Genomic DNA, 57,671 nt, shown 5'->3' on the forward strand with positions numbered 1-57,671 from the left:
TCGAAAGAGAGCGGGGATTGACCCCAGCCCGTTGACGCAGTCCAAGCCCAAAATCCCGGGTGAGTGGGACGCGGTGCGCCTCGCTTCTATTCGTTTACGGATGAGACGTTCCGCGTCCCACTCCCGCTCTATCGCAAACCCTGGAGGCAACCGCCTGCCGGGCCAGGAGGCATGTCCGATGGAAACAAGAGAAGCGATGCGAGGGAAAAGGAGGACGAGGCTCAATAGAGCCGAGGAGTTATGACCGTCCCGCTTTGCGGGGCAATCGGTCCGGTGGACCGATTGAAGGGAAGAACGCCCGGAGCGCTACGCGCGCAGGGCTGTGGGCCAACTTTTTGGCCGCGCCGTCGCAGGCGCAGCGGAGGTCACAGCGACCAGCGTCGTGACTGGAGCGGTACGCGCCGTGAGACAAAGAGAGAGCCGGGACCTCGTGTAATGTCTAGGCCCCGGATCAGGTCCGGGGCGGCCCGGGAGGATGCTACCCCAAGTCCCCACCCCGAGCCCTCATGGTGAGCTTGTCGAACCACGAAGGGCGAGGGCGTAAGGCTTGGGCATGGCAATCCGTGTGGCCCATCCTTCGACGGGCTCAGGATGAGGTTTGAGACTGAAGCGAGTGCGCTGCCGCACTCACCCTCGTCATTCTCGGGCTTGACCCGAGAATCCATGATGAGGTGCCATTCGGCAAACGGTATGGATGGTTCACGACCGCAGCCTAGTCTGCAGCGCCTCATGGACCCTCGGATCAAGTCCGAGGGTGACGAAGAGATTGGAGGTGCACCGTGCCAAGAGCTACCGACACCCTCACCTGATGTGCGAGCATGCGGCTGGGCCCCGAAAAGTTGGAGACTTTTCGGTCAAAGCTAAGCGCGAGAGAAACTGAACCACGAAGGGCGAGGGCGGGGCGGAACGCGTGCCCGTTCTTTAAGGGTCGCGTTGGCAGCGCCACCCCGTCCCCATTTTTCACCCGACATATTTTCGTCCCTAAAGCGCCGGTTAACAGTTTCTTGCCCATACTCCACGAATGCGGCGGATTGCGCCGGGAAAGGACGTTTATGCCGGACAAACACGTGGCAGTGCTCAAGGGAGGCTGGTCCCAGGAACGCGAGGTCTCCCTGAACTCGGGGGCCCAGTGTGCCGAGGCGCTGCGCAAGGCCGGCTACACCGTCACCGAAATTGACGTGGATCGCGACATCGCGTTGCGCCTGGCCGAACTGCGGCCCGATGTGGCGTTCAACGGTTTGCACGGCACGGTCGGCGAAGACGGCACCATCCAGGGCATCCTCGAAGTGATGCAAATTCCTTACACGCATTCGGGCGTCCTCTCCTCGGCGCTGGCCATGAACAAGCATCAGGCCAAGATCATGTTCAAGGCGGCCGGGGTTCCGGTGACCGATCACGTTGTCGCCCATCGCGAAGACATTGCGCGCAAGCATGTGATGGAGCCGCCCTATGTGGTGAAGCCGGTTTGCGAGGGATCGAGCGTCGGGGTCTTCATCGTCAAGCAAGAGAGCGCCCACCCGCCTCAGGAAATCCTGCGGCACGACTGGAAGGGTGGGGAAGAGCTGATGGTCGAGCGCTATATCCCCGGGCGGGAACTGACCTGCGCGGTGATGGGCGATGTGGCGCTCGGGGTGATCGAGATCGCCACCGATCTGCACTTCTACAATTACGAAGCCAAATATGCCGAGGGTGGGTCGACCCACACCCTGCCGGCCGAGGTTTCACCGAATATTTACCAGACCGTTCAAAAACTCTCGCTCAAGGCGCATGAGGCGCTCGGGTGCCGTGGCGTCACACGCGCCGACTTCCGGTTTCAGCCCAGGACCGGCGGCGAGGGGGACCTTGTCTGTCTCGAGATCAACACCCAGCCGGGCATGACCCGCACTTCGCTGGTGCCGGAATTGGCCGTGCATGCCGGGCATTCGTTTGAAGAGTTCGTGTCGTGGATGGTGGAGGACGCGAGTTGCAACAGATAGGCGACAAGCCGCGTAATTTTGCTGTCGCAATTGCCGAAACGCCGAGCCTGCCCATGCGCATTCGCCGGGCGGGCTGGCTGACGGTCACCGGAGCGCAGCGCCGTTGGGTCTTGCACAAAAAGCTGATCCTTCGCGCGATCGCCTGTTTGGCGGTGGCGGTGCTGATTGCGACCGGTTTCCAGTTCCGCGGCGGGCTGGCCAATGCGCTGGGTTTCGTCACCCAGCGGGCGGAAACCGGTATTTCCAATGCGGGGCTCGCGATCGAGAAGATCTCGCTGACCGGCTACGCGCTGACCGGCGAAAGCGCGCTGTTCGAGGCGCTCGGGATCCATGAGGGCATGTCGCTGGTGTCTTATGACGCCGATGCAGCCCGCGCGCGGCTCGAGGCGCTGCCTGCCATCGCTACGGCGCATATCACCAAGAACTACCCTTCCGGGCTCACCGTTTCGGTGAGCGAGAAAACGCCGATCGCGCGCTGGCGTGTGGAAGGGGTGACCTTCGCCATCGATGCGCATGGGGACACGCTCGTGACCATTCCCGATGGCGGGGGAGAGCTGCCTCTGTTCGTTGGCGACGGCGCGGCCTCGGGGGCGGCGCTGATGCTCAACCGTCTCGAAGACCATCCGCTTCTCAATGAAAAACTGATGGCGATCAGCCGGATCGCCGAGCGGCGCTGGGACCTGATCTATGACAATGGACTGCGCATCATGCTGCCCGAAACCGGGGTGGATGAAGCGATGGCTACGCTCGTGGCGCTCAATGGTGCCAACGAGCTTCTGGCCCGGGATATCGATGTGATCGACATGCGTGTACCGGACATGCTCGCCGTGCGGCCTGTCCCGCGTGATGCCGATGGCAACAGGATGACAAGCGATGATGAGTGATGCGTTCACCGCCCGGCTGAAGCCGGTGCAGCCAGGTAAATCGAGCCTTGTGTCGATCCTCGACATCGGGTCGAGCAAGATCTGCGCGATCGTGGCGCGGTTGAGCCCTAGACCGGAAGGCAAGGCCTTGCGTGGCCGCACCCATGTCGCCGAAATCATCGGCTTCGGCTATGGCCCGTCCGCCGGCATCAAGGCGGGGCTCGTTGCCGATCTCGACAGTGCCGAACAGGCGGTCCGGTCGGTCATCGGTATGGCCGAACGCATGGCCGGGCTGACAGTTCAGTCCGTCATCGTCAATGTCAGCGCTGGCCGGCTGGGCTCGGAGACCTTCTCCGCCTCTGTGTCGCTCGACGGGCACGAAGTCGAGAATTCCGACCTGGCCCGGGTGCTGACCGCGGTCAATGAACGCTCGGTGCGTGACGAACGCTCGGTTATCCATGCGCTGCCGATCGGCTACTCGCTTGACGGGCAGAGGGGCGTGCGCGAGCCGCGCGGGATGGTCGGGGACAGCCTCGGCGTCGATGTCGCGGTGATCTCTGCCGAGACCCTTGCCATGCGCAATATCGAACTGGTGCTCAATCGCTGTCACCTGCAGGTCGAGGCGTTCATTGCCACGCCCTATGCCAGCGGGCTCTCGACCCTGGTCGACGATGAAGCCCAGCTGGGCGTTGCCTGTGTCGATTTCGGCGGAGCCACGACGACCATTTCGGTTTTCAGCGGTGGGCACCTTGTCTATTCGGACGCGATCGCGATTGGTGGGCACAATCTGACGCTCGACCTGGCGCGGCAACTTTCTGTCAGCGTCGAGGATGCCGAGCGGCTCAAGACTCTCTATGCGAGCGTGCTGCCCGGACAGACTGACGATCGCGACATGATCCCGATCCAGCCGGTGGGGTCGTCGCCCGAAGAGTCGGGAATCCAGATTCCGCGTTCTGCTCTCACTCGAATCATCCGACCGCGGGTCGAAGAGATTCTCACCGTGCTGTCGGACCGGATGCAGGCGACCGGCATGATGGATATGAGTGGCCGGCGTTTCGTGCTCACCGGCGGTGCCAGCGAGTTGACCGGGCTGCCGGAACTGGCCCGGCGGCTGCTGGCCCGTAATGTGCGGCAGGGCAGGCCGCTCGGGGTTTCAGGGCTGCCTGCCATGGCCAAGGGGGCGGCGTTTTCGGCGGCTGTGGGGATGCTCATCTATCCGCAGGTTTGCGCCCATGAATATGTCGAGCCGCGTACCGTGCGGCGGCTCACCGGGACGGACGGATATTTCGCGCGAGTCGGCAATTGGTTGCGGACCTCGTTTTAACGGGTTGTTTAGCTTAACGACCCGTTACCGGCCCATAGGGATTTCTCCCAAATTGCCAGTGAGTTAACGCAATCTGCCGATTTGTTAGCATGTGATTAACGATTTGCATCGTAAATCTTGGCCAACGCCGAATGATGAGGCCCGCCATGACCATCAAATTGCAAATCCCTGACATCAAAGAACTCAAGCCCAGAATCACGGTGTTTGGCGTCGGCGGTGCCGGCGGCAACGCGGTGAACAACATGATCACCTCGGGGCTCGAGGGGGTCGATTTCGTTGTGGCGAATACAGACGCCCAGGCGCTTGCGCTTTCCAAGGCCGAGCGGGTCATTCAGCTCGGTGTCGGGGTCACCGAAGGTCTCGGGGCAGGGTCGCATCCGGAAGTCGGACGCGCCGCCGCCGAGGAAACCATCGACGAGATCAACGATCATCTGTCCGGTGCCCATATGGTGTTCATCACTGCCGGCATGGGCGGTGGCACCGGTACGGGCGCTGCGCCGGTTGTGGCGCGCGCGGCCCGCGAGATGGGAATCCTCACCGTTGGTGTGGTCACCAAGCCGTTCCACTTTGAAGGCAAGCGCCGCCAGATGCTGGCGGAAGACGGGATCGACGAGCTTCATCGCCATGTCGATACGCTGATCGTCATCCCGAACCAGAACCTGTTCCGGGTCGCCAACGAAAAGACCACCTTCGCCGACGCCTTCTCGATGGCCGACGAGGTGCTCTATTCGGGCGTTGGTTGCATCACCGATCTGATGGTCAAGGAAGGCCTGATCAACCTCGACTTCGCCGACGTGCGTGCCGTGATGCGCGGCATGGGCAAGGCGATGATGGGGACGGGCGAGGCCGAGGGCGAAGAACGCGCCCGTCACGCTGCGGAAGCCGCGATCGCCAACCCGCTGCTCGACGACATCTCGATGTCTGGCGCGCATGGCCTGCTGATTTCGATCACCGGCGGTTCCGATCTGACCCTTTACGAAGTGGACGAGGCGGCCAGCCGCATTCGCGAAGAAGTGGATGCTGACGCCAACATCATTCTCGGCGCGACATTTGACGACTCTCTGCAGGGCCGCATCCGGGTTTCCGTGGTTGCCACCGGCACCGAGGCCGCGATGGTTCAGGCGATGGATCCCCCCAAGCCGATCGAGCGGCCGATCCAGCTTCGCCGTGACGGTGTCGCCGAGACCAAGCCCGAGCCGCAGCAGGCCGTGGAAGCCAGCAAGCCGGCCGAACTCGATACCCAGATGCAGGCCGCGGTTGCCCAGGCGATCTCAGCCGGATCTGTTTCCCGTCCGCAGTATCAGGCCGACGAGGATGTGACCGTCGAACCTTATATTCCGCAGGCGGAACCGGCTGCCGAGCTCGATCACGAAGAGCCCCGTCAGCCCGAAGCCGCGCCGCCGCAATCCTATGTACCGCAGGCCGCGGAACGCCCCGATGGCGCCCGTCGCATGCCCCGGACAGACGAACTGCCCCAGATCGCCCGTAAGGCGATGGGCGGTGCGCCTGAGGCCGAGGAAGAGCATGGACATCGCAATGCTCGCGCCTTGTTCCGCCGATTGGCCAGCAATGTCGGCCTGCAGAAGAAGGTCGACGAACAGACTGAACGCCGCGAGCCAGGCTCGGACGATCTTTCTGCCCGCAATGCGGTCGAGGCTTCGGCCCCGCGTGCTCCCCAGGCTCCTGCGCCTCAGCAGCGCCCTGCCGCTCATGAGGGCGCAGCCGGGCAAAATGACGGCCATGGCCGGGTTGCCCCGGAGCCGCGCGCAGACAGCGGGCGCGAACACCTGGAGATCCCGTCCTTCCTGCGCAAGCACGGTTAATCTGCATAAGTCGCAATTGGGCAACGCTAAGAGGTTTCGCTCACTCGCTGTATTGGATAAGTAATGAATGTCTAATCAGCGGGTGCGGGTAACGAAATGCCGTTCAATCGGATTGCGGGCAAGCAATGTACACTTGCCGGAGAAGTTGAATTTTCCGGGGTCGGTGTACACAACGGTCAATTCGTAACCGCCCGCATCTGTCCAGCCCCCGCCGACGGCGGCTATCTGCTGGAACGCGTTGATTCAGAAGGGCGTAGCACCGGCCCGATCCGTGCAAGCCACGCTCGCGTCACACACACCAATCTGTGCACCAAGGTCGATCTGGGCAATTCCCAGAGCGTGTCGACCACCGAGCACATCATGGCTGCCCTGGCGGGTCTGGGGATCGATAATGCGCGAATCGTGGTCGACGGGCCGGAATGCCCGATCCTCGATGGCAGCGCCAAGCCCTTCGTCGAGGCTATTCTTGGTGTGGGCGTCGAGATCCAGGGGGCTGACCGCAAGTTTCTCAAGATCAATCGCTCGGTGACCGTGCGCTCGAACGATGCTTATGCGGTGCTGGAGCCCTATAATGGCCGCGCCTATGATGTCGAAATCGACTTCGACAGCGACGTCATCGGTCATCAGCGCATGATTCATGACTGGACCCCGCGCAAGTTCGCGGAAGCCGTGGCGCCGGCGCGGACCTTTGGCTTCGTGCAGGAAGCCAAGGTGTTGCGGCAGGGGGGCTATGCCCTGGGTTCCTCGCTCGAAAATTCCATTGCCGTTGATCAAGACCAGGTGGTCAATCCCGAGGGGCTGCGCTTCGAGGACGAGTTCGTGCGCCACAAGCTGCTCGATGTGATCGGCGATCTCTCTCTGGCCGGCTATCCGCTCTATGGCCGTTTCCGGTCCTATAAGGGCGGTCATGCCCTGAATGCCTCGGTTCTGGCGGGCCTGTTCGACAATCCGGACAATTACGAACTCGTGACCGCAGCGCAGCTGCCTCTCGAATTCGACGGGCTCACCGATCTTCCGGCCTTTGCGGAATCCCAAAGCTATCTGCGTTCAGTCGGATAATCGCTTGCCCTTGGCCACAGTTTCGATCATTTTGCGCGCTAGCTGCGGGGGCGGAGACGCGCTAACTGCAAGGGGAATCTGCACGTGTTGAGTAAGACCGGAGAACCGATGGCGCGGACCGCCGCAATCATGCGCGCCGCCGCCGTATCCTTGATGCTGGTCTCGCTCGGCGGGTGCAGTGGTCTTTCGCTGTTCGGCAATGACAAAATTGTCGAGGAAGAAATCATCCCTGCGGAAACGCTATACCAGGAAGCTGTCGAGCAGCTCGACAAGGGTAATGCCGAATCCGGCCTCGCCGCGATCGAGAAGCTGCAGCGCCAGCACCCCTATTCCGAATATGCGGAAAAGACCCGCGTGCTCGAGATTTATGCCCAGTTCGGCGCAAAGCGCTATGATGAAGCGATCCTTGCAGCGGATCGTTATCTGGCGCTTTATCCGAACTCGGAGGACACGGCCTATGTGCTCTACATGCAGGGTACGGCCTACTTCAACAAGATCTCCGACATCACCCGAAACCAGCAGAACGCGCAGGATGCCATCGCGACCTATCAGCGGCTGGTGGATAACTATCCGAATTCCGAATATGCCGAAGTGGCCCGCCGCAATCTGTTGATCGCGCGCGATCAGCTTGCCGGCAAGGAGATGTCGGTCGGCCGCTACTATCTCGGCAATGGCCAGTACACCGCGGCAATCAACCGCTTCCTGACCGTTGTGCGCCAGCACGAACGCTCGACGCATGTGGAAGAAGCGCTGATGCGTCTGACCGAGGCCTATCTCAAGCTTGGTCTCGTACGTGAAGCGCAGAATGCGGCTGCGGTACTGGGCCACAACTATCCTTCAGGGCAGTGGTATCAGGATGCTTATGCACTTCTGCAGGCCCAGGGGCTGGTGCCGAGTGGTTCGGCGCCGATCGGGAATTTGCGGTCGAGTTAATCCGCCTTCACGGGTAAATTGACGGCATGCTCGGTGCCATCTCGATTCGTAATATCGTCCTGATTGATCAGCTCGATCTGCAACTCGAGACCGGGCTGAGTGTGCTCACCGGCGAGACCGGTGCGGGTAAATCCATTCTTCTCGACGCCTTGTCGCTGGCGCTTGGCGTGCGCGGCGACCAGGGGCTTGTCCGCAAGGACCAAGAAAGCGGGCAGGTGACGGCCATCCTTCACCTGCCGCCCGATCACCGCGCGCGGGCTTTGCTCCGGGAGAACGATGTCGAGGATGACGAAGACCTGATCCTGCGGCGCGTGCAATATGCCGACGGGCGCACGCGGGCCTTCATCAACGATCAGCCGGTTTCGGCCAAGCTGATGCGTCAGCTCGGACAATTGCTTGTTGAAATCCACGGCCAGCATGACGATCGCGCGCTTGTGGATGCCGCGAGTCATCGGCTGCTCCTCGATGCCTATGGCGGCCATGGCGACAAGGTTGAAGCCGTGCGCAAGGCCCAGGATGGACTCGCCGAGTTGCGTGAAGCGCTCGCGGTCCAGGAACAGCGGGTTGCCGATGCAGCCCGCGAGGAGGAATTCGCACGCCATGCGGTCGAGGAGCTGAGCGCGCTGGCCCCTGTCGAAGGCGAGGAAGAAGAACTTGCGAGCCTGCGCCAACGGCTCATGCAGCTCGAGAAATCAGCCGGCGACATCAACGAAATCGACGAGATGCTCAACGGGCCCCAGGCGCCGGGGCCGGCATTGGCCGGGCTGATGCGGCGTCTGATGCGCAAGGGCGACCAGGACAGCGAACTGTTCGCCCCGGTGGTGCAAGCGCTCGACGAGAGCCTTGTAGCGCTTGACCGCACCTCGGAGGCGCTTGAGGCGCTCAAGCAACAGATGGGCTTCGATCCCGGCGAGCTGGAGCGTGCCGAGGAGCGGTTATTCGCGCTCAGGGCAGCGGCTCGCAAACACCAGGTCGACTGTGATTCCCTGCCACAGGTGTTGGCAAAGTTCGAGGCCGATCTCGAGGCCCTTCAGAGCGGTGAAGAAACGCTCGAAAAGCTCAAAGGCGAAGTGAAAGCTGCGCGCGAGGCTTATGACAAGGCCGCCGCTGCACTGAGCAAGGCGCGCGAGGAGACCGCGCGGGCGCTTGAGAAATCGGTCGAGGCGGAATTGCCGGACCTCAAGCTGGGGCGGGCGCGGTTCATTGTCGATCAGATTGTCGATGAGACCCGGGAATCCCCGAATGGCTTCGACCAGATCGAGTTCCACGTCCAGACCAATCCCGGCACCCATCCGGGGCCGATGATGAAAGTCGCTTCGGGCGGTGAGCTCTCGCGGTTCCTGCTGGCGCTCAAGGTGGTGTTGGCGGACAGGGGCTCGGCGCCCGTTCTGATCTTCGACGAGATCGATACCGGGGTTGGTGGCGCCGTCGCCGACGCCATCGGGCGGCGCCTGGCGCGGCTGTCGGAAAAGGTCCAGGTGATTTCGGTTACCCACGCGCCGCAGGTGGCTGCACGAGCGCGGCATCATCTGCTGATCGAGAAACAGGCGGTTGAGGAGGGGGCTTTCGTGCGCACTCATGTCCGCCAGCTCGATGACGAAGCCCGCCGCGAGGAACTGGCGCGCATGCTGGCCGGCGAGACCGTGACCCAGGAAGCCCGCGCGGCGGCGCACCGGCTGATCGACGAGGTAAAACTGTGAGCAAAGCCCCTGCGGACAAGCCGGTTGACGCGTTGACCGAGGAAGAAGCGGTTACTGAACTCGAGCGGCTGGCCGACGAGATTGCCAGGCACGACCGTGCCTATCACGAGCAGGACAAACCGCTGATATCGGACGCGGATTACGATGCCTTGCGGCAGCGCAATGAAGCGATCGAAGCGCGGTTCCCCCAGCATGTGCGCGAGGACAGCCCCACCATGAAGGTGGGTGCCGCGCCGGCCGAAGGCTTTGCCAAAGTGCGCCATGCCGTGCCGATGCTCAGCCTGGGCAATGCGTTCTCGGATGAGGACGTCGCCGAATTTGTGCAGCGCGCGCACCGTTATTTCGAGCGCGACAAGGATCTCGAGATTGTCTTCACCGCCGAACCCAAGATCGACGGGCTCAGTGCGTCATTGCGCTATGAGAAGGGCAAGTTCGTGCAGGGTGCGACCCGTGGGGATGGGCAGGAAGGTGAGGACATCACCGCCAACCTCAAGACCATCGACGATATCCCCAAGTCCCTGAAGGGCGATAACATTCCTGATGTTGTCGAAGTGCGCGGCGAGGTCTTCATGACCCATGAGGAATTTCAGGCCCTCAAGGCGCGGTCGGCGGCCGAGGGCGGGCAGGATTACGTCAACCCGCGCAATACCGCTGCCGGCTCTCTGCGTCAGAAGGATGCAAGTGTCACCGCGAGCCGAAACCTCAAGTTTTTCGCCTATGCCTGGGGCGAGATGAGCGCGATGCCGGAAGACACCCAATACGGCATGGTGCAGAAGCTCGGAGAATGGGGATTTGTCATCAATCCGCTCATGAAGCGGGTGATCACGGTCGAAGAGATGCTGGAGCAGTATCGCGAGATCGAAACTCAACGTGCGACGCTCGGCTATGATATCGACGGCGTCGTCTACAAGGTCGACAGCCTCGAGTTGCAGCGCCGATGGGGGTTTGTCGCTCGGGCGCCGCGATGGGCCATCGCTCACAAATTTCCGGCCGAGCAGGCGACCACCGTGCTCGAAGCGATCGATATCCAGGTTGGACGTACCGGGGCGTTGACGCCGGTTGCCCGGCTGAAGCCGGTGACAGTCGGCGGTGTGGTGGTCGAGAACGCCACGCTGCACAATGAAGACGAGATCCGCCGCAAGGATGTGCGGGTGGGCGACACGGTTACGGTGCAGCGGGCAGGGGATGTGATCCCGCAAATCGTCAATCACATCGATGACGGCCACCACGCCGAACGTGAGGAGTATGTGTTTCCCGAGGTCTGCCCGGCCTGCGGTTCGCCTGCGGTGCGCGAACACAATGAAAAGACCGGCAAGCTCGATGCCGTCAGGCGTTGTACCGGAGAATTGGTGTGCCCGGCGCAGGCGGTCGAACAGCTCAAGCATTTCGTGTCACGCGATGCGCTCGATATCGAGGGACTGGGCAACAAGCAGATTGCCGCGTTCTTCGAAGACGGGCGGATCATGCGGCCCGCCGACGTGTTCACACTGGCAGCGCGCGATGCGCGCTCCGAAAAGCCTCTTGCGGAGCAGGAGGGCTGGGGGCCGGTCTCGGCCCAGAAGCTTTTCGATGCCATCGAGGCGCGGCGCAAGCCTGAGCTTGATCGGCTGATCTTTGCCCTCGGCATCCGCCATGTGGGTGAGACGACAGCTGCCCTGTTCGCCCGGACCTACGGCACATTCGAGGCCTTCGAGGCCGCGGCGCGCAACGCCGCGCAGGGCGACGATGAGGCGCGGGCGGGCCTGCTCGATATCGACGGGATCGGCGAAACAGTTGTGGAATCGCTGCTGTCCTTCTTTGCGAATGACCGCAACATCCAGGCGATTTCGGACCTGATGGCCGAAATCGAGCCCGAGCCCTATGTGGTTGCCAGTGCCGATGAGAGCCCGGTGGCTGGCAAGACGGTGGTGTTCACCGGTTCTCTCGAACGCATGTCGCGCTCCGAGGCCAAGGCGATGGCGGAACGGCTGGGCGCCAAGGTATCCGGATCGGTGTCGGCCAAGACCGATCTCCTGGTGGCCGGTCCGGGTGCGGGCTCCAAGCTCAAGAAGGCCCGGGAACTGGGCGTTGAGACCATGGACGAAGACGGCTGGTTCGACCTCGTAGGAGAGTAGGGTGCCGCCCCGGCGCGAGGCCGGGGCAGAGCGTTGTTCAGGACAGCCTAGATCGGGCGTGTCGCCTCGCGGAGCCAGTCAGCGACCGGCGCCTCGACCTTGGGGCTGGTCTCGTCAAAGGCCTTCTGATGGTAGGCATTCAGCCAGGCCTTCTCGTCCGCCGTCATCAGAGTGGGGTCGATCAGGCGCAGATCGATCGGCACATAGGTCAGCGTCTCGAAGCTGTAGAACGGCTTTTCGGGCGTTGAATGCGGGCTTTCGACGACCAGGATCAGGTTCTCGATGCGGATGCCGTACTGGTTTTCGAGATAGAAGCCCGGCTCGTTGGAGAGGATCATCCCCGGCTCTAGCGGCGCCGAAGGCCGCGGGCCGATATTGCAGGGCCCTTCATGCACGCCGAGGAAGGCGCCGACGCCATGGCCGGTGCCGTGGTTGTAGTTGAGCCCTTCCGCCCACAGAAACTGTCGCGCGAACACTTCGAGCTGCTGGCCGGTCGTGCCCTTGGGGAAGCTCGCGCGTGAGAGCGCGATCATACCCTTGAGCACCAGCGTGAAGTGCTTTTGCACCTCGGTCGGGACCGGACCGGTGGCCATGGTGCGGGTGATATCGGTGGTGCCTTCGCGATACTGGCCGCCTGAATCGACCAGCATCAACTCGCCGGGGTTCAGCGTACGGTTCGAGTTCTCCGTCACCCGGTAATGGGTGATGGCGCCGTTCGGTCCCGCGCCCGAAATGGTCTCGAAACTGATATCGACCAGCGAATTGGCCTGGCGGCGATAGCCTTCGAGATGACTGACAATGTCGATTTCGGTCAGTTCGCCCTTGGGCGCTTCATTGTCGAACCAGGTCAGGAAACGCGACATGGCCACTGCGTCGAGCGCCTGTGCCTGGCGCATACCCTCGATCTCGGTGGGGTTCTTTATGGCCTTGGGCAGGGCCACCGGATCCGCCTGCCTGACCAGCTTGCCGCCCGCATCGGTGATGAGGTTCGCGGCGGCGGCAGGGCAGGTTGCAGGGTCGATCCAGACGGTCTTGCCGGCTTGACCCAGAGATTCAAGCGCGGCCCGCAACTCCGTGTCGGGGCGTAGTTTTACGCCACCAAGTGCGGTTGTGATTTCCGGCGTGATCTTGCCCGGATTGAGGAAGAGCTCAGCGCCGCCATCTGCCGTGACAATGGCGAAACCAAGCGTCACCGGCGTATTGGGGATGTCGGTGCCGCGGATGTTGAACAGCCAGTTGATCGATTCCGGCAATGAAAGAAACAGCGCATCCGCCTTGGCGGATTTGAGCTTCTTCACAATGGCGGCACGCTTGTCAGCGCTGGAGACGCCCGCACGCTCATCTTCGAGCACGATCACCGGGTCGGCGGGTGCGGCTGGGCGGTTCTGCCAGATGGCATCGACCTGGTTGTCGACGGGCGACAGGTTCAGACCCGCGGGGCCAAGCGCGGTTTCCAGCGCCTCGATTTCGCCAGCCGTGTGTAGCCAGGGATCAAAGCCGATGGTGTTGCCTTCGGCGAGGTTCTCCGCCAACCAGTCACGAATGTCTGCCGGCGGGCGCTCGATGATGGTGAAGACCGATGTATCGGTCTGCTTGGGCGCTTGCAGGGTGTAGCGGCCATCGACAAAGAGGGCCGCGGCGTTGCGGGCGACAATGGCGAGGCCGGCCGAGCCGGTGAAGGCCGATATCCAGGCCAGGCGCTCCTCGCCTTTGGGCACGGTTTCGCCGCGATGCGCATCGGCGCGCGGGATCATGAAAGCATCGATACCCGCGGCATCGAACCGGGCGCGAAGTTCGTTCACGCGGCCGGAAACGGCTGCGGTATCGGCGCGTTCTTCAAAGGACTGAAAAGGCATGAATTCGTCCAGCCAGGCTTGATCTAATAAGGAAGACGCCATGCAGAAGCGGCATGGCGGGTTTGCCGTTTCAGCCCTACCAGCTTCAGCGGGCTTTGCCTATCTTCTCGCTGTCACACACGGGAACTGCCCGTAATTGCAGACATGAGGACACGATCATGATCGAGAAGAAAACCTTCATCCGCCGCGCGTTTGACGCAATGATCGAAGCCCGTTCGCGCGAAGCCGAACGTTATGCCCGCAACTACGCGCATTTCTCCGGTCTCGACGAACGCAAGTAAGCGATCGTTATCGAGACAAAGCGCTCAAGACCTCCAAGTCTCGAAATACCCGTCTCTAAAGACACCTAGTTCCTCTCTAGGATCAGGGTCGCCCACTCCCCGCGGGCGACCCTTTTCTTTAGGGTCACACCCTGCATGGCATAAGCATTGATCACCCTGGTCGCCTGCCGATTGAGGAGGCCCGAGAGAATAATCGTCGCGCCATGGGCAGCATGGCGGGCGATGGCTGGGGCAAGGTCGCACAGCGGGCCAGCCAGAATGTTGGCGAGGATCAGATCGTAGGGCGCGCTGCCAGCGATGACAGGGTGATGCATCCCCGGCGCGGTTTCCGCCCGCACCCAATGGGCGACTTCATTGAGCTTTGCGTTCTCATCTGTCACCTCGATGGCAATCGGGTCGATATCGGTCGCCAGAACCGGCTGCTTGAGCGCCTTGGCGGCAGCGATGGCAAGCACACCGGTACCACAGCCCAGATCGAGCACCGTCCGGGGGCGGCGTTGCTTGATGAGCTGGCCGAGTGCTTCAAGGCACCCTGCGGTGGTTTCGTGGTGGCCGGTGCCGAAGGCCTGCCCGGCATCGATCAGGATCGGGATTGATCCCGCCGGCGGCGGTGTTTTCTCATGGCTGCCATAGACATAGAAGCCGCCGGCCGAAACCGGGCTGAGCCCTTCGAGCGAGCGCGAGACCCAATCGATATCGGGCACCGGTTCGACGATGAAATCGAGTTCACGGCCAAGGACCGACAAGGCGATTTCTGTGAAGGCCTTGTAATCGGGCAGTCCCTCGGTCATCGCCTGGAACATCCAGCTGCCGTCGTCGGTTTCGAATGCCGAGGCCGACAGCGCCAGATCGCCCCGCTCGTCAAGCGCGTCGGCCATGGCATAGGCGAGGTGCTGGGGCAGGGGGGCGGCGATGGTGTGAAGCGGCATGACGGATCCTTTGTTGGCGCTTCCCATCGCCCGGGTGGCGGTTGGCGTCAATGGTTTTACGCCTGACCCTTGGTGTTGGCGGTTGCTGTCAGTTGACGGACAGGACGCGGACGGTTTGATTGCGCACTCAATTGAGCGCCGGTGAGGGAGTTTTGGCGATGTACGGACTGATCGGACGCATGCTGGCGGTGCCGGGCAAGCGCGAGGAACTGCTGGCCTGCCTTGAGGCCGGGGCCGACACCATGCCCGGTTGCCTCAGCTATATCATCGCCAGGGACAGCCAGAACCCCGATGCGCTCTGGATTACAGAAGTGTGGGACAGCGCAGAAAGCCACAGGGCGTCGCTTGATCTGCCCGAGGTGCAGGCGATGATCGGCAAGGCCCGCCCGCTGATTGCGGGCATGGACAATCGCACCGAAACCGAGGTGGTGCGCGGGGTCTGAGACCTCGCTTCTACGCCTCGCGCCGACGCGCAGGCCGGGACAGCGCGAAGGGTTGAGCACCGCATCACCATCCTCCTCCGTCACCACCCGACTGTTTCGGGTGGTCCAGTTGGCCGCCGCTCATGGATCACCCGGATAAACCGGGTGATGACGGGGGAGAACGTTGGAACGTCGAGACATAATCTCAACCTCATCCTGAGCTCGTCGAAGGATGGGCCACTCGGGCCACTCTCGCCCTTCGACAAGCTCAGGGTGAGGGTGGAGATTTGGGCACCGCTTCCCTCGTCGTCACCCTCGGGCTTGACCCGAGGGTCCATGAGGCATCGCATGTAGTTCGGCGGTACTGACTAGTCGCACGCGTCTCCCGCGTGGCACCTCACCATGGATGCTCGGGTCAAGCCCGAGCATGACGAAGATATGTGGGGCATCGCTTTCCTCCATTCGCTGCTTCCTGGCTTCGTCTGCCCACCTCAACAGGCCCGGCAGACTGATGTCTCCGAGTTTCAAAGAGCAGAGCGGGAGAGAGGCGCTGGGCGTCTCGTCGCAAAACTAAAACAATGAGACGGCCAGCACCTCTCTCATCCGGGGTTTTGGGCTTGGACTGCGTCAACGGGCTGGGGTCAATCCCCGCTCTCTTTCGAGAGTACACCGCCGCCGTAACGGCAGCCGGCTCCGGCGCAGTTTTGGCCTCCGCTGGAGCGACCTCCATCGGACCCGGACCCTTTCCGGCAGAAGGCTCGTATGCATCCTCGCTCCGTGCCGGCAGGTGAGTGGATGATAATCGGGTGTGAGAGAGCGGGGATAACTTCGATCCGGCCCGAAGGGCAAAATCAGTCCGGTGGACTGATTTCAGGTGAGAAGACCATGAGAGCTACGCTCGAATGGCGGAAACACCACCCCCACCCGTTCCAGCACTACCAAGGTTCCACCGGAACCTCGGTTTGGGCTTCGCCCAACCGCTTGTCACCCCCCGTCAAGGGGGAGGTGACATTGGGGCCAGCTCATTGTTTCTTGATTTCCATTGGTGAAGCGGGAACCGCCCAAACCCTCCCCCCACACAAGGGGGAGGGAAATGGGGGCACACACCAACCATGCCTCGCCCTTCGAGGCTCGGTTTCACCTCGCACCTCAGGGTGAGGGCGAAGGAGGATGTGGCAAAGCATTCCTCCAACTCCCTCGTCACCCTCGGACTTGATCCGAGGGTCCATAAGGCGCTTCGGCTTGTCTCATCGGAAGTGGGTCCATCACCACCGTTTCCCGCAAAGCATCTCATCATGGATGCTCGGGTCAAGCCCGAGCATGACGAAGGTGGGGTGAGTGGCAGGGGGTGGTCAAATAGCAGGCACCATTCCCGTGAAAAGGGAATGACGGAGAGTGTGGCGGCGCGCACCCCACCCGTTCCAGTACTACCAAGGCTCCACCGGAGCCTTGGCTTGGGCTTTGCCCAACCGCTTCTCACCCCCATCAAGGGGGAGGGAAAGGCAGATCACAGACGCTTTCACATTCCAGCTTCGCTCCCTTCGAGTTTTGCCCTTCGACAGGCTCAGGAAGCTCACAATGAGGGCTCAGGGTGAGGGCTTGGTTTTGAGGGCAGCAATCCCTCCCGCAGCGTTGTTCCCGCCCAATTTTGCCTCGTGCCCACGGGGCGTTCGAGACATGGCGACGAGCTGCAATGGGGATAATGTCAGGACATCAACACGTCGATTCCGTCCACCTGCCAGTCTTTGCCGGGCGGACGCTGGAGGTGGATCATCAGGATGGCGTCACCATTGGCGAAGCCTGCAGGGCAGCGGGCCGTGGCCCGTCCGTACCCATTCACGATGGACAGCTGCAAAGTTTTGCATGTGCCGGGTTTTGTGCTCTTGCCGAGCAACTCATAGGCCTGGAACGCATCGTCCCCACGGGCGCTCAGTCTTTCGATAAACTCGGGAGTGGCAAAGGGTTCGATCGCTTCTGTCCCGGGAGAGATGACAAAGGAGGCGAATGCTTCCTGCGCGAATTCGCGGGCGTTGTTGGATTCAGACTTCAGATTACCGAATACGCCAAACAGGCCGGATGCAGCCCACATCACAAGGCCAGCAACAAGAACTACCCAGAAAACCGGGTGTTTCAATATCCTGCCCATCTGACTTGTCCCCTGCCGTGCCAATATTGATCATACAGCAATCAATACACGAAGTTGAAGGGGTTAAGCTTTCTTGATGAAGCTTTCCAGTACTTTCTTGCGGCCTGCTTTCTCGAAATCGATGGTCAGCTTGTTGCCGTCGACGGCGGCGACTTTGCCGATGCCGAATTTGAGGTGAAGCACCTTCTGCCCAACCTTGAATCCGGAGCCTGAATCAACCGAGCGGACGACAAGTTCCCCTTCGATCATCGGGCCAGGATCGCGGCCACGCTGGGCCTGCTGGCGCTGGGCACGCTGCCAGCCCGGGGTCTCGTAGACGCTTTCGAACGGGTCCCGATTGTCGAAGCGCGAGGTGCCGCCGCCGCGTCCGCCATAGGTGTAGCCGCCATAGGAGGAACCGGTGTCGGTGACTTCGACGGCATCCTCGGGCAGTTCATCGAGAAAGCGGGAAGGGATGGCGGATTGCCAGAGCCCGTGAATGCGCCGGTTCTGCGCCAGCGAGATCATGGCGCGCTTGCGGGCGCGGGTGATGCCGACATAGCAAAGCCGCCGTTCCTCCTCGAGCCCGGCGCGGCCGCTCTCGTCAAGCGCTCGCTGGTGGGGAAAAAGGCCTTCCTCCCAGCCGGGGAGGAACACATTGTCGAATTCGAGGCCCTTTGCCGCGTGCAGGGTCATGATCGAGACCGCGTCCTCGGCATCGCCCGCATCGCGTTCCATGACCAGCGAGACGTGCTCAAGGAACCCGCCCATGGTCTCGAACTCGCCCATGGAGTGGATGAGTTCCTTGAGGTTTTCGAGCCGGCCCGGCGCATCCGCCGAGCGGTCGTTCTGCCACATGGCGGTGTAGCCGCTCTCATCGAGGATCTGCTCGGCGAGTTCGTGATGCGGGATGGCGCGGGCGCGATAGGCCCAGTCGTCGAACTGAGCCAGCAGATTGCGAAACGTGGTGCGCTGCTTGGGCTTGAGCTCTTCGGTCTCGCTGAGGTCCCGTGCCGCCTGCATCAGCGGGATGTTCGCAGCGCGAGCATAGTCATGCAGGATCTTGAGAGTGGCGTCGCCCAGACCACGCTTGGGTACGTTGACGATGCGCTCGAAGGCGAGATCGTCGGCCGGTTGCACGGTGGCGCGTAGATAGGCGAGGGCATCACGGATTTCGCGGCGCTCATAGAAGCGCGGGCCGCCGATGACGCGATAGTTGAGCCCGAGGGTGATGAAACGCTCTTCGAACTCGCGCATCTGGAAGGAGGCGCGCACCAGGATCGCCATCGAATTGAGCGACTGGCCGTCGCGCTGGAACTGCTCGATCTGCTCGCCGATCTGGCGGGCTTCTTCCTCGCTGTCCCAGACCGAGGTGACCGAAACGGGGTCGCCATCCTCACCGACATCGGTCTGCAGGGTCTTGCCCAGCCGATCCTCATTGTGGGCGATGAGGTGCGAGGCAGCGCGCAGGATTTTCGAGGTCGAGCGGTAGTTGCGTTCGAGCCGGATCACCTTGGCGCCGGGGAAGTCTGTTTCGAAGCGCAGGATGTTGTCGACCTCGGCGCCGCGCCAGCCATAGATCGACTGATCGTCGTCGCCGACCACGCAGACATTGGCCGTCTCACCTTCCTTCGGCTGTCCCAGGAGCCGGAGCCAGAGATATTGCGCGACGTTGGTGTCCTGGTATTCGTCCACCAGCATGTATTTGAAACGGGTGTGGTAATCGGCCAGCACCGAGGGGTTCTCGCGGAACAGCCGAATCCCCTCGAGCAGCAGATCGCCGAAATCGGCGGCGTTGAGGACCTTCAGCCGCGCCTGGTAGTCGGCATAAATCTTGACGCCCTTGCCATCGGCGAACATGCCGGCATCGCCCGGTGAAAGCTGGGAGGGGTGCAGCCCCTTGTTCTTCCAGCCATCGATCATGTGGGCGAGCTGGCGGGCGGGCCAGCGCTTCTCGTCGATGTTTTCTGCGGACAGGAGCTGTTTGAGCAGCCTGATCTGATCGTCGGTATCGAGGATGGTGAAATCGGGCTTGAGCCCCACCAGTTCGGCATGGCGGCGCAGAATGCGGGCGCCGATCGAATGGAAGGTGCCGAGCCAGGGCATGCCCTCGACCGCGGCGCCGACGAACTGGCCAATACGAACCTTCATCTCGCGGGCGGCCTTGTTGGTGAAGGTCACTGCGAGGATTTCGCCGGCGCGCGCGCGGCGAGTGGCCAGGATATGCGCGATGCGGGTGGTGAGCACGCGGGTCTTGCCTGTGCCGGCACCCGCCAGCACGAGCAGCGGCCCCTCGGTCGAGGTGACCGCATCTTCCTGCTCGGCATTCAGTCCGTCGAGATAGGGCGGACGCTGCTGGCCGAACTTGGAGGTGATCGTTCCGCCAGCCGGCCGGGCCGGTGCCGGTTCGAAATCCCGATTGGGGGCAGGTGATGGCGGCACGGGCGCCTGTTCATAAGGCTCGGCAGCCTCGCCGAACCCGCCGCCAGCCGAGCTTGCTTCATGGGTCGAAGGGGTGTCGTCCCAATTCGCCTCACTGGGAGCCTGGCCCTCGGCTTTGCCGGGGCGCACGGGTTTGGCGGGATTGCTGGTCATCGGGTCGGGCTTTACTCCCCGGCGCCCTTCGCGGGCCGCCGCTTGACTTCTGGCCCGGGTCGTGGCCACAGGCGAATCTCATTTTGTTCTCCCCGGCAATATACGGATTGGGGGCGCCCAGGTCCATTGGCAAGGCCCCGGAAATCTGCCGGCTCTCCGCATGCATGTTGTGGGCGGATCGGCGCTGTCACGGTTTCGTCATGCAAGTGTCTTGGAAGCGTTATGGCGCTGATTTACGGCCCCTCCCGTCAGGGCAATTTCGTCCAGAACTCGAGGGGGATCCCCAATGAAATCGACATTCGTACTCGCCGGGCTGGCGGCCGCGCTTACTTGCGGCACCGCGCTCAGCGCGTCGGCAGCGCCGATGTTCAACCGCATCGCCAGCTTCCCGGTTGCGATGAACAACCCGGACGCCGAAGAAACCTCGTCCGAAATCATCGCGGTGACCGAAGACGGCATGACGCTGATCTATTCGGACAGCCCTGCAGGCGGCATTGGCTTCATCGACATTACCGACGCAGCCGATCCCCAGCCTGCCGGGTTCCTGGCGCTTGATGGCGAGCCTACCTCGGTGACGGTGATTGGCGCGAAGGCCTATGTCGGGGTCAACACCTCCGAGAGCTATACCGATCCTTCGGGCAAGCTGGCGATCATCGATATTGCCGGGCAGTCAGTGGATGCGACGTGCGATCTTGCCGGTCAGCCTGACAGCGTTGCCGCCTCCAAGGACGGCGCGATGATTGCGGTGGCGATCGAAAACGAGCGCGACGAAGACCTCAATGACGGCGTGATCCCGCAGATGCCTGCCGGTACCGTGCAGATCGTTTCGATCAATGGCGATGCGGCCGATTGCGGTTCGATTGTGACCGTCGACATGACCGGCATTGCCGATGTCGCGGGCAGCGATCCCGAGCCCGAATTCGTTGATTTCAACGAAGCCGGCGAGTTGGTCGTCACCATGCAGGAAAACAACCATCTCGCGATCATCGATCCGGCAGCGGGCAGTGTTTCGGCTCACTTCTCCGCCGGTTCGGTGGATCTCGACATGGTCGACACCGAGGAAGAAGGCGCGCTGACCTTTGACGGTTCGCTGAGCGGTGTCCCTCGTGAACCCGATGCCGTCAAATGGCTCGACAATGATCGCTTCGTGACCGCCAATGAAGGCGATTATGAAGGCGGGTCGCGCGGTTTCTCTATCTTCAGCAAGGCCGGCGAAGTGCTGTTCGATTCCGGCAATGCAATCGATCACCTGGCTGCCCGCCTCGGCCATTATCCCGAAAAGCGTTCTGGCAATAAGGGTTCGGAACCCGAAGGGCTCGAAGTCGCCAAATTCGGCGATGAGACGCTTATCTTCGTGTTGCTCGAGCGCGCTTCGCTGATCCTGGTCTATCGGGACACCGGCGCCGAGCCCGAGTTCCTTCAGGCCCTGCCGTCCGGTATCGGCCCCGAGGGTGCGGTTGCCATCCCGGCGCGGAACCTGATCGTGTCCGCCAACGAGACCGATCTTCGTCCCGATGGCGGCGTCGGGTCCCATGTGATGATCTATGCGCGCGCCGAAGGCGAAGCGGCCTATCCGCATATCATCGCCGACAGCCATGAAGATGGCCGTCCGATCGGCTGGGTCGCGCTGTCGGGCATGGTTGGCGATGCCACCGAGCCGGGCAAACTCTATGCGGTCAATGACAGCTTTATGGGTCTGATGCCCTCGATCTACACGATCGATGCCAGCGCCAAGCCGGCCCGCATCACTGCCCAGACCGTTGTGACCCGTGACGGCGTGCCGGCGCAGAAGCTTGACCTTGAAGGCATTGCGCTTGATGGGGAAGGCGGGTTCTGGCTCGCTTCGGAGGGCCGCACCGACCGCGTGACCCCGCATGCGCTCTACCACGTCAACGCGGATGGCGAGATTGAAGACGAAGTCGGCCTGCCGACCGCGCTCATGGATGCTGAAATCCGCTTCGGCATGGAAGGTGTGACCGCTGTTGGCGAAGGCGACGAGCTGACCCTTTGGATCGCAATCCAGCGCGAATGGCGCGACGATGAAAAGGGCCAGGTCAAGCTCGTGTCCTATACCCCGGCATCGGGTGAGTGGGGCGCTGTGCGTTATCCGCTCGACACCCCGGAAACCGGCTGGGTCGGCCTGTCCGAGATCACCGCCTTTGACGGTGCGTTGTTCATCATCGAGCGTGACAATCAGATCGGTCAGACCGCCGCCATCAAGCGTCTCTATCGCGTCGCGATGGACGGGCTCGAAGCCGGTGAGCTCGGTGGCGATCTGCCGCTCGTCGAAAAGGAACTGGTCCACGACTTCCTGCCGGACCTTTATGCGACCAACGGCTATGCCCTCGACAAGATCGAAGGCTTTGCGGTTGACGCGGATGGCGAAGCCTTTGTTGTCACCGACAATGACGGCGTGGACGACTCCTCGGGCGAAACCATGTTCTGGTCGCTCGGGAAGTAAGGTTATCCGTCACCTCCCTTGACGGTGAAAGGGGCTCCGCTTCATCCGGAAGCGGAGCCCAATCTTTTTGAGGGGTCGATGGGGCTGGATTGACGATTCCGATGTCTTGCGTAACCATCTGATATGGCATCGGAAACCGATCTTGAAACCGCACTCCTCGAGTTTGATGGCAAGCACGTTGCGTCGTTGAAGGCCGCGACGGCTGACGGGTTGTCCGAGGACGATGTCAGGGTGCTGTGCCGGTTTCTTCACTCACAGAATCAACGCCACCTGGTTGCTGCGACCTGGGTCGTCAAAGCACTCACGGAAAAGAAGCAGACGCTCGCTGAACCAATCGTTGAGGCGATGGTCGATTGCCTTAACGATCTGGAGGACTGGCAGGCGGTGCTGCATGGCGTGCAAAGCGCGTCCGGCCTGGTACCGGCGCTGAACGGGCCCCAGTTCGAGCGATACGCGGCGTTTGTCGAACGGCACACAACCAATCCCAACAAGCTGGTACGGGCCTGGGCAGTGGACGCCCTGTGTCATGTGGCGCGGCGTGGCCCTGCCTTCGCAGAAAAAGCTGCGGCGTTTTTGGCCGCGGCTCACGGTGATGCTGCGGCCTCGGTGCGGGCGAGGGCCCGGCATACGTCCAAGGCCTTTCCCGAGTTCGTGACCCCCGGGGACTAGCGGCTGTCCCGGCCGGCATAGGCCCGCAATCCGGCGCCGGCGCCGAACAATAAGGGGAATGAGATTGCCATCCACTGCGCGACGGCATCACCCCAGATGAGATCGGTGGCAAAGATCGCGAACCCCCAACACGCCGATATGAGCACGATATGGATGGCGTGGCGTGAGGCCGGGAGATCGTTGATCAGGGTCTTGAGGTTATGGCGGTATCCGGCGGCGATCGCGGCGGCTGCGCCGATCATGCCGACCAAGCCCGCGCCAAGCGCCAGAAAGCGAATGAGCGGTTCTGCCGGATCGGCCAGGAACCACAACAAGGAATAGCTGAAGCCCGACAGCACCAGAAGTTGACCGGCAAACCGGTCGGCGGCGACAGCGCGCATCGCCTCGTCTTGTTCCAGCGCCGTGCTGCCGAATTTGGGCAGGTAGTTGCCCGCAACGATGACGACCAGCCCCAGCAAGGCGCCGGCGGCGCGCTGCGCCATGCCGTGATCCAGAATGCCCATCTTGTCGGTCGCCGCGATGATCGCCATGCCCAGTACTGTGGCGATGCAGGCCAGAAACACCGGGATTTGTGGATAAGCGGTGCGGGTTGGGGAGGTCATGGCTTTGTTCCTTCGGGATCTTGCGGGTGGGCCGGGGCTGACAGTTCGCCAATGCCGAAGCCGGCGGCGAAGCCCAGAAGGGCGTCTTCAAGCACAGACAGCCTGAGGTGATAGATCACCGATTTCCCCTTTTTGGCCGATTCAACCAGCCCGGCTTCGCGCAGCACGGCGAAATGCGCCGACAGGGTTGGGCGGGTCACGTCGAAGTGGTCCGCCAGCTCGCCCGCGCTCATAGGGCGCTCGCGCAGCAATTCGAGGATCTTGCGGCGGGTGGGGTCCGCCAGGGCTTTGAAGACCGTGTTCATGAGTCGACATTTAGCTAATCATCGAAATGTTTTCAAGTGCGGAAGCGCGTTCTGATTTGAGCTTTCGTAAATTTGGATCAGCTATTGCCCGTATCGCCCCAGCGGAACAGGCGGGTGGCCATCAGGATGCCGATGATAATCCAGGCGGAGATGCCGAGGATATCCGGCCACAGTTCCACGAGGCCGGCTCCGTCATTGGAGATCGAGCGCAGGGCGTGGGACAGGAAATTGAGCGGCAGAAGGGAGGCCGCACCCTGCATCCAGTCCGGCAGGAGCGAGGCCGGGAAAAAGACGGCGGCCAGAAACACCTGCGGGAAGATGAAGAGGTTGCCCAACAGGATGATCGCGTTCTGGGTGGAGGCGATGCCGCCGAGCACAAAACCCAGCGACAGGAACAGGATGGCGCCGCCGATGACGAAGGCGAACATGAGTGCCAGGCTGCCCTGCGCCGAGAAGCCAAAGGCGAAACGCGCGAGCAGGAGAATGATGCCGATCTGCACGATGATCGTCAGCAGCCGCATGGCGATCAGCGATGAGATGAAGGTGAAGGGTGAAAGCGGTGTCACGAAAAGGCGCTTGAGGATGCCCTTGCGCTTGTATTCGACGATATTGAAACCGGAACCGGCCACGGCCAGCTGCATGACCATGAAAGCCAGCAGGCCGGGCACGAGGAAATCGACATACCGCAGATTGGTGCGCTCCTTAACGTCTGCGACTTCGAGCGCGAACATGGGTTCGAGGCCGCGCACCTTGTATTCGAGCTGTTTGAGTGCGCCTTCCACAAGCGCATAGGCCTGGCCGGTGCCCTGCGCATCCGAGGCATCGACAATCGTGCGCAGCTGGGTGGTGTGGACCGGGTCGGCGGCGTCGGGCGCGACGTCCGGCAAGTAGAGAACCAGCGCGACGACATCGTCTTCAAGTGCGGTGCTGGCCGATTCCTCGTCGAGTTCGCGCACCGAAATCAAGGAACTGGCGTCGAGCGCCTCGATATAGGCGGCGTTGGCGGCGGGGTCGGCGCCGGGGATGACGCCGATGGTCGTCTCGGTCGCGCCGCGGCCGGTGACAAAGCCGAAGGCGCTCATCAACAGAAGCGGGAAGATGAAGGCGAGGAACAGGGATTGGCGGTCCCTGACATACATTTTGAGCTGCGAGAGGGAGAGCGAAACAAAGCTGGTCATCAGTCTCTCAGCTCCCTTCCGGTCAGCGCCAGGAACACGTCCTCGAGCGTGCCGCGCGGCGGCTTGGCCTCGGGCGGTGGCGCATGCTTGTCGATAAGATTGTCCGGCGTATCGAGGGCGATGATCTCGGCATTGTCCATGATGGCAATGCGGTCGCAAAGCTCCTCGGCTTCTTCCATATAATGGGTGGTGAGCACCACGGTTTTGCCGGCATCATGGATCTGCCGCACGAGGTCCCACAGATTGCGGCGCGCCTGCGGGTCGAGCCCGGTGGTTGGCTCATCGAGGAACAGGACCTCGGGATCATTGACGAGGGCGAGCGCAACCGAGAAGCGCTGGCGCTGGCCGCCGGAAAGCTGCTTGGGATAGGCCTTGGCCTTTTCGGTCAACCGGACCTGGGCCAGCAGATCGGCCGGGGAGACGCGGCGGGAATAGAGGTCGCCGAACAGGGACAGCAATTCGGTCAGGCTCAGCCGGTCGAAATACTCGCTCTCCTGGAGCTGGACGCCGATCTTCTCCTTGACGCCCATGGGGTTGTCGGCGACCGAAATGCCGCAGACATGGACCGAACCGCCATCGATTTCGCGCAGGCCCTCGATCATCTCGAGGGTGGTGGTCTTGCCGGCGCCATTGGGGCCGAGAATGCCGAAGATTTCGCCCTGTTCGATCTCGAAGGAAATGCCGTTGACCGCCGTGATGCGTTCGCCCCGCTTTCCCGGAGCCTTGTAGGTCTTGGTCAGCGCGTTGACGGTGACGATGGCCATATCGAATCGGCTCCGGGCGGGCAGCGGGACGGCAAGGCTATTGCGAATTCACGGATCGCGAAACCGCCAAGCGGTGCAAGCGGTTACTCACCGGTTTCATAGGCGTTGTCGGGATAGATCTGGTTGAGGTTCACTTCGCCGTCATAGGTGGGGTCAACCTCATAGGTCTTGAGAACGAAGACGCCATCGCGGAACTGCCAGCGCCCGAATGACGACGCGTCGCCCAGGCCACGCCAGCGCGAATACTGCGTCAGTTCGAGGCTTTCGATGTCGAATTCGGGGAAGACCAGCACTTCGCGCGCCGAAAAACCGGTGACCCTGACGTTGGTGACTTCGCTCTCGTAATCCTCCGGGTCGGCATTGACGACGTCGAATTCGGGGAAGGCGAACTGAAGCGCGTGGATCTCGTCATATTCGTCGACGGTGTAGAAAACCGAGCCGACATTATAGGCGCCGATGGTGCACTCATATTCGTAGAGCGTCCATTCGCGCAGATCGTCGCTTTCGTCCTCATAGGCATAGCGGAAGGCGAGGGGGTAGGTCTTGGGCTCGGGGGGCGTGCCATCGCCCATCATCAGAGTCGAACAATAGCTCGCATACTGGATCTTGAAGATCGCGGTCACGTCTTCGGCGGTGACGGCGGAGGGTTCACCGTCCTCCTGCGCCCGGACGGGCAGGGTGGCAGCGGCAGCAGTGGCGGTCAGCGCAAGCGTGAGCGCGGCAAGGCGGGCAGTTTTCATCGGGGGCGTCCTCTATGGTCCTCGTTCCCCAGTCTAACCTCTTGATCTTGTCCGGTCTGTGGCTTTTGTGAACGGGGTGGCGCTTCAGGCCGCGCGGAGGATCTTCTCCATCTTCTTGCCCTTGGCCAGTTCGTCGATGAGCTTGTCGAGATAACGGATCTCGCGCATCGTTTCTTCCTCGATCTCCTCGACGCGCACGCCGCACACCACCCCGGTGATCAGGCTGCGGGCCGGGTTCATCGCCGGGGCTTCGGCAAAGAAGGTTTCGAAATCGGTACCGTTTTCGATCACCGCGTCGAGTGCCTTGCCCTCATAGCCCGTCAGCCAGGCAATGATGGCGTCGACCTCGTCTTTCGTTCTGCCCTTCTTCTCCGCCTTGGCGACATAGAGCGGGTAAACGCTGGCGAAACTCATCGTATAGACGCGGTGCTTGGCCATGACGGTTCCTCACGCGGGGGTGGAGCGCCTATTTCCCGGGATTGCGGGCGATTGGTCAAGGGGATGGTGCTGCCCATCTCCGACCAGTTCGTCACCGCCCGGTTTATCCGGGTGAGCCAGACTGGATTGCCCGAACAAGTCGGGCAATGACGGTGGTGTGGGTTCGTACGGCGCTGCCACTCACTCTGTCCTCATCCTGAGGCGGGAGCGCCACCAGCGCGCCCCTCGAAGGGTGAGACGGAAACGCGATCGCTCCAGTGGAGCGATGGCCCGTCGAACGCCCGTAGAGCTATGCTCGAAGGGCCGGAGGGCCACTGGCTTTGTCCATTCGCTGGCCATCCGCCCTCGCCCTTCGAGGCTCGGTTTCACCTCGCACCTCAGGGTGAGGGGGGTGAGAGAGGGGAGCGCACCCCACTCCCGGGCCGCCCCGGACCTGATCCGGGGCCTAGTCACTATCTAACGAGGTCCCGGCTCGGAGGCCGGGACAGCGCGGTTTGTGGGCAGTGAACTGGCCAAACAATAACTGTCATTCCCGCGGAGGCGGGAATCCAACTGGGCCGGCACAAAAACACTGGTGGTCAAGTCCATCACGCACCGTCGATGCCATCGGCACCAGTTCTAACCCACTGATTCACATGGATTCTCGTCAGCCCGCCGGCGCGAGGCAGAATTCGGCGGGAATGACGGAGAAGGTGAGGCGGCGGACTGGCCAAACAACGGACGTCACCCCGGTTGAAAACCGGGGGCCACTCTCGTCCGCCCCAGATGGAGGAGAGGTGAAGTGCCTTGTTCCCTAATGCACTTGAGCCCGGCCTTTTGGCCGGGCTCTGTCGTTTGAACCTGATGGTTTAGCTACACCCCGTGGTGCTGCCGCAGGTGTCGCATTTGAGGCAGGTGCCGTTGCGCACCAGCGTGAAGTTGGCGCATTCGGGGCAGCTTTCGCCTTCATAGCCCTTCATCCGCGCCTGGGCGCGCTGGGTGTTGGTGTCGAGCACCGGGGGCTCGCCGTGATGATCGTGGTCATGGTCATGGTCATGGTCTTGGTCGTGACTGTGATCATGAGTGCGGGCCTGAGGAGGGGCCGGGGCCTCTTCCGCCTCGGGCTGGCGCAGGGCCTGTTCCGAGGGTTTGAGCGCGGTTTGCGAACTGCCACCGGTCTTCATGGCGGTGACCGCTGAATCGAGCGCCGAGCGCACCGGGCTGCCGGGCTTGATGTCGCCGGTCGAGACCAGCATCAGCGTCTTGTCCTTGACGCGGCCGCGGGTCAGGCCCTTGGAGACAAAGCGTTCGGCGGGAACGGGCGAGGGGTTGTTCCCCTTGGCGCCGCCGGCGGACTTTTCTTCCTGCACGCCGCCCGAAATGCCGGTCGAGGACTGGTCCGGGGTGACATGGGCGAGGTCGTGGCGGTCGAGATAGGAGATCGCCAGTTCGCGGAAGATATAGTCGAGGATCGAGGTCGCGGACCGGATCGCCTCATTGCCCTGCACGAAGCCGGCCGGCTCGAAGCGGGTGAAGGTGAAGGCCTCGACATATTCCTCGAGCGGCACGCCATATTGCAGGCCGAGCGATATGGCGATGGCGAAGTTGTTCATCATTGCGCGGAAGGCGGCGCCTTCCTTGTGCATGTCGATGAAGATCTCGCCGAGGCGGCCATCGTCATATTCGCCGGTGCGGACATAGACCTTGTGGCCGCCGACAACCGCCTTCTGGGTGTAGCCCTTGCGGCGGTCGGGCATCTTTTCGCGTTCGCGAAGGCGCTCGACGACCCGCTCGACGATCTTTTCGGCGACCTGGGCCGAGCGTTCGGCGGGGGCGGCGGCGATCAGGTCCTCGACCGCATCATCCTCGTCATCGTCCTCATCGGCGATCAGCGAAGAATTGAGCGGCTGGGAGAGCTTGGAGCCGTCGCGATAAAGCGCGTTGGCCTTGAGGGCCAGCTGCCAGGACAGCATGTAAGCCTGTTTGGCTTCCTCGACCGTGGCCGAATTCGGCATGTTGATGGTCTTGGAAATCGCACCGGAGATGAAGGGCTGGGCCGCCGCCATCATGCGGATGTGGCTTTCGACCGACAGATAGCGCTTGCCGATGCGGCCGCACGGATTGGCGCAGTCGAACACGTGGTAGTGCTCTTCCTTGAGGTGCGGCGCCTGTTCGAGGGTCATCGCCCCGCAAACATGGATGTTGGCGGCGTCGATATCCTTTTTCGAGAAGCCGAGGGCGGCCAGCATGTCGAAGTTCATGTCTTCGAGCTGCTCGTCGTTGAGCCCCAGGGTTTCGCGGCAGAAATCCTCGCCAAGCGACCATTTGTTGAAGGCGAACTTGATGTCGAAGGCCGAGCCGAGCGAGGCGTTGACGGCCTCGATCTTTTCGTCCGTGAAGCCCTTGGCCTTCAATGAAGTGGGATTGATCGCCGGGGCCTGGTTGAGATTGCCGTGACCGACGGCATAGGCCTCGATCTCGCCGATCTGGTCCTCGGAATAGCCAAGGGTGCGAAGCGCCTCGGGCACGGCGCGGTTGATGATCTTGAAGTAGCCGCCGCCGGCGAGCTTCTTGAACTTCACCAGCGCGAAGTCGGGCTCGATGCCGGTGGTGTCGCAGTCCATCACCAGGCCGATGGTGCCGGTCGGGGCGATCACCGAGACCTGGGCATTGCGGTAGCCATGCTTTTCGCCGAGTTCGAGCGCCTTGTCCCAGGCGGCCTTTGCATGATCGATCATGCGGGCGTCGGGGCAGTTGGCGTGATCGAGCGGCACCGGATCGATCGACAGAGCTTCATAGCCGCCGGTTTCGCCATGGGCGGCGCGGCGGTGATTGCGGATGACGCGCAGCATGTGCTTGGCGTTCGGCTTGTAGCCGGGGAAGGGGCCAAGCTCGCCGGCGATCTCGGCGGAGGTCGCATAGGACACACCGGTGAGGATCGCGGTCAGCGCGCCGCCGATGGCACGGCCTTCATCGCTGTCGTAGCCGATGCCGCCGGTCATCAGGAGGCCGCCGATATTGGCGTAGCCAAGACCCAGGGTCCGGTAGCGGAAGGAGCGCTCGGCGATGGCCTTTGAGGGGAACTGCGCCATCATCACGGAGATTTCGAGAACCAGGGTCCAGAGCCGGACGGTGTGTTCGTAATTCTCGATGAGGAATTCGCCATCCTGGCCGCGGAACTGGAGAAGGTTCAGCGAGGCCAGGTTACAGGCCGTGTCATCAAGGAACATATATTCCGAGCACGGATTGGAGGCGCGGATCTCACCGGAGGCCGGGCAGGTGTGCCAGTCATTGATGGTGGTGTGATACTGGATGCCGGGGTCGGCGCTGGCCCATGCGGCATAGCCGACCTGGTCCCACAGCTCGCGGGCCCGCACGGTCTTGACCGTGTCGCCCTTGATGCGGCCGATCAGGTTCCAGTCACCGTCATTCTCGACGGCGTGGAGGAAATCGTCGGTGACGCGGACCGAATTGTTCGAGTTCTGGCCGGACACGGTCAGATAGGCCTCGGAATCCCAGTCGGTATCGAAGACGGGGAAGTCGAGCTCGGTATAGCCCTGGCGCGCGAACTGGATGACGCGCTGCACATAGTTTTCCGGCACCAGCGCCTTTTTGGCGGCCTTGACCTCGCGCTTGAGGGCGGGGTTCTTGGCGACGTCGAAGCAGTCTTCGCCCGGGCCGGTGCAGTTCACACAGGCCTTCATGATGGCCTTGAGGTGCTTGGAGACGGTCTTGGACCCCGTGACAAGTGCGGCGACCTTCTGCTCTTCGCGGACCTTCCAGTTGATGTATTGCTCGATATCGGGGTGATCGATATCGACCACGACCATCTTGGCGGCGCGGCGGGTGGTGCCTCCCGACTTGATGGCGCCCGCGGCACGGTCGCCGATCTTGAGGAAGGACATGAGGCCGGAGGACTTGCCGCCGCCCGACAGGCTTTCGCCTTCGCCGCGCAGGGCGGAGAAGTTCGAGCCGGTGCCCGAGCCGTATTTGAACAGGCGCGCCTCGCGGACCCAGAGGTCCATGATGCCGTTTTCGTTCACCAGGTCGTCTTCGACCGATTGGATGAAGCAGGCATGGGGCTGCGGGTGCTCATAGGCGGATTTCGATTTCACCAGCTTCTGGGTGAAGGGGTCGACATAGAAATGGCCCTGGCCGGGACCATCGATGCCATAGGCCCAGTTGAGCCCGGTGTTGAACCATTGCGGTGAGTTGGGGGCAACCTTCTGGGTGGCGAGCATGAAACGAAGCTCGTCATAGAAAGCGCGGGCGTCTTCCTCGTCGTTGAAGTAGCCGCCCTTCCAGCCCCAATAGGTCCAGGTGCCGGCGAGGCGGTCAAAGACCTGGCGGCTGTCGGTTTCAGATCCGTAGCGTTCTTCTTCGGGCAGCTTGGCCAGCGCCTTCTCATCCGGCACGGAGCGCCACAGCCATGAGGGAACAGAATTCTCCTCGACCTTCTTGAGCGCCTTGGCGACGCCGGCCTTGCGGAAATACTTCTGCGCAAGGATGTCGGCCGCGACCTGTGACCAGGTGGCGGGCACGGCAATTTCCTCAAGCCGGAAGACAACCGAACCGTTCGGGTTCTTGATCTCGCTCGTGGCGGTGCGGAATTCGATATCCGCGTAAGCCGACTGGTTCGGTTTTGTATAGAGACGCTCGATGCGCATTATGCCTCTGTGACCCCCATCAAATTTAGACACGCTATCGGTGTCCGGAGAACCGATTATCGGCTTCCCGGCACTCTGTTTGAGCCATGTGTAAAGCGCGAAACACGATGTGGTTTCGACGATGTCCGCCAGCCGGGACCGGCTTTTGGACTCTTTACCCCCGCGAACGGTTTTCCGGTTTTGAAGGTTCCGGTTTGACCGTTCTTGAATGTGTCGCGTCGCCGTTCGGGCCTGTGCTCCTGAGAGCCCCTTAATGGCCGCAACTGCCAGACCGTTTTGTCCGACGCGCAACAGGCCATATCTAGGGGCGATTCAGATTTACCGTCAACCACAGGAATTGACCTCAACGACTATACCTAGTGGAGGGTGGGGCTCAATTTTCAAGATATGGTATATATTCTGCGCTTTCGCAGCGTCTTTCGCAAGGCTTGTGATTCGGCGCGAGGGACTATCCGTAGGGGGTCTGACGGGCTTGTGATTCCCCCAAGACAACGCCCCAACTCCTGACGCTATGCATACGGAAATACAGCCATGTTTGGTCTTCGGCAGGGGATTGGAAGGGGGGTGGGCGACACCATTTGCGAGGCGTCATCCAAATGAGGCGCGACCTGAATTGACCAGATGGAAAAAGAGTCAAGCGCATAATTTTGCGCCCCGGCTTAACCCTTTTTTCACAGCCCTGTTGATGACGGGGGCAAGCCCAAAGACCCGCTTGTCATCGCCCTGTTCTCATGGTCCGGAAAACTGGGGTTTGCGACTAGGCTTCGCCACATGAAGGTGCTAAAGGCAGGGCACGCGGCGCGCCGGAAGGTGCGTCCGAGAACGCAATCTCCGGGACACGGCATTAGACCGGGATCAGGCAACTTCCAGGATCAAGCATGAAGCAGCTCCTCGCCGAAATCTTCATCTGGTGGCACAAGCAAACCCTTGGCACCCGCATCTGGACCGCGGTGCGCGGCACTTATGTGGGCGAGGACGAGCAGGGCAACAAATACTACCGGGAGAAGGGCACCGACCGGCGCTGGGTAATCTATAACGGCGCTGCCGATGCCTCGCGCATCCCGCCGGGCTGGCATGGCTGGATCCATCACCGGGTCGACACGCCGCCGACCGAGGAAGAGTACACCCCGCATGAGTGGCAGGCCGCGCATGTGCCCAACATGACCGGCACCGCCGCCGCCTATCGCCCCAAGGGCAGCCTGCTGCGCGACGGCGAGCGGCCCCGCGTGACCGGGGACTATGACGCCTGGTCGCCCGAATAGGATTCGGTTCACCCCATGATTCGCTCCACGCGCCGGCTGATCGCTTGCGCCGTCATTGCGGCCACTGTCGCGATTGCCGGTATCGCACCCGCTTTGGCCGAGACGATCTCGAATCCGGTGGCGGTGTTTACCGGGCTCGACAAGATCACCGGCCGCATCATCACCTTCGATGTCTATGTCGGGGAGACGGTGCAGTTCGGCGCGCTGCAGCTCACCCCGCGGGTGTGCTATTCGCGTCCGCCTGATGAGAGCCAGCGCACGTCGTCCTTCGTTGAAGTTGACCAGGTGACGCTCAAGGGGACGGTCCGGCGCATCTTCACGGGCTGGATGTTTGCTGACAGCCCGGCGCTGCACGCCATCGACCACGCGGTCTATGATGTGTGGCTTGTCGACTGCAAGGCATCGTCAGACGTGCCGCCGCCGGACGAGCGCGGCTAATTCACCCCCGGACATCGCCGCGATGGACGACATGGATCTTGTTGCCGTCGGGGTCGCGCAGATAGGCGCCGTAGTATCCCTCTCCATAATGCGGGCGGAGGCCTGGCGGACCATCATCGGTTCCTCCATGGGCCATTGCTGCAGCATAGGCGGCATCGACGGCGGCCCGTGACGGGGCCTCAAAGGCAACCATGACCCCGTTGCCGGGGCTTGCAGGCTGCCGGTTGAAGGGCTCGTAGACATAGAATCGGGGAAGGGGAAGACCGGGCGCGATCCAGCAGGCTGCCGCCGGGCCGCCATCGGGTTCGACGGGACGCTGGACCAACCCGAGTGGGCCGAACAGGGCATCATAGAATGCGACGGCGCGTGCCAAATCCTGAGTGCCGACCGTGACGTGACTGAACATGACCTCTCCGAAAGTGAGGCCCGCAATGTGCGGATTTGCGGGCTCCAAGCAAGGGGCGATGTGCGCCGTCGACTAGATGTCGGGATGCCGGATGGGTTTGCCCTTGGCGGGCAGGGGGTCGACGGTTTGCTTCGTTTCCGGGCCGCCGCCCATCACACTCAAGCCTTTGCGTTGACCCCAGAAGGCCCAAAGCGCAACGGGCAGCATCCAGATGCCGGCCCAGCCATAGGCGGGCAGAATACCGATGGCGTCGGCCAGAAACCCGATGGTCAGGGTGACGGCGATGCCAGCGACATTCTGCGCGACGACAAGGGCCGAGGTTGTCGTGGCCCGGCTGGCGCCATCCATCTCGTGCTGGAAGCGCGCTTCGGACAGGATCATCGCCGGCGCGCGAACCGTGTGGGCGAGCAACAGGAAGATCACGAACACAGGGCCCGCCCCGATGGCGGCCAGGAGCAGCAAAACGCCGGCCAGGAGTGGCAGCAGCCAGCCCATGGCGGTGAAATGCTTGAGCCTGTGGGCGATAATGCTGATGCCGGTAAAGGCGGCCACCTCGACGGCAATCACGATGCCGAACATCCAGATCGGCAGGTCGACAGCGAGATAATAGAGCTGGTCGAACTCGTCGAGCACTTCAAAGACAATGAGGCCGCCAGCGATATAGACGGTGAGAAAAGGCAGGGCGCGATTGGCCCGGAAATCGGCCAACGCGTTGCGCATATGGTCGAGATAGCTGCCTTCGGGTTCGGCGTCCGCGCTGTGCTCTGATTGACCTGGCGACCGGCGGAGGTCGATAAGAAACAGGCCCAACACGGCGCCAATTATCAGCGGCGGGATCGACAGCCACAGGGTGGCATCCATCGAATAGGTGGCGACGAAACCGCCGATCACCGAGCCTATGCCGATGCCGACCATCTGCGCCGCGTTGTCCCGACCGAGCATTTTCTCATAGTCCTGAGCGCGGCCCGCAGCATCGAGATGCTCATAGAGGAGGGCCTGCTTGGTGCCGGACATGAGGGATTCGGCGGCAGACCAGATCAGGAAGCCAAGGCCGTAGAGCCAGATGTTGGAGCCTGCCAATCCCCACACAATGAAAGTGAAAATCTTGATGAGAGGCGCGGCGACCATCAGCCAGCGGCGGTCGAAGCGGTCCGATAAGGCGCCCGAGGGAAGTTCGAGGATGATGGCGGTAGCGGACCAAAAGGCGATCAGCAGTCCGATCTCGGCAACGGAGATTCCCCGGAACTGGAACAGCGCTGTGTAGATCGCGTAGGCGAGCATCGCGTCGAACATGAAGACATAGCCGAAATAGGCGAAGAGGAAGGTCTTCAGCGATGGCGATCCGGGTGCGGAGGACATGAGGGGTCTCTTTTTTCAGAACGATATGTGATTAAATATTCCCAGCAAGATGGTCAAGGTTTCAGAACGGTGAGTGAGAAATCTTGATGTCATCCGCCGCACGCGATAAGCAGAAGCGGCGAGGAGATGCGATGGGCCGGCCCAAGACCTATGACCGTGATGCTGTGATCGAGCGCGCCATGGAGGCGTTCTGGCGGTTCGGTTATGAGGGTGCGCATCTGAGCGCGCTGGTTGAAGCGACCGGGCTCAACCGCTTCAGTCTCTACAAGGAGTTCGAGGGCAAGGCCGGACTGTTCTGCGCTGCCTTGTCCATGTTCACCGAAGCGTTGGTGGACGAATACCGTCTCTTCCTCGACAAGGAGCCCAAGGGGCTGGCCAATATCGAAGCGTCACTGCGTTCGCTCGAATATGGCTCGGACTATTATGGATGCTTCATGATCAACACGCTCACCCAACGCGACACCGTGCCTCAACCGGCTTTTGCTCAGGCACAGGCAACCGCCGGCGAGATCGAAGCGCTTTACGTGGAGAACATCCGCGCTGCCCAGGCGCGCGGAGAGGTGAGTGGAGCGGTTGATCCCGAAGATATGGGCAAGATGCTCTACTCGCTTGATCTTGGCCTGCACATCAAGGGGCTGGCCGGAGGCGGCGAGGCGGAGAAGGACACCACGATCACGGTGGCGCTCAATGGGTTGAAGGCCGGTTCGGCGGTGAAGGCATGACGCTGGCGCTTGTGCTTGAAGTCGTCCTGCGGGTCGCGGGGCTTTTCTATGTGTTTGGCGGGATTGCGCTTTCGCGGGCGATTGCGACCGATGTGATGCTCGACAGGGCCCTCCAAAAGATCACGCTTGAGCCCACCCCGAAACGGGAGACGCGGCGAGCGGCCTACTGGTTCGTGGTTTCGTTCTTCATGTTCGCCGGCGGGGTGTTGCTGGTGTTTCTGATCGACTGGGCCGTCATCGGGTTCATGGTGTCGGCGGTCTTGCAAGCGCTCTATCTAGGCTTTGTCGGACCGCGCTACCTCGATGACACCGAAGAGGAAGATCACGCAGAAACACGCGCAAAGAGCATCAGGGCCACCTGGATCTATGCCGGAGTTACCGTGGTGGTCATCGTGGGTGCGGCGATGGGTGTTCTGGTGAGTGGGCAGGCCATGCCGTGGTGGATGCTGGCGCTGATTGCGGGTGTGATCCTGGCGCAGACAATCTATCTCGCCAATCTGATCCGGCCCCGCAAGGGTGGCATCTAGGTTTCCTGCTTCCGGTCGATCGCGGAGAAATCGCCCTTCCGGGCCAATGCCTCGCCGAGACGCTGGTGGTACTCGACGCGCGAGATCTCGATGGCGCCGAGTGAGCGCAGGTGATCGGTGATGAACTGCGCATCGAGCAGGGTGTACCCGCCTGCATTGAGCCGCTCGACCAGATGCACCAAAGCGATCTTCGACGCGTCGGTGCGGCTGTGGAACATGGATTCCCCGAAAAAGGCGCCGCCCATGGCGAGACCATAGAGCCCGCCGACCATCTCGTCGCCGTCCCAGACCTCGACCGTGTGGCAAAAACCCTCGTCGAAAAGGGTGCCATAGATGGCGATGATATCTTCGTTGATCCAGGTCTCGAGCCGATCCGAGCCCACCGATGCACAGGCCCGGATGGTCTGGTCGAAATCGGTGTCGACCTTCACCGTGAAGCCGGAATTGCGAATGCGTTTCCTGAGCGAGCGGGAGACCTTGAGGCCATCGAGCGGGATGATGCCGCGCCGGTCCGGATCGACCCAGAAAAGATCCTCGGAATCAGCGCCCTCGGCCATCGGGAAAACGCCATGCGCGTAGGCACGCAGCACGAGCTCCGGCGTCAGCGAGAGGGCAAAAGGGTCGTGTTCAGCCATGGTGCCGAAAACGGGGCGAAACGCCCCGTCGATCGTTGTTTGCGATTGGCGCCGCCCGGAAGGCCGGGGCTTCATACCCTATCGGCTCAGGCGGCGTCTTTCTTGGCTAGATATTTCTCGAGCCAGTGAATGTCGTAATTGCCGGCGATGATGTCGGGCTCGTTCACCAGCCGCTGGAACAGCGGCAAGGTGGTCTGAATTCCATCGACAATGAACTCGTCGAGCGCGCGGCGCAAGCGCTGCAGGCATTCGGGCCGGTTGCGGCCATGCACGATGAGCTTGCCGATCAGGCTGTCGTAATAAGGCGGAATGACATAGCCCTGATAGACACCGGAATCGATGCGTACGCCAACCCCGCCAGCAGGGTGGTAGTGGGTGATCTTGCCCGGAGAAGGCGCGAAGGTCTCGGCATTCTCGGCGTTGATGCGCACCTCGATGGCGTGACCCCAGAAAGTGATCTCTTCCTGGGTGACGCTGAGCGGCTCGCCGGCGGCGATGCGGATCTGCTCGTAGACGATATCGAGATTGGTGATGCGCTCGGTGACCGGGTGCTCGACCTGAAGGCGGGTATTCATCTCGATGAAATAGAATTCGCCATCTTCGTAGAGGAATTCGATGGTGCCGGCGCCGGCATATTGCAGCTTCTGCATGGCCTTGGCGCAGACATCGCCGATTTCAGCGCGCTGCTCGGGCGTCAGGGCCGGGCTGTTGGCCTCTTCCCAGACTTTCTGGTGGCGGCGCTGGAGCGAACAGTCGCGATCGCCCAGATGAACCGCCTTGCCCTTGCCGTCGCCAAGGACCTGGATTTCGATATGGCGCGGCTTGGCAAGATATTTTTCGATATAGACGGCGTCGTCGCCAAAGGCGGCCTTGGCCTCGGAGCGGGCATTGGCCAGAGCGTGACCGATCTCGGCCTCGGACTTGGCGACTTTCATGCCGCGGCCACCACCACCGGAGGCAGCCTTGATGAGCACCGGATAACCGATATCGGCGGCGATGCGCTTGGCATCGGCCTCGCTGGTCACGGCGCCATCGGAGCCGGGCACAACCGGGATGCCGAGTTCGCGGGCGGTGTTCTTGGCCTCGATCTTGTCGCCCATGATCTCGATGTGCCGGGCGGTCGGACCGATGAAGGTCACGTTGTGCTCGGCCAGGATCTGGGCGAAGCGGGCATTCTCGGATAAAAAGCCATAGCCCGGATGCACGGCATCGGCGCCGGTGATCTCACAGGCGGCCATGATCGAGGGAATATTGAGATAGCTGTCGCGCGCCGGCGGCGGGCCGATGCACACGCTTTCGTCAGCAAGGCGCACATGCATGGCATTGGCGTCGGCCGTCGAGTGGACGGCAACGGTCTGGATACCGAGCTCCTTGCAGGCCCGCAGGATGCGGAGGGCGATCTCGCCGCGATTGGCGATCAGGACCTTGGAAAACATAGCGCCGCCTATTCGATCACCACGAGGGGTGCGCCGAACTCAACCGGCTGTGCATCATCAAACAGGATCTGCTTGATCGTCCCGGCCTTGTGGGCGGGGATCTGGTTCATGGTCTTCATCGCCTCGATGATGAGGAGGGTCTGACCTTCGGTCACGCGGTCGCCGACTTCAACATAGGTCGCCGCGCCGGGTTCGGGCGAGCGATAGGCCGTGCCGACCATGGGCGAGGTGAGGGTGCCCGGGTGGGCAGCCAGATCGCCTTCGGCGGGTGCCGCGGTGGGTGTCGGGGCAGCAGGTGCCGGTGCGGCTGCAGCCGGTGCGGGTGCAGCCGGTGCCGCGGCGGCAGGAGCGCCGGAGACATATTGAACGGTTTCGGTGGCCAGCGAACGGGTCACCCGCAAGCGGAAGTCATCCTGCTCGATTTCGATCTCGGCCAGATCCGCTTCATTGAGCAATTCCGCTACTGTGCGGATCAAGTCACGGTCGATCTGAGAGCCCTTCGGCATGGCGTGATTTCCTTCCCCCTCGGACATGGGCGATGTGAACCTTAATGTGAAAACTGCGCAGCCAGCGCGTTAACCGCGAGGATATAACCGGTTGCGCCCAGACCGCAAATCACGCCGGTCGCGACCGGCGAGACATAGGAATGGTGGCGAAACGGTTCGCGCGCAAAGATGTTGGAGATATGGACCTCGATAACCGGCAGATCGACGACCCTCAGGGCGTCGTGAATGGCGATCGAGGTGTGGCTGTAGGCGCCCGGATTGATGATAACACCGCTGGCATTGTCACGCGTGGCCTGGATCAGATCCACAAGCGTGCCTTCGGAATTGGTCTGCTCGAAGACGATGTCGACGCCAAGCCGCGCACCTTCATCGGTGCAGGCCTCGCGCACGTCGTCGAGCGTGACGGTTCCGTAAATCTCGGCCTCCCGGCTGCCCAACATGTTCAGATTGGGCCCGTTGAGGATGTGAATGGTGTCAGCCATCGCAGCCAGCTTGTTTCATCGGCGAGGGGCGCCGTTCAAGCGGCACTAAAGCAATTCCGTGCAAAACGCAAAGAAATCCGTGCCATGCGGGTCAGCCGGTTGTGGGCAGTCAGCCTTCGCAAGCCGTGCTGCCGCAAGCGCGGACATTGTCGATCTTTTGCTTGAGCAGTTCATAGCCCAGCGCCCCACGGATGATCTCGTCACCGAGTATGAAGGTGGGGGTGGTGGACAGACCCAGACCCTGAGCGAGGGCGTAATTGTCCTGCAGCGCCTGGTTCACTTCCGGGGATTCCATGCGCAGCTCAAGATCGACCCGGCTCAATCCCAGATCGGCCGCGGCATTGAGCGCGGCCTCGCGCCCGATCTTGCCCGGGGTCGAGAACAGGCGGGCGTGGAAGTCGAAATAGTCGACATCGGTATCGGCAACGAGGAAGGCGATGCGGGCCGCTTCCAGCGATTCCTGGCTGAGGATCGGAAATTCCTTGAGGACGATGCGCAGGTTCGGGTCGCTATCGATCAGCTGCATGAGGTCGGGTACGGATTCTGCGCAATAGGGGCAGTTGTAATCAAAGAACTCGACCAGGGTGACGTCGCCATCCGGGTTGCCGATGACCACATCGCCGGGATTGTTGAACACTTCGGTCTCGTAGCTCGCCAGCGCCACGCGGGACCGCTCGGCCTCTTCCTGCCTCAGCTGGGTCTCGAGCGCGACCGACATGCGCTGGAGAAGCTTGGGGTTCTCCATGAGATAGGATTCGATCATCGGGTGCAGGACGTCCGGATCGAGTTCGGTGAAGTCCTGCCGGACCTGATCGGCCTCCCATTTGGCGCGTTCATCATCGAGCATTTCGGTAACGATGGCGCGGACATCCGACTCGGAGAGCGTGTCATCGGCGAGCGCCGGCGCCGTCATCGACAGGCTGACAAGGCTTGCCAAGGCAAGCAGAGCGGCCGCCATCAAGGCGGCGACGCGGGAAAGATCGAACCGGGGCAGGGCAATGGCAGTCATGTCAGTCCTTATCGGGTTCGCCCCGGCATGCGTGAACATGGACAAGGCGTTTGATCGTCGGCGGTGGTTGTATCTGGCTTACCACCAGCGGCTTTCGATATCCTAGCTTCAATCCTCAAATTTCGGTGAAGTTGGGGCAGCAGGCGGCAACGGGTTGGAATCCGCGCCGGTTGCCCAAGACTGGCGTTTCTTGTGCGTCGACATGCGCATTGATGCGTTTGGCGCGCAAATCCAGCGCTCAAAGCCCAGAAAGGTCAGCAATTCTGCCCGTTTAGATGCGTTTTCCGTGTGTGTTTGGGGTGTCAATTCGCCGCGCGCCGCGTTATGAGTGGCGCTCTTAACAAGCGCGATGCGGGTGTTCGATGTTGCAAGGATTACAGCCCTTTCTGGCCCTCGATATTTTTGCGCAAGCCTCAGAGCTTGAAGCGGAGGGCAGGGGCATCCGGCATCTCGAGATCGGCGAACCGTGTTCGCCCCCGGCGCCCGCTGTCAAACAAGCCGTCGCCCGTCACCTCGAACAGGAACGGCAGGGTTACACGGCGGCCAAGGGGCTGCCGGCGCTGCGCGAGGCGATTGCGGGTTACTATCGCAACCAGCATGATGTTGACCTCGATCCCGGCCGGATCGTGGTGACAACAGGCTCTTCGGGGGCCTTTATCCTGGGGTTTCTTGCCTGCTTTCCGCATGGGGCGAAGATCGGCGTGACGCGGCCCGGCTATCCGGCCTATGTGAACATTCTGGCCGGGCTCGGTTTCGAGCCGGTGGAGATCGAACTCAAGCCGCAGGATGACTGGCGTCTCGATGTGGCCTCGCTCGCAGCCGCACACGAGGAACACGGGCTCGCCGGGCTGATGCTGGCATCGCCTGCCAATCCGACCGGGGCGATGGTGGGCCGCGAGCGCTTTGCCGAGATCATTGATTATTGCACCCGATTAGGCATTAGGCTGATCTCGGACGAAATCTATCACGGGCTCAATTTTTCCGGATCGTGCACGAGTGCGCTCGAGATCACCGACGATGCGGTGGTGATCAACTCCTTCTCCAAATATTACTGCCTCACCGGCTGGCGGATCGGCTGGATGGTGATGCCGCCCGATTGCGTGCGGCAGACCGAGGTGCTGGCGCAGTCGATGTTCATTTCGGCGCCGACGCCTTCGCAGGTGGCGGCGATGGCCGCGCTTGAAGAGCGCGCCTATTACGATGCGCAGCGCGAACGCTATCGGGCAAACAGGGATGTGCTGGTGAAGGGGCTCGAGGATATCGGTTTCGAGACGCCGCATGGCGGCGATGGTGGGTTCTATGCCTATGTCGACATCACCCGGTTCTCGAACGATTCCATTACCTTTTGCCGCGAGCTTCTTGAGAATGCCGATGTGGCGGTCACGCCGGGCGTCGACTTCGACCGCACCAATGGCCACCGCTATGTGCGCATCTCCTTTGCCAGCGACCGGCCGGTGATCGAGGGGGCGCTCACCCGCATGGCCGATTATCTCAGGGGCCGCTGAGTAACAGAACACTGAGGGGCGGAGCCGGCCCATGCCGCATTGAGCGAGGGGCCGGCTCCTTCAGTTTGTCTCCATTCGTTTCAAGCCTATGATTGACGCAGGTTCTCGCGAGCCTGCCGGTCCGAGTCAGAGATCGGTGGGATGGCGCTGGATGTTAGGTTGGGTCCTCACTTCTTTCCCGTCGTCATGCTCGGGCTTGGCCCGAGCATCCATGGTGAGATGACACGCGGGAAACCGCGGTGACCATGCGCGACCGCTGATCCTGTTGCGGCGCCTCATGGGCCCTCGGGTCAAGCCCGAGGGTGACGAAGGGAGGGAAAACGTGCAACGATGCCGCCCTTTGCGTGGCAGTTGCGCTGCGCTAGACTTGTCATAGGCAGGACCACGGCCCGCTGCGGCGGGCGAAGGGAAGGTTTGCCATGATGACGGTCGAAGCGGCGCGGATGCCGCAATTCATCGCCGAGAATTCCAACGTTCTCATCTTCTTTCACGACGATGCACCCGCAGAAGCGTTGGCGCTTGGCGCAACGCTTGGTGACACCCCCGGGGCCTGGCAGGCCGGGTTGGTGGATGTGGCCGCGGCGCCCGAAATCCGGTCGGCATTCGGGCTGAGGGCAATTTGCCGGCGGTCATGATCATGCGTGAAGAAGTGGGCCTTTTCTGCGGCCCGCTTTCGGCAAAATCGCGTGAGGAGCTACCGCAACTGATCAGCCGTGCCGCGGCGCTCGACATGTCGGCAGTCAAGGCAGAGATCGAAGCGGAGCGGCAACGCGAGGCCACAGTTCATGAGCGGCGGGTGTGCCCGACGGCACGGCGCGGGCCGATGCCCGGCGGCGCCTGAGGAGCCCCTGCGGCCCGAACAGAGTTTGCCTTTGTGTCGGGAATTCGGTATTGCGCGGCGGTGCGGAATTGTTAACACTGCCGCGCGAGACTTAATTGCGTGACGACTTCAGGTTCCCGGATCAATGAACGGATTGCGAGAAACCTTTGATTGCCAGGCCGGCGCCGCCCAACAGCGGGGCCGGGGCTTCGCCGCGCTCCGGACGCTATCGCTTCTCCTTATCTGCCCCTGAGCACCGGCAGGCCCTTCTTGACGTGAGGGCGGGTGTTTAGGGGATGACTGAGCCACAGCTGCAAAAGGCGCGGCGCAGGCGCCGCATGTTTCAGGATAAGACGATGAGCGATACCACCACCGAAACCCACAATACCGAACAGGTTCGAATCTTCGACACCACCTTGCGCGACGGCGAGCAATCGCCCGGCGCCTCGATGACGCTCGAAGAAAAGCTGCAGATCGCCGAGGCGCTCGACGATATGGGCGTCGACATTATCGAGGCCGGGTTTCCCATTGCCTCGAATGGCGATTTCGAGGCCGTTTCCGAGATTGCCCGGCGGGCCAAGAACGCGGTGATTTGCGGGCTGGCACGGGCGCATGAAAAGGATATCGACCGGGCTGCCGAAGCGATCAAGCACGCCAAGCAAAGCCGGATCCATACCTTCATCTCAACTTCGCCGCTGCATATGAAGTTCAAGCTGCAGATGGAGCCCGACCAGGTCTATGAGAAGGTGATTTCCTCGGTCACCCGGGCACGCAACTATACCGACGATGTCGAGTGGTCGCCCGAAGACGGCACGCGGACCGAGACGGACTTCCTCTATCGCTGCATCGAAGCGGCGATCAAGGCGGGCGCGACGACCATCAATTTCCCCGACACCGTGGGTTATGCGGTGCCGGAGGAATATTACGAGATGGTGCGCGGGATCATCGAGAATGTGCCCAATATCGACAAGGCGGTGATCTCCACCCATTGCCACAATGATCTGGGACTGGCGGTCGCCAATTCGCTGGCCGGGGTCCGGGCAGGGGCCCGCCAGATCGAATGCACGATCAACGGGCTGGGCGAGCGCGCCGGCAATGCCGCGCTTGAAGAGGTCGTGATGGGCTTTGCCACACGCGCGGACCGGATGCCTTATCACACCAATATCAATTCCAGGCACATCGCCCGTGCATCAAAGCTGGTCGCTGGCGCCGCCAATTTCCCGGTGCAGTACAACAAGGCGATCGTGGGCAAGAACGCGTTCGCGCATGAAAGCGGGATCCACCAGGACGGCATGCTGAAGAATGCCGAGACCTATGAGATCATGACGCCCGAAAGCGTCGGGATCAAAGGGACCTCGCTGGTCATGGGCAAGCATTCGGGCCGCCACGCCTTCCGCGAGAAGCTGAAGGAGTTGGGCTACGATCTGGGCGAGAACGCCTTCCAGGAGGCATTCACCCGCTTCAAGGACCTCGCCGACCGCAAGAAGCATGTCTATGACGACGACATTGCGGCGCTGATCGATGATGAAATCCACACTCATGAGGACGCCATCAAGCTCGTTTCGATGAGCGTGGTCACGACGACCGAAGGCACCCATCGCTGCGATCTGACCTTATCGATCCGCGGTGAGAACAAGGACGTCGCGGTTCAGGGGACCGGCTCGGTGGATGCCATCTTCAATGCCATCAAGAAAGCTGTCGGCGGCGAGCCGCGGCTGGTTCATTACGGCGTCGATGCGGTGACCGGCGGCACGGATGCGCAGGCCAATGCGCATGTGCGGCTGGAAATGGATGGCCGGATCGCCTCTGGCCGTACAGCGGAACCCGACACGCTGCTGGCCTCGGCCCGCGCCTATCTCAACGCCTATAACCGTCTGCTGGTCGAGCGTGGCCACGCGGCGCAGGGCGCGATGGCAGGCTAGTCCCATCTCACGGTTGGACGAGAAAAAAGGGCGGCCTTCTGGCCGCCCTTAGTTTTGGGGGTGTTCAGGGGGTAAACCCAAAAAACTTTCAGTCTCCCGACTGTCTAGATGGTTTTTCAACGCTAGATAATTCTATCATTTCCAAAATTTCCACCGCACTTTCCGCAATACCGGTGATTTATCTGCTCTTTATTCACAAATTGATCGCCGGGTTTATACTGGACTGGTTTCCAGCATATGGATCAAACATCTTCAGAGATGCGGGTGTGAAGCGTTCGGTGCCTCGACCTTTTAGGGCGTACCCGCTCGGTTGCAGGTGTGATGAACCGGATTACAAAGCTGCGTGAACGCGGCGCGAGGCGGTGGATCGGGGCGGCGGGAACCTGTTAGGCCGGTGTCAGCAAGGGGCCTTTTCACGAGCAGGTCTTTACGAGCGAGTCTTGCCACAAGGAGTTCCAGATGACCGTCAGATTGTTCCGTCCATTCATAATTGCCCTGATGGCGCTCATGGCGCTGGCCGCAGCGGGGTCTGCGCAGGCCGCGGAGAAGGCGATCTTCGCCGGCGGGTGCTTCTGGTGCGTGGAAGCAGATTTCGACAAGGTGCCCGGGGTGACCAAGACCGTGTCGGGCTATATCGGCGGCGACATCGAGAACCCGACCTACGAGCAGGTCAGCCACGGCAATTCCGGGCACTATGAGGCCGTGGAGGTCACCTATGACCCCTCGCGCGTGACCTATGAGGAATTGCTGACCGCCTTTTGGCACTCGGTCGATCCGACCGATCCGGGGGGACAGTTCTGTGACCGGGGGGACAGCTACAAGACCGCGATCTTCGCCATTGGCCCGGAACAGCTCGCGGCGGCCCGCGCCAGCAAGGCCGAAGTCCAGAAGGACCTGACGCGCAATATCGTGACGCGCATCATTCGCGCCCCGGAGTTCTATCCGGCGGAGGGCTATCACCAGAATTACTACAAGACCAACGCGGTCCGGTACAATTTCTACCGCTCGCGCTGCGGGCGTGACGATCGCGTTCGGCAGGTCTGGGGCGATCTGGCCTATAAGGGCATCAAATAGGCCCCAACACCAATTCCCGATTCCAGCGGGCGCGGTGCTTGATCCCGGTCAAGGCCGCGCCCGTACTATTTGGCATTCTGCCTCTATTCAAATGGAGGGCAGCATGGTCGAGCTGATTACCGTCACACCGGAGAATGTCGAGAAGACCGGTTTCTTCTGCAAAATGAGCGCACGAGGAAAGCCGGGCTACGAACAGAAGAAATCGTGGCTCGCCGAACGCTTCGAAGAGGGGCTTGAGATGCGTCTCCTCGGTGACGGGGAGCGGGGGTTCGTCGAGTTTATTCCCGGTGACTTTGCGTGGCGGGCGATCGATGGTGCCAAGGACTTCATGGTCATTCACTGTCTGTGGGTGGTTGGCAAATCCAAGGGCATGGGCTTTGGAAAAGTCCTGCTTGAGGAAGTCGAGCGAACGGCAAAGGAACGCGGGTTCAAGGGCGTTGCCGCGCTGACAAGCGGCCACACCTGGCTGATGGGGCCGGACCTGCTGGCCGGCCATGGCTATGAAAGCGTTGAGACGGCCGAGCCAAGCTTCGATCTGATGGTGAAACGCTTCGCTGACGATGCGCGGATGCCGCGGCTATCCGGCCGTTGGGCCGAAAAGGCCAAAGCGATTCCCGAAGGCCTTGGCGTCTTTCGGACCGATCAGTGTCCTTATACCGACGACGCGGTGAAAGCGGTGGCCGAAAGGGCCAAGCTCAGGGGGCTCAATTTCTCGGAGATCAGGCTTTCAACGGCCAAGGATATCCGCGAACGCTCTCCGACCCCCTACGGGACCTATGCGGTTGTCAAGCAGGGTGAATTGCTGACGTACACCTATCTGCTGCCGCGCGATTTCGACAAACTGGGTCTTTGAGGGACCGCTCAGTCCTCGGGATTGCCGCTCTCTGCCGCGTCCGCGGCTTCGCGCCGCTCCAGTTCGGGCGCGATAAGGCGGACGTGGGGGAATGGGATCTCGATCGAATGCTCGTCGAGGGCCAGCTTCACCTGCTCGGTCAGGAAGAATTTGAGGTCCCAGTAATCGACCGTCGGGGTCCAAACACGCACCAGAATATCGACAGAGCTGGCACCGAGCGCATTGACGTAGATCTGCGGGGCAGGGTCCGAGAGGACCCGCATGTCGGAATTGGCGACGTCGAGGAGTACCTGTTTGGCCTTGGCGATATCGGCGTCATAGGCAATGCCGACGATGATATCGAGGCGCCGGGTCGCCTCGCGGCTGTAATTGGTGATGGTCGCCGCCCAGACCGTGGAATTCGGGGTGAAGACATAGAGCCCGTCAGCGGTCTGGAAGCGGGTGGCGAACAGGCCGATTTCCATAACCGTGCCGCCGACCCCTTCGGCATCGATATATTCGCCGACCTTGAGCGGGCGCAGCCAGATCAGCATGATCCCGGCAGCGAGATTGGACAGCGTGCCCTGCAAGGCGAGGGCCACAGCGAGGCCGGCGGCGCCCAGCACGGCCAGGATCGAGGTGGTCTGCACGCCCAGTTCGCCGAGCGCGATGATCATCGCAACGACAAGAATGCCGTAGCGGATGAGCTGGGTCAGCAGTGGACGAATGGTCTCGTCAATGGTGCTGGTCCTGGGCAGCAGGTTCAACAGGTTCTTGCCGAGCCAGCCCGAAATATACCAGCCGGCGAAGATCACCAGGATGGCGGTGAGGACTCCCGGCCCGTATGCGAGAAGGAAATCGATAAGTGTCTGGGTGAGCTCGGTCACGGTCGAACCTGTCGGCAGCATAAGCGGAGGAAATGGCGGTCTTTGGGGGCTGATCTTATTGTGCGGCGGGGCTGATGCAAGCCGCGGGGGGCGGAATGGTGTGGCTAGCGCCTCGAAGCCTTGCTGACGGCGTTCGATGCCTTGTGGAACAGGACCGTGGCGATATGGCGGATCCACCACAGCGAGAATCCGAGCCAGATCAGCGCGATGACGAGCCAGTTGACCGCGAAAGTATGGCGGCGGGCCGGCACGGCACGGTAATAGCGGCTGCGGTCGGCGAATCTCTGAACGGTTTCAGTCGTTGCGGCCGTTTTTTTCGTGTCGTCTGCGAAGTCGGCGAAGCGCGCCCCTGGCACGAAAAGCAGCCGCCATCCGTGCTGGCGAATGCGGTCGCAGAGATCAAGATGGGTGGCTTCGATCCGGAGGTCTTCGTTCCAGCCCCCGATCTGCTCGAAGACCGGCTTGCGGATCATCAAGGCATGACGGGCGAGAGCCTCGACCGTTGCCGGGCTCGTGGGCAGGTCACCTGCGACCGGGCGGGTGTAGGGATCCTTGAGGCCGAAGGCCTGGGCAAGCGTGTCCAGTGCGCCAGGCGGCACGATTCGGCTCCCGGGCTGCTCCTGTTCGCCGGCCAGGTTCAGCAGCAATCCGCCGGCAGCGCCGATATTGGGTTCGGCCGACATGACCTTGAACAGCCATTCGATGGCGCGCGCGGCGGGGATGCAGTCGGGATCGATGAACACCAGCGCCTTGTCGGCGCTGGCGGCCTTCGCACCGGCATTGAGCGCTGCGCCAAGGCCGGTATCGGCAGGCAGGGAAACGAGGATGATTTTCTCGCTCTCGGGCAGGTCGGGCGCGGCATCAGCGCTGGCGCCGCGATGCACAACGACGATTTCGTCCGCTTGCGGAAGCAGCGCGTCGACGCAGGCGCCCAGCGCGCTGCGGCCGGCAGGGGCGACGAGAATGGCGCTGCATTCGACCATTTTGGCCGGTTCCTTTCCCTGTTTTCCAAGGAGGCTGGGCGATCGGCCCCGGTCGGGCCCGCCAGACGACCAGGCAGCAGTCTGCCCGGTCCTTGCTGGTAAGCGATGGCGCTATATTTTGACAAGGCTTCAAAGCGATATGGAGACTTTGGGTCACCGGTGTGGCGGGCCGGCAACCCCCAAAGCTGTTCCGGATACGATGGCCGGTTAGGGGCGTTGAGGCTCAGTTGCCGGTGGCGATGAGGGCCGCGCCGACAAGGCCGGGTTCGACCTGGCAGTCGCCACGAACGATCAGCGGGCGGTCGAACCGGTAAAGCGTTTTCTTGCGCACTTCTTCGTCGAGCCGCTCGATCAGGTTTTCTGCGCGGGCGAGGCCGCCACCAACCGGCACGATATGGGCGCCGACAATGTTGACGACCGTGGCGAGCGGCGCGGAGACGAGGTCCACAAAGACCTCCACCGTTCGCGCGGCGCTTTGATCTGCGGCATTCCACCGATCGATGATCTCGCGGCTGGTGAGAGTCACGCCATGAAGATGGGAGTGCAGGCGCTCGAGGCCGCGCGCGCCGCCAATGGTGTCGACGCAGCCCTTTTGCCCGCAGCCGCAGGCAAAGCGCGGAATATCGACCGGCGGATCGCCGGCAAGGGTGGCCGCAATGGGGCCGTGACCCCATTCTCCGGCAAAGCCGCCAGCACCCTGGACCAATCGCCCGTTGATGACGAGGCCGCCGCCGACTCCCGTGCCGAGAATGGCACCGAACACGATGGGGTATCCGCGCCCGGCGCCGCGGCGCGCCTCGGCGATGGTGAAACAGGCAGCATCATTGTTGACCTGCACCGGTCGGCCCAGCCGCTCGGCAAGCCGGTCGGCGAGGGCAATGCCATCGACGCAGGGAATGTTGGCGCAGGTCAGGATGCCGGTTTCGGGATCGATGACACCGGTGATCGAGATCGAAATCGGCAGCGCCGGGTCGGGCGCGTGCAGTTCGACCTGCTTTTCGATGACAGCGGCGAAATCACCCAGATCGTTCAACGGTGTCGGCTGGCGTCCCAATGGGGTGAGGCCGGTGACCGGGTCGGCACCGCCGCCATGTGCGAGCGCGGTCTTGACGGTCGACCCGCCGATATCGAAACAGATGGCACAGGCGGGCAGGGCAGGTGCGTCGGTGATAATCGCTTTGTCCTGAGTGTCGAGAGTTACCATGTCAGGCCGGTACAAAGAATTTGTGGGCGGCCACGCTGGCCGCGGATTTCGACCAATAGTCCTCGGGCGCGTCGGCGAAACGCAAATCGAGCCCTTCGGCCATGTCGGGGAGAACAGTTGTCGTGAGAGTCTGGCGAATCGCGGCGCGGGTGAGCGAGCCGATGGCGCCGACCGGATCGAGCACCAGAACCATGGCCGGGTCATTGATGTGAACGATCTGCATGATCACCATGCCAAGCGCGGTGCCGGCGCGGTGGATGACCTGCAGCGCCAGCGAATCATTGCGTGCGGCGCGCTGCTCGATCTCGGCGACATGGGCAATGTCGAGACCCGCTTCGCGGGCGGCAAACAACACGGCCTCGCGTGAAGCCACGGTGTCGAGGCAGCCGCGCTTGCCGCATTTACAGGGCCGACCGTCGATTTCGACAGTGGTGTGGGCGACTTCGCCGGCGCCACCATGGTGGCCGCGATGCAGGCGCCCATCGATGATCGAGGCGCAACCGATCCCGTCGCCCATGGTCAGGACAACGAAATCATCGAGGCCCCGGGCGCGGCCGAAAAGGCGCTCCCAGGTGGCAACGGTGTTGGCATCGTTATCGAGATAGGCGGGCAGGCCGCTCTTTTCGCTGATCAGGGCGGCGAGGGGTACGTTCTGCCAGTCCAGAAGTGCGGAGCGCAGGCAGGTCTGCTGGTGAGGATCCACAAGGCCGGAAATGGCGACCCCGATGCCTAGAATCCGGGTTGCATCAATGCGGGCCTTGCCGGCGATTTCGGGAATGGCGTCGGCGATGCGGGCCGCGACCGTATCAGGATCGCCGGAAGGGGCGATGGCCATGCGTGCAACCGCTTCGCCCTTGAGGTCAACGAGCACGATGACAGGCTCTTCAAGCGCGATGGAAACACCGGCGAAATAACCGTAGTCCGGGTTCATGGCGAGCATGACCGGCGGGCGGCCCTGCCGGGACACGGCATTTGAATGCCGTTCCTCGCGGATCAGGCCTTCATCGAGCAGGGCGCGGGCGAGGGTGGTCAAGGCGGCCTTGGACAAACCAAGGGCGGCAGCGAGATCGGTACGGCTGACCGGCCCGCTCGTGGCGATCAATGAGATCAGCGATCGCTGCGCCGCGCTGAACATATTCGCTCCCCTTGCAGACCGTATTCCAGCCGCTCCGCCTTCCGGCGATGCTGCAGCCCTGTCCCTCACACGGTCTGTTGCTTTCAGGTTTCTATCAGTCACTGAACCAAATCAAACGGTTTTTGCTGCCCCATAGGCGTAATTCCGGCCGGTTTCGGACGGGTTTCGCCCGTGCCGACCGTCAGAGTCACCCATGCGACCGTTGAGCCTGTTTGGCCTAAAACCAAGCGACATAAGCCGTTTTCTGTACCAAATCATATCGATGGTTCCATTGTGTCACGGCTTTTGGGGGTCCTGCAATTAGTTTAATTCACAAAGTGAATAAAAAAGCTGGAATTATGATTGACCTGTGAAAAATATGTCACCAGTATGAAGCGCAGTGGAGCCGGGGCAGGTGCCTTAGGCGACCACGGGACATCAAAAGGGAGATTTTGAATGCCTGCACAATCCACAGGCTCGCTGATCAAGGGGCTCGGTGCGCTGGCCGTCGCCGCGGCGCTTTCGACCGCGCCGGTCGCTGCCCAGGAGCTGAAAGTCTGGGAACTGTCCTCGACCAGCGAGGGCGTGAACCAGAACTGGGATGAAGTGATCGCCCAGTTCGAGGAAGAGCATCCCGGCGTAACCGTGAAGTTCGAAACCTTCGACGGCGAATCCTACAAAAAGGGCCTGGCCGTCGCGCTGGCCTCGAACAACGGCCCCGACGTGTTCTTCAACTGGGGTTCAGAAGATTCCGCCTCCGTTGCCCGCAATGGCCTTGCCGCCGACCTCACCGATATGGGCGAGGACCGCTGGCTGCGTCACATTGGCGAAGGCATGCTGGGCCCGTTCTCGGTCAATGGCCGCGTTTACGGCGTGCCGACCCACTCGATCGCGGTCTACATGTATTACGACACCGCGTTCTATGAAGAGCATGGCCTCGAGTTCCCCAAGAACACCGATGACATGTTCAAGATGTGCAAGACCGTTCGCGAAATCGATCCGGACGTGGCCTTCACGGTTCTCGGCAACAAGGACCAGTGGCGCGGCATTCACTACGTCTCGATGCTGACCTCGCAGTATGTCGGTCCGGAAGCGATGCTGGCCGATATGCGCCTGCAGGCTCCCGAAGACGAGCTGTTCACCGATCCGGGCTACGTCAAGGCGCTCGAGCTGATCGCCCGCATGGAAAACGAAGGTTGTTTCCAGAGCGGCGTGAACGCGACCACCGCGGACATGTCCGACGTCGTCTTCACCACCGGCGGCGGCACCTCCGACTATTGCGGCACTTGGTGCGCATCTTCCTTCGACAGCCAGGGCATGGAAGGCGGCTATTCGATCGCCCCGTTCCCCGCGATCTCCGATGCTCCGGAAGCCAATCAGAACTACATTCTGGGTCTGACCGAAGGCTTCCAGATTTCGGCCAAGTCCGAGCACAAGGAACTGGCTGCGGACTTCGTGGCACTGCTGCTGACCCCGGAAGTGCAGGCACAGCGCCTCGTCAAGGCTGCCCGCATCCCGCTCAATGGCGAGAACGTGTCGAAATATGCCGACCAGGTGCACCCGACCATCCAGGAAGTCGTGGCCGACCTGCCGAACTATGACGGCTTTGCCCCGATCCTCGACGTCGACCTGCACGGCAAGCTCGTGGACATCTATAAGCGCGGCATCCAGGACGTGATCGACGGCCGGACCTCGCCTGAGGACCTGATGGCCCAGATCCACGACGAAGCCGTCAAGATCAAGGCTTCGATGTAATCATGGCCTCCGCCCCCATGGGCGGAGCGCTCCATCTCCTCCCCGGGGGTCGGCGGCCCATCTGCTGACCCCAACCCCCGGGGAGTGTCGGCCTCAGGGCCGGACCGATTTCCCCGCAATCTGCGCCAAGAGGGAGCTTTTCGATGTTTTCAAAAGGTCGGGAACCGGTCTCGGCGCTTCTCCTGCTTTTTCCCATGCTGGTCCTTCTGGGCGGCTTCATCTTCCTGCCGCTCGGCCAGGTGTTCGTGTGGTCGCTGTTCCAGCAGGAAGTATTCGGGGGACCCCAGCGCTTCATAGGCCTCGCCAATTTCGCCGAAATGGGCAGTGACCGGGTCTTCTGGCAGGCGCTGGTCAACAACATGATTTTCGCGGTGCTCTCGATCGTCTTGCAGGTCGGCATGGGGCTCGTCCTCGCCGCGCTGCTCGATCACGGGGTGCGCCGCTTCCGCGTCGTCTATCGCACCATCATCTTCGCGCCGATCGTGGTGTCTACCGCGGCCATCGGCTTGTTGTGGGGGCTGATGCTAGACCCGAATATCGGTCCCATCACCGACTGGATGAGCCTTTTCGGTGTGCCGATGCCGCGCAACGGCATTCTCGGCGAGCCGGACCTGGCGCTGGTCGGCACGATCTTTGTCGGCGCCTGGCAATATACCGGCTTCATGATGGTGATCCTGCTTGCGGGCATGCAGTCGATCCCCGAGGAGCTTTATGAGGCGGCGCGCATGGACGGGTGCAAGGGCATCCGCGCCTTCATCAACATCACGCTGCCCTCGATCCGCAATGTCATCGTCACCTGTGTGCTTTTGACCGTCATCGGGGCCTTCAAGGTGTTCGACCTTGTCTATGTCCTGACCAATGGCGGGCCGGGCACTGCGACCGAGGTGCTGGCCTCCTACATTTTCCGCAACGCCTTCGAGTTCTCGAATATCGGCTATGCCAACGCCATGAGCGTGGTGTTCCTCGGCATCGCCCTGATCTTCGGCGTCATCCAGCACCGCATGATCCGGAAGTAAGCCATGAGCGCGACAACCAGCACGACCATGTTTCCGAAAACGCGCAAGCTCGCCTGGCTGATGCACCTGTTCCTGATCGGGTATTCGCTCCTGATCCTTTTGCCGCTCACCTGGGTGGTGATGGGTGCGCTCAAGACCAATCGCGAGATGTTCACCGATCCGATCGCGCTGCCGAAAGACCCGAACTGGGGCACCTTCATCACGGCATGGGACGACGGGGTGAGGGATTATTTCTTCAACTCGGTGATCGTCTCGGGCTTCTCGGTTGCGCTCATCGTTGTCATCTCGGCGATGGCAGCCTATGCGCTGACGCGGCTCAACTTCCCGTTCCGGCGCGGGCTCTATCTCATCATCATTCTGTGCTTCGCGATCCCGATGCACGCGGTGCTGGTGCCGATCTATGTGCTTTTGAGCGACTTCGGGCTTCTCAACACCCATGCGGGTCTGATCCTGCCCTATGCGGCGTTCGGGCTGCCGTTCTCGATCATCCTGATGTACTCGTTCTTCTACGAGTTTCCGACCGAGCTCGAAGAGGCGGCCAAGCTCGACGGCTGCGGGCCGTGGCGCCGGCTATGGCACGTGGTGCTGCCGCTTTCGAAGCCGATCCTGGTGTCGGTGGCGATCTTCAATCTGGTCAGCATCTGGAACGAATTCCTGCTCGCCACGATCGTGATGACTTCGCCCGAGGTTCAGACGCTGCCGCTCGGGCTCGTGCGCTTCCGTGACCAATACGCGACCAACTGGCCCGGCATGCTGGCGGCCATCACCATCGGCTCGCTGCCGCTGCTGGCCGCGTTCGTCGCCTTCCAGAAATACTTCATCAGATCCATGGCGGGGATGGGGAAATAATCATGACCGAACTCAAGATTGACGGCCTCGTCAAACGCTATGGCGACGCCGAAGTGCTGCACGGCCTCGACCTCGATGTCGAAGGCAATGAATTCATCGTCTTTGTGGGCCCATCGGGCTGCGGCAAGTCCACATTCCTGCGCTCGATCGCCGGGCTTGAGGACATCTCGGGCGGCACGATCGCCATCGACGGTACGCCGATCAACGGGCTTGAGCCCGATCAGCGTGGCGTGGCGATGGTGTTCCAGAACTATGCGCTATATCCGCATATGACGGTGGCCGAGAACATGGGTTTCGCGCTCAAGATGGCCGGGGTATCGAAGCCCGATATCGCCACCAAGGTGAATGCGGCTGCCGAGATCCTCAAGCTCGAGCCTTATCTCGGGCGGCGTCCGGCGGATCTGTCGGGCGGGCAGCGCCAGCGCGTTGCCATCGGCCGTGCGATTGTGCGGGCACCGAAAGTGTTCCTGTTCGACGAACCCTTGTCGAACCTCGATGCCGATCTGCGCGCGCATATGCGGCTCGAAATCATCAAGCTGCACCGCCAGCAGGGCGCGATCAGCATTTATGTGACCCATGACCAGGTCGAGGCCATGACCATGGCCGACCGGATCGTGGTGATGCGGGACGGTTACATCGAACAGGTCGGTTCGCCGCTCGAGCTCTACAACAATCCGGTCAACCGCTTCGTTGCAGGGTTCCTCGGCACGCCGAAGATGAACTTCCTGCCGGCCAGGGTCACCGGGCTGCGCGACGCAACGGCTACATTCGAAATCCTTGGCACCAGCATTGCGGTGGAGATCGTCGATGGCGAGGCCCTTTCGGTTGCCGAGGGTGCCGAGATCGAGATCGGCATCAGGGCCGATGGCTGGGATGTGGTTGCCGAAGGCGAGGGGATGGCTGGTCAGGTCGTCCATGCCGAGCAGCTCGGCCGCGAAACCGTGACATTCGTCATGCTCGAGGGGGACACCCAGGTCACCATGATCCAGACCGGCCAGCATCAGCTCAAGGATGGCGAGGCCATCTGGCTCAAGCCTGCCGCTGCGCGGCTTCATGGCTTTGACGGCAACGGCCTGTCTTTGCCGATCGCGCGCCAGCACGCGACCGACGCCTAATCACCAACACCCAGTTTTTCGGGAACTCTCTTATGTCCATGGCCTATCGCCAGATCCATCTCGACTTCCATACTTCCGAGGCCATTCCCGAGGTCGGGCAGGATTTCGATCCCAAGCAGTTCGTTGAAGCGTTCCAGCGTGCGCATGTGAATTCTGTGACGCTGTTCGCGCGCTGCCATCACGGCTGGAACTATTATGACGGCAAGGTCGGGCGGCGGCATCCGAACCTTCAGTTCGACCTGCTTCGCGCCCAATATGACGCGCTCAAATCCGCCGGCATCAAAGTCCCGATCTACATCACCAGTGCCTGGGATGAACTCAGCTGCCGCGAGCACCCCGAATGGCGGGTGATCACCCCTGAAGGCAAGTTCCTGTTTGCCGGCGGCAATGAAGGCGACCCGGACGTAGTGCGCTGGGGGCTCCTCGATTTCTCGACCCCGTTCATGGATTTCCTCGAGGACCAGATCGCGGAGGTCGCGACCCTGTTCTCCGATTGCGACGGCATCTTCCTCGATATCGCCCATCAATATCCGTCCTGCAGCCCATCGGCGCTCAAACAGATGAAGGAGATGGGGCTCGACTGGACGAGCGAAGCCGACCGGCTGACCCATGCCGCGAAGGTGAAACAGGACTATCTGCGGCGTACCGTGGCTGCGGCCAAGGTGACGAACCCGGATATGCGCGTGTTCCACAATCACGGGAACCTGGCGCTCGGGGATCGGGATATTCTCAATCACGACACCCATCTCGAGCTTGAATCCCTGCCGACAGGCGGCTGGGGCTACGATCATTTCCCCATCGGGGCGAAATATGCCGAAACGCTGGGGGCCGATTATCTCGGCATGACCGGCAAGTTCCACACCACCTGGGGCGAATTCGGCGCCTACAAGCATCCCGATGCGCTGCGCTATGAATGCGCCTTCATGCTGGCGCATGGCGCCAAGTGCTCGATTGGCGACCATCTGCACCCGTCCGGTGCAGCGACCGATACAACCTATGATGTGATCGCGCCGGCTTATGCCGAGGTCGAGGCCAAGGAACCCTGGTGCGAAGGCACAAGGAACGTGGCCGAGATCGCCATGCTGTCGGTGCGCGCCATCAATATCCCCGAGGTGCATAGCTGGGAGCCGGAGGCGGTCAACAATACCGCGGACGAGGGTTGCTCTCGCCTGCTGCTCGAAGGGCACCGGTTATTCGATGTGATCGATACCGAGGCCGCGTTTGACGGCTACAAGCTCATCATCGTGCCCGACGAGGCCAGGATCGGTGATGCGCTGCGGGGCAAATTGCAGGCCTATGTCGATCAGGGCGGGCGGCTGTTGCTGACGGGGCGGTCCGGGCTTGATCCCGACACGCTCGAACCCCTGTTCGACTTTGGCGGTGTCACCGCCGGGGAAAGCCCCTGCCAGTGGGACTATGCGGTCTATGACCGGGCGGTGCGGCCTGATTTCGTTACCGATCCGATGTTCCTTTACGAGCCCTCGGTCCGGCTCGAGGCGACGGACGGGCAGGTGCTGGGGATGATCCATGACCCGTATTTCAACCGCACCCACAAGGCATTCAACGGGCATATGAACACGCCCTACAATACCCAGCCTTCGGGTTTTGCGGCCGGCGTGCGCAAGGGCAATATCGCTTATTGTGCGCACCCCTTGTTCTCGATCTATTTCCGGCACGGCCCGGTAGCGATCCGCGAAGTCCTGGAGAACACCATCGACATGATGCTCGATGGTGATCGCATGGTTTCGGTGCCCAATCTGCCGGTCGGCGGGCGAGTGACGCTGCGCGACCAAGACAGCGAGAACCGCTCGATCCTGCACCTTCTTTATGCCACGCCGCAGCTTCGCGGCAGCTTCCGCGGTTCGCCCATCGAGATCATCCAGGACCTGCCGGAGTTGCGGGACATCGCGGTTGCGGTCAAGCTGCCTGAGGGGCAGTCGGTCAGCGGTGTTTCGTTGGCGCCCCAGGGCACTTCAATCGAGTTCACCCAGGCAGATGGCGAATTGCGTT

49 protein-coding genes (1 of these 49 running past the window's edge) are annotated in these 57,671 nt (G+C 61.9%); 27 read left to right on the top strand and 22 right to left on the bottom strand.

Annotated elements, in window-relative coordinates:
• Window positions 1-1,052: 1,052 nt before the first annotated feature.
• The 8 genes from G489_RS0109710 (at window position 1,053) to ligA (ending at window position 11,792) form a co-directional block, all read left to right on the top strand.
• Entirely contained in the window at window positions 1,053-1,976 is a 924-nt protein-coding gene (locus G489_RS0109710) for a D-alanine--D-alanine ligase (protein WP_029041385.1), read from the top strand.
• Entirely contained in the window at window positions 1,964-2,860 is an 897-nt protein-coding gene (locus tag G489_RS0109715; RefSeq protein ID WP_029041386.1) for a cell division protein FtsQ/DivIB, read from the top strand. The genes G489_RS0109710 and G489_RS0109715 overlap by 13 nt, the downstream gene beginning before the upstream one ends.
• On the top strand, window positions 2,850-4,163 hold the full coding sequence (gene ftsA / locus G489_RS0109720; protein ID WP_155889354.1) for a cell division protein FtsA: 1,314 nt from the start codon (window positions 2,850-2,852) through the stop codon (window positions 4,161-4,163). The genes G489_RS0109715 and ftsA overlap by 11 nt, the downstream gene beginning before the upstream one ends.
• Before the next feature lie 146 nt (window positions 4,164-4,309).
• Window positions 4,310-5,986 (top strand): cell division protein FtsZ, encoded by a 1,677-nt coding sequence (gene ftsZ, locus G489_RS0109725; protein ID WP_029041388.1) that lies wholly within the window; start codon window positions 4,310-4,312, stop codon window positions 5,984-5,986.
• 96 nt (window positions 5,987-6,082) lie between these two features.
• Complete coding sequence (gene lpxC, locus G489_RS19940) at window positions 6,083-7,045, top strand: UDP-3-O-acyl-N-acetylglucosamine deacetylase (RefSeq protein ID WP_035872306.1); 963 nt, start codon at window positions 6,083-6,085, stop codon at window positions 7,043-7,045.
• 108 nt (window positions 7,046-7,153) lie between these two features.
• Complete coding sequence (locus G489_RS0109735; protein ID WP_051332503.1) at window positions 7,154-7,978, top strand: outer membrane protein assembly factor BamD; 825 nt, start codon at window positions 7,154-7,156, stop codon at window positions 7,976-7,978.
• A 26-nt stretch (window positions 7,979-8,004) separates the two neighbouring features.
• Window positions 8,005-9,678, top strand: a complete 1,674-nt coding sequence (recN, locus tag G489_RS0109740; protein WP_029041390.1) for a DNA repair protein RecN — start codon at window positions 8,005-8,007, stop codon at window positions 9,676-9,678.
• Window positions 9,675-11,792, top strand: coding sequence for an NAD-dependent DNA ligase LigA (ligA, locus tag G489_RS0109745; RefSeq protein WP_029041391.1), 2,118 nt, complete (start codon window positions 9,675-9,677; stop codon window positions 11,790-11,792). The genes recN and ligA overlap by 4 nt, the downstream gene beginning before the upstream one ends.
• Window positions 11,793-11,839: 47 nt before the next feature.
• On the opposite strand, the gene G489_RS0109750 is transcribed toward ligA, so the two are convergent.
• Window positions 11,840-13,648, bottom strand: a complete 1,809-nt coding sequence (locus G489_RS0109750; RefSeq protein WP_035872312.1) for an aminopeptidase P family protein — start codon at window positions 13,646-13,648, stop codon at window positions 11,840-11,842.
• A gap of 158 nt (window positions 13,649-13,806) precedes the next feature.
• On the opposite strand from G489_RS0109750, the gene G489_RS22840 reads away from it, so the two are divergent.
• A complete protein-coding gene (locus tag G489_RS22840; protein ID WP_281173309.1) occupies window positions 13,807-13,929 on the top strand; it encodes a hypothetical protein in 123 nt (40 codons plus the stop codon).
• Window positions 13,930-13,994: 65 nt separating this feature from the next.
• Here the strand turns inward: G489_RS22840 and G489_RS0109760 are convergent, their stop codons facing one another.
• The gene (locus G489_RS0109760; protein ID WP_029041393.1) at window positions 13,995-14,858 is read right to left on the bottom strand and encodes a 50S ribosomal protein L11 methyltransferase; all 864 of its coding nucleotides are present in this window, start codon (window positions 14,856-14,858) and stop codon (window positions 13,995-13,997) included.
• A 158-nt stretch (window positions 14,859-15,016) separates the two neighbouring features.
• Between G489_RS0109760 and G489_RS0109765 the strand changes: the two genes are divergently transcribed.
• Window positions 15,017-15,301 (top strand): putative quinol monooxygenase, encoded by a 285-nt coding sequence (locus G489_RS0109765; RefSeq protein WP_029041394.1) that lies wholly within the window; start codon window positions 15,017-15,019, stop codon window positions 15,299-15,301.
• 1,684 nt (window positions 15,302-16,985) lie between these two features.
• On the opposite strand, the gene G489_RS0109775 is transcribed toward G489_RS0109765, so the two are convergent.
• Together G489_RS0109775 and G489_RS0109780 are read right to left on the bottom strand one after the other, a co-directional pair.
• Entirely contained in the window at window positions 16,986-17,426 is a 441-nt protein-coding gene (locus G489_RS0109775) for a hypothetical protein (protein ID WP_029041396.1), read from the bottom strand.
• Between the two features lie 63 nt (window positions 17,427-17,489).
• The gene (locus G489_RS0109780; protein ID WP_081691503.1) at window positions 17,490-20,000 is read right to left on the bottom strand and encodes an ATP-dependent helicase; all 2,511 of its coding nucleotides are present in this window, start codon (window positions 19,998-20,000) and stop codon (window positions 17,490-17,492) included.
• Window positions 20,001-20,286: 286 nt separating this feature from the next.
• Between G489_RS0109780 and G489_RS0109785 the strand changes: the two genes are divergently transcribed.
• On the top strand, window positions 20,287-22,461 hold the full coding sequence (locus tag G489_RS0109785; RefSeq protein ID WP_029041398.1) for an esterase-like activity of phytase family protein: 2,175 nt from the start codon (window positions 20,287-20,289) through the stop codon (window positions 22,459-22,461).
• A gap of 123 nt (window positions 22,462-22,584) precedes the next feature.
• Window positions 22,585-23,130, top strand: coding sequence for a hypothetical protein (locus G489_RS0109790; RefSeq protein WP_029041399.1), 546 nt, complete (start codon window positions 22,585-22,587; stop codon window positions 23,128-23,130).
• On the opposite strand, the gene G489_RS0109795 is transcribed toward G489_RS0109790, so the two are convergent.
• The 7 genes from G489_RS0109795 to G489_RS0109825 all read right to left on the bottom strand — a co-directional run bounded on the left by G489_RS0109795 (window position 23,127) and on the right by G489_RS0109825 (window position 31,803).
• The gene (locus G489_RS0109795) at window positions 23,127-23,732 is read right to left on the bottom strand and encodes a hypothetical protein (protein WP_029041400.1); all 606 of its coding nucleotides are present in this window, start codon (window positions 23,730-23,732) and stop codon (window positions 23,127-23,129) included. The genes G489_RS0109790 and G489_RS0109795 overlap by 4 nt on opposite strands.
• The gene (locus G489_RS0109800; protein WP_029041401.1) at window positions 23,729-24,037 is read right to left on the bottom strand and encodes an autorepressor SdpR family transcription factor; all 309 of its coding nucleotides are present in this window, start codon (window positions 24,035-24,037) and stop codon (window positions 23,729-23,731) included. Before G489_RS0109800 ends, G489_RS0109795 begins: the two co-directional genes overlap by 4 nt.
• Window positions 24,038-24,114: 77 nt before the next feature.
• Window positions 24,115-25,215 carry an ABC transporter permease gene (locus G489_RS0109805; protein ID WP_029041402.1) on the bottom strand — a complete coding sequence of 367 codons (1,101 nt, stop codon included), beginning with the start codon at window positions 25,213-25,215 and terminating at the stop codon, window positions 24,115-24,117.
• Window positions 25,215-25,979, bottom strand: coding sequence for an ABC transporter ATP-binding protein (locus tag G489_RS0109810; RefSeq protein WP_029041403.1), 765 nt, complete (start codon window positions 25,977-25,979; stop codon window positions 25,215-25,217). Before G489_RS0109810 ends, G489_RS0109805 begins: the two co-directional genes overlap by 1 nt.
• Window positions 25,980-26,062: 83 nt before the next feature.
• Window positions 26,063-26,719: a DUF1176 domain-containing protein gene (locus tag G489_RS21825; RefSeq protein ID WP_051332504.1), complete on the bottom strand. Its 657-nt coding sequence runs from the start codon at window positions 26,717-26,719 to the stop codon at window positions 26,063-26,065.
• 84 nt (window positions 26,720-26,803) lie between these two features.
• Window positions 26,804-27,157, bottom strand: coding sequence for a DUF2200 domain-containing protein (locus tag G489_RS0109820; protein WP_029041404.1), 354 nt, complete (start codon window positions 27,155-27,157; stop codon window positions 26,804-26,806).
• An 848-nt stretch (window positions 27,158-28,005) separates the two neighbouring features.
• Window positions 28,006-31,803 carry a vitamin B12-dependent ribonucleotide reductase gene (locus tag G489_RS0109825; RefSeq protein ID WP_029041405.1) on the bottom strand — a complete coding sequence of 1,266 codons (3,798 nt, stop codon included), beginning with the start codon at window positions 31,801-31,803 and terminating at the stop codon, window positions 28,006-28,008.
• 878 nt (window positions 31,804-32,681) lie between these two features.
• On the opposite strand from G489_RS0109825, the gene G489_RS0109830 reads away from it, so the two are divergent.
• Together G489_RS0109830 and G489_RS0109835 are read left to right on the top strand one after the other, a co-directional pair.
• Window positions 32,682-33,065, top strand: a complete 384-nt coding sequence (locus G489_RS0109830) for an NADH:ubiquinone oxidoreductase subunit NDUFA12 (RefSeq protein WP_029041406.1) — start codon at window positions 32,682-32,684, stop codon at window positions 33,063-33,065.
• 15 nt (window positions 33,066-33,080) lie between these two features.
• Window positions 33,081-33,503, top strand: a complete 423-nt coding sequence (locus G489_RS0109835; RefSeq protein ID WP_051332505.1) for a DUF2155 domain-containing protein — start codon at window positions 33,081-33,083, stop codon at window positions 33,501-33,503.
• Window position 33,504: 1 nt separating this feature from the next.
• On the opposite strand, the gene G489_RS0109840 is transcribed toward G489_RS0109835, so the two are convergent.
• Window positions 33,505-33,909 carry a VOC family protein gene (locus G489_RS0109840; protein WP_029041408.1) on the bottom strand — a complete coding sequence of 135 codons (405 nt, stop codon included), beginning with the start codon at window positions 33,907-33,909 and terminating at the stop codon, window positions 33,505-33,507.
• A 72-nt stretch (window positions 33,910-33,981) separates the two neighbouring features.
• Window positions 33,982-35,268 (bottom strand): MFS transporter, encoded by a 1,287-nt coding sequence (locus G489_RS0109845; protein WP_029041409.1) that lies wholly within the window; start codon window positions 35,266-35,268, stop codon window positions 33,982-33,984.
• A gap of 131 nt (window positions 35,269-35,399) precedes the next feature.
• Here G489_RS0109845 and G489_RS21830 point away from each other — a divergent pair, with 131 nt between their 5' ends.
• Window positions 35,400-35,990: a TetR/AcrR family transcriptional regulator gene (locus G489_RS21830; RefSeq protein WP_051332506.1), complete on the top strand. Its 591-nt coding sequence runs from the start codon at window positions 35,400-35,402 to the stop codon at window positions 35,988-35,990.
• Window positions 35,987-36,517 (top strand): hypothetical protein, encoded by a 531-nt coding sequence (locus G489_RS0109855; protein ID WP_029041410.1) that lies wholly within the window; start codon window positions 35,987-35,989, stop codon window positions 36,515-36,517. The genes G489_RS21830 and G489_RS0109855 overlap by 4 nt, the downstream gene beginning before the upstream one ends.
• On the opposite strand, the gene aat is transcribed toward G489_RS0109855, so the two are convergent.
• From aat to G489_RS19955, 5 genes are all read right to left on the bottom strand, one after another.
• A complete protein-coding gene (gene aat, locus G489_RS0109860; RefSeq protein WP_029041411.1) occupies window positions 36,514-37,152 on the bottom strand; it encodes a leucyl/phenylalanyl-tRNA--protein transferase in 639 nt (212 codons plus the stop codon). The genes G489_RS0109855 and aat overlap by 4 nt on opposite strands.
• Window positions 37,153-37,238: 86 nt before the next feature.
• On the bottom strand, window positions 37,239-38,588 hold the full coding sequence (gene accC / locus G489_RS0109865) for an acetyl-CoA carboxylase biotin carboxylase subunit (protein ID WP_029041412.1): 1,350 nt from the start codon (window positions 38,586-38,588) through the stop codon (window positions 37,239-37,241).
• An 8-nt stretch (window positions 38,589-38,596) separates the two neighbouring features.
• Window positions 38,597-39,094: an acetyl-CoA carboxylase biotin carboxyl carrier protein gene (gene accB / locus G489_RS0109870; RefSeq protein WP_029041413.1), complete on the bottom strand. Its 498-nt coding sequence runs from the start codon at window positions 39,092-39,094 to the stop codon at window positions 38,597-38,599.
• A gap of 41 nt (window positions 39,095-39,135) precedes the next feature.
• Window positions 39,136-39,576: a type II 3-dehydroquinate dehydratase gene (gene aroQ, locus G489_RS0109875; protein ID WP_029041414.1), complete on the bottom strand. Its 441-nt coding sequence runs from the start codon at window positions 39,574-39,576 to the stop codon at window positions 39,136-39,138.
• A 109-nt stretch (window positions 39,577-39,685) separates the two neighbouring features.
• Window positions 39,686-40,585, bottom strand: coding sequence for a DsbA family protein (locus G489_RS19955; protein ID WP_051332507.1), 900 nt, complete (start codon window positions 40,583-40,585; stop codon window positions 39,686-39,688).
• Between the two features lie 362 nt (window positions 40,586-40,947).
• Here G489_RS19955 and G489_RS19960 point away from each other — a divergent pair, with 362 nt between their 5' ends.
• The 6 genes from G489_RS19960 to G489_RS0109925 all read left to right on the top strand — a co-directional run bounded on the left by G489_RS19960 (window position 40,948) and on the right by G489_RS0109925 (window position 46,759).
• Complete coding sequence (locus G489_RS19960; protein WP_035872316.1) at window positions 40,948-42,090, top strand: pyridoxal phosphate-dependent aminotransferase; 1,143 nt, start codon at window positions 40,948-40,950, stop codon at window positions 42,088-42,090.
• Window positions 42,091-42,509: 419 nt separating this feature from the next.
• Window positions 42,510-42,725: a hypothetical protein gene (locus tag G489_RS0109905; protein ID WP_029041417.1), complete on the top strand. Its 216-nt coding sequence runs from the start codon at window positions 42,510-42,512 to the stop codon at window positions 42,723-42,725.
• A 2-nt stretch (window positions 42,726-42,727) separates the two neighbouring features.
• Window positions 42,728-42,931: a hypothetical protein gene (locus G489_RS0109910; RefSeq protein WP_155889357.1), complete on the top strand. Its 204-nt coding sequence runs from the start codon at window positions 42,728-42,730 to the stop codon at window positions 42,929-42,931.
• 335 nt (window positions 42,932-43,266) lie between these two features.
• On the top strand, window positions 43,267-44,832 hold the full coding sequence (locus G489_RS0109915; protein WP_029041419.1) for a 2-isopropylmalate synthase: 1,566 nt from the start codon (window positions 43,267-43,269) through the stop codon (window positions 44,830-44,832).
• A gap of 459 nt (window positions 44,833-45,291) precedes the next feature.
• Complete coding sequence (msrA, locus tag G489_RS0109920) at window positions 45,292-45,906, top strand: peptide-methionine (S)-S-oxide reductase MsrA (RefSeq protein WP_029041420.1); 615 nt, start codon at window positions 45,292-45,294, stop codon at window positions 45,904-45,906.
• A gap of 103 nt (window positions 45,907-46,009) precedes the next feature.
• Window positions 46,010-46,759 carry a GNAT family N-acetyltransferase gene (locus G489_RS0109925; RefSeq protein ID WP_029041421.1) on the top strand — a complete coding sequence of 250 codons (750 nt, stop codon included), beginning with the start codon at window positions 46,010-46,012 and terminating at the stop codon, window positions 46,757-46,759.
• A gap of 8 nt (window positions 46,760-46,767) precedes the next feature.
• Here the strand turns inward: G489_RS0109925 and G489_RS19965 are convergent, their stop codons facing one another.
• The 4 genes from G489_RS19965 to G489_RS0109945 form a co-directional block, all read right to left on the bottom strand.
• Window positions 46,768-47,625, bottom strand: a complete 858-nt coding sequence (locus G489_RS19965; protein WP_162142423.1) for a mechanosensitive ion channel family protein — start codon at window positions 47,623-47,625, stop codon at window positions 46,768-46,770.
• Between the two features lie 104 nt (window positions 47,626-47,729).
• A complete protein-coding gene (locus G489_RS0109935) occupies window positions 47,730-48,608 on the bottom strand; it encodes a glycosyltransferase family 2 protein (RefSeq protein ID WP_029041422.1) in 879 nt (292 codons plus the stop codon).
• A gap of 223 nt (window positions 48,609-48,831) precedes the next feature.
• Window positions 48,832-49,812 (bottom strand): ROK family protein, encoded by a 981-nt coding sequence (locus tag G489_RS0109940; protein WP_081691506.1) that lies wholly within the window; start codon window positions 49,810-49,812, stop codon window positions 48,832-48,834.
• Window position 49,813: 1 nt separating this feature from the next.
• The gene (locus G489_RS0109945; protein ID WP_029041424.1) at window positions 49,814-50,947 is read right to left on the bottom strand and encodes an ROK family transcriptional regulator; all 1,134 of its coding nucleotides are present in this window, start codon (window positions 50,945-50,947) and stop codon (window positions 49,814-49,816) included.
• A gap of 435 nt (window positions 50,948-51,382) precedes the next feature.
• Here G489_RS0109945 and G489_RS19970 point away from each other — a divergent pair, with 435 nt between their 5' ends.
• From G489_RS19970 to G489_RS0109970, 5 genes are all read left to right on the top strand, one after another.
• Window positions 51,383-52,681, top strand: a complete 1,299-nt coding sequence (locus G489_RS19970) for an ABC transporter substrate-binding protein (RefSeq protein WP_051332509.1) — start codon at window positions 51,383-51,385, stop codon at window positions 52,679-52,681.
• A 143-nt stretch (window positions 52,682-52,824) separates the two neighbouring features.
• On the top strand, window positions 52,825-53,697 hold the full coding sequence (locus tag G489_RS0109955) for a carbohydrate ABC transporter permease (RefSeq protein ID WP_051332510.1): 873 nt from the start codon (window positions 52,825-52,827) through the stop codon (window positions 53,695-53,697).
• A gap of 3 nt (window positions 53,698-53,700) precedes the next feature.
• The gene (locus G489_RS0109960) at window positions 53,701-54,546 is read left to right on the top strand and encodes a carbohydrate ABC transporter permease (RefSeq protein ID WP_210162601.1); all 846 of its coding nucleotides are present in this window, start codon (window positions 53,701-53,703) and stop codon (window positions 54,544-54,546) included.
• A 2-nt stretch (window positions 54,547-54,548) separates the two neighbouring features.
• On the top strand, window positions 54,549-55,661 hold the full coding sequence (locus G489_RS0109965; RefSeq protein WP_029041427.1) for an ABC transporter ATP-binding protein: 1,113 nt from the start codon (window positions 54,549-54,551) through the stop codon (window positions 55,659-55,661).
• Between the two features lie 32 nt (window positions 55,662-55,693).
• On the top strand, window positions 55,694-57,671 hold the 5' portion of the coding sequence (locus G489_RS0109970) for a beta-galactosidase trimerization domain-containing protein (RefSeq protein WP_051332511.1). Its footprint extends 53 nt past the window's final position; the window shows 1,978 of its 2,031 coding nt (coding positions 1-1,978); it begins with the start codon at window positions 55,694-55,696; the stop codon falls past the right edge of the window.

This window comes from Cucumibacter marinus DSM 18995 (assembly GCF_000429865.1).
Taxonomy (GTDB): domain Bacteria; phylum Pseudomonadota; class Alphaproteobacteria; order Rhizobiales; family Devosiaceae; genus Cucumibacter; species Cucumibacter marinus.

Excerpts from the sequence above, each read along its gene's own strand:
- G489_RS0109710 (WP_029041385.1), top strand. The coding sequence starts at position 1,053 with ATGCCGGACAAACACGTGGCAGTGCTCAAGGGAGGCTGGTCCCAGGAA.
- ftsA (WP_155889354.1), top strand. The coding sequence starts at position 2,850 with ATGATGAGTGATGCGTTCACCGCCCGGCTGAAGCCGGTGCAGCCAGGT.
- ftsZ (WP_029041388.1), top strand. The coding sequence starts at position 4,310 with ATGACCATCAAATTGCAAATCCCTGACATCAAAGAACTCAAGCCCAGA.
- lpxC (WP_035872306.1), top strand. The coding sequence starts at position 6,083 with ATGCCGTTCAATCGGATTGCGGGCAAGCAATGTACACTTGCCGGAGAA.
- G489_RS0109735 (WP_051332503.1), top strand. The coding sequence starts at position 7,154 with ATGGCGCGGACCGCCGCAATCATGCGCGCCGCCGCCGTATCCTTGATG.
- recN (WP_029041390.1), top strand. The coding sequence starts at position 8,005 with ATGCTCGGTGCCATCTCGATTCGTAATATCGTCCTGATTGATCAGCTC.
- G489_RS0109750 (WP_035872312.1), bottom strand. The coding sequence starts at position 13,648 with ATGCCTTTTCAGTCCTTTGAAGAACGCGCCGATACCGCAGCCGTTTCC.
- G489_RS22840 (WP_281173309.1), top strand. The coding sequence starts at position 13,807 with ATGATCGAGAAGAAAACCTTCATCCGCCGCGCGTTTGACGCAATGATC.
- G489_RS0109760 (WP_029041393.1), bottom strand. The coding sequence starts at position 14,858 with ATGCCGCTTCACACCATCGCCGCCCCCCTGCCCCAGCACCTCGCCTAT.
- G489_RS0109765 (WP_029041394.1), top strand. The coding sequence starts at position 15,017 with ATGTACGGACTGATCGGACGCATGCTGGCGGTGCCGGGCAAGCGCGAG.
- G489_RS0109775 (WP_029041396.1), bottom strand. The coding sequence starts at position 17,426 with ATGGGCAGGATATTGAAACACCCGGTTTTCTGGGTAGTTCTTGTTGCT.
- G489_RS0109780 (WP_081691503.1), bottom strand. The coding sequence starts at position 20,000 with ATGACCAGCAATCCCGCCAAACCCGTGCGCCCCGGCAAAGCCGAGGGC.
- G489_RS0109785 (WP_029041398.1), top strand. The coding sequence starts at position 20,287 with ATGAAATCGACATTCGTACTCGCCGGGCTGGCGGCCGCGCTTACTTGC.
- G489_RS0109790 (WP_029041399.1), top strand. The coding sequence starts at position 22,585 with ATGGCATCGGAAACCGATCTTGAAACCGCACTCCTCGAGTTTGATGGC.
- G489_RS0109795 (WP_029041400.1), bottom strand. The coding sequence starts at position 23,732 with ATGACCTCCCCAACCCGCACCGCTTATCCACAAATCCCGGTGTTTCTG.
- G489_RS0109800 (WP_029041401.1), bottom strand. The coding sequence starts at position 24,037 with ATGAACACGGTCTTCAAAGCCCTGGCGGACCCCACCCGCCGCAAGATC.
- G489_RS0109805 (WP_029041402.1), bottom strand. The coding sequence starts at position 25,215 with ATGACCAGCTTTGTTTCGCTCTCCCTCTCGCAGCTCAAAATGTATGTC.
- G489_RS0109810 (WP_029041403.1), bottom strand. The coding sequence starts at position 25,979 with ATGGCCATCGTCACCGTCAACGCGCTGACCAAGACCTACAAGGCTCCG.
- G489_RS21825 (WP_051332504.1), bottom strand. The coding sequence starts at position 26,719 with ATGAAAACTGCCCGCCTTGCCGCGCTCACGCTTGCGCTGACCGCCACT.
- G489_RS0109820 (WP_029041404.1), bottom strand. The coding sequence starts at position 27,157 with ATGGCCAAGCACCGCGTCTATACGATGAGTTTCGCCAGCGTTTACCCG.
- G489_RS0109825 (WP_029041405.1), bottom strand. The coding sequence starts at position 31,803 with ATGCGCATCGAGCGTCTCTATACAAAACCGAACCAGTCGGCTTACGCG.
- G489_RS0109830 (WP_029041406.1), top strand. The coding sequence starts at position 32,682 with ATGAAGCAGCTCCTCGCCGAAATCTTCATCTGGTGGCACAAGCAAACC.
- G489_RS0109835 (WP_051332505.1), top strand. The coding sequence starts at position 33,081 with ATGATTCGCTCCACGCGCCGGCTGATCGCTTGCGCCGTCATTGCGGCC.
- G489_RS0109840 (WP_029041408.1), bottom strand. The coding sequence starts at position 33,909 with ATGTTCAGTCACGTCACGGTCGGCACTCAGGATTTGGCACGCGCCGTC.
- G489_RS0109845 (WP_029041409.1), bottom strand. The coding sequence starts at position 35,268 with ATGTCCTCCGCACCCGGATCGCCATCGCTGAAGACCTTCCTCTTCGCC.
- G489_RS21830 (WP_051332506.1), top strand. The coding sequence starts at position 35,400 with ATGGGCCGGCCCAAGACCTATGACCGTGATGCTGTGATCGAGCGCGCC.
- G489_RS0109855 (WP_029041410.1), top strand. The coding sequence starts at position 35,987 with ATGACGCTGGCGCTTGTGCTTGAAGTCGTCCTGCGGGTCGCGGGGCTT.
- aat (WP_029041411.1), bottom strand. The coding sequence starts at position 37,152 with ATGGCTGAACACGACCCTTTTGCCCTCTCGCTGACGCCGGAGCTCGTG.
- accC (WP_029041412.1), bottom strand. The coding sequence starts at position 38,588 with ATGTTTTCCAAGGTCCTGATCGCCAATCGCGGCGAGATCGCCCTCCGC.
- accB (WP_029041413.1), bottom strand. The coding sequence starts at position 39,094 with ATGCCGAAGGGCTCTCAGATCGACCGTGACTTGATCCGCACAGTAGCG.
- aroQ (WP_029041414.1), bottom strand. The coding sequence starts at position 39,576 with ATGGCTGACACCATTCACATCCTCAACGGGCCCAATCTGAACATGTTG.
- G489_RS19955 (WP_051332507.1), bottom strand. The coding sequence starts at position 40,585 with ATGACTGCCATTGCCCTGCCCCGGTTCGATCTTTCCCGCGTCGCCGCC.
- G489_RS19960 (WP_035872316.1), top strand. The coding sequence starts at position 40,948 with ATGTTGCAAGGATTACAGCCCTTTCTGGCCCTCGATATTTTTGCGCAA.
- G489_RS0109905 (WP_029041417.1), top strand. The coding sequence starts at position 42,510 with ATGATGACGGTCGAAGCGGCGCGGATGCCGCAATTCATCGCCGAGAAT.
- G489_RS0109910 (WP_155889357.1), top strand. The coding sequence starts at position 42,728 with ATGCGTGAAGAAGTGGGCCTTTTCTGCGGCCCGCTTTCGGCAAAATCG.
- G489_RS0109915 (WP_029041419.1), top strand. The coding sequence starts at position 43,267 with ATGAGCGATACCACCACCGAAACCCACAATACCGAACAGGTTCGAATC.
- msrA (WP_029041420.1), top strand. The coding sequence starts at position 45,292 with ATGACCGTCAGATTGTTCCGTCCATTCATAATTGCCCTGATGGCGCTC.
- G489_RS0109925 (WP_029041421.1), top strand. The coding sequence starts at position 46,010 with ATGGTCGAGCTGATTACCGTCACACCGGAGAATGTCGAGAAGACCGGT.
- G489_RS0109935 (WP_029041422.1), bottom strand. The coding sequence starts at position 48,608 with ATGGTCGAATGCAGCGCCATTCTCGTCGCCCCTGCCGGCCGCAGCGCG.
- G489_RS0109940 (WP_081691506.1), bottom strand. The coding sequence starts at position 49,812 with ATGGTAACTCTCGACACTCAGGACAAAGCGATTATCACCGACGCACCT.
- G489_RS0109945 (WP_029041424.1), bottom strand. The coding sequence starts at position 50,947 with ATGTTCAGCGCGGCGCAGCGATCGCTGATCTCATTGATCGCCACGAGC.
- G489_RS19970 (WP_051332509.1), top strand. The coding sequence starts at position 51,383 with ATGCCTGCACAATCCACAGGCTCGCTGATCAAGGGGCTCGGTGCGCTG.
- G489_RS0109955 (WP_051332510.1), top strand. The coding sequence starts at position 52,825 with ATGTTTTCAAAAGGTCGGGAACCGGTCTCGGCGCTTCTCCTGCTTTTT.
- G489_RS0109960 (WP_210162601.1), top strand. The coding sequence starts at position 53,701 with ATGAGCGCGACAACCAGCACGACCATGTTTCCGAAAACGCGCAAGCTC.
- G489_RS0109965 (WP_029041427.1), top strand. The coding sequence starts at position 54,549 with ATGACCGAACTCAAGATTGACGGCCTCGTCAAACGCTATGGCGACGCC.